Genomic DNA, 56,973 nt, shown 5'->3' with positions numbered 1-56,973 from the left:
AGGCGCTCGGTCATCGTCTTCTCGCGGCGGGCCTTGGAGTAGCCAACCAGCCAGCGGAGAGCGAGGGCGGTGGAGCGGCCCGGCTTGACCTCAACGGGAACCTGGTAGGTTGCGCCACCGACACGGCGGGAGCGGACCTCGAGGGAAGGCTTGACGTTGTCCATGGCCTTCTTGAGGGCGGCAACGGGGTCGCCACCGGACTTGGCGCGTGCACCTTCGAGGGCGCCGTAAACGATGCGCTCTGCGGTGGACTTCTTGCCGTCGATCAGAACCTTGTTGATCAGCTGGGTGACCAACGGGGAACCGTAAACGGGATCGGAAACTAGCGGCCGCTTCGGGGCCGGACCCTTGCGAGGCATATTACTTCTTCTCCATCTTTGCGCCGTAGCGGCTGCGGGCCTGCTTGCGGTTCTTGACACCCTGGGTATCGAGGGCACCACGGACGATCTTGTAACGGACACCCGGGAGGTCCTTCACACGACCACCACGGACCAGCACGATGGAGTGCTCCTGGAGGTTGTGGCCAACACCGGGGATGTAGGCGGTAACTTCAACGCCACCGTTGAGGCGCACACGCGCAACCTTACGGAGAGCCGAGTTTGGCTTCTTCGGGGTGGTCGTGTAAACGCGGGTGCAAACACCGCGGCGCATCGGGCTGCCCTTAAGCGCGGGAGCCTTGGTCTTGGAGACCTTCGGCGTGCGGCCCTTGCGGACCAGCTGGTTAATCGTAGGCACTTTCGTGTTCTCCGTTGGTTGATCTCTGCTCCGCGCCCAGGTGTTGACCTGTGTTTGCGTGAGAGCTTTGGCGTTGTCCATGCGGCCCTGGTCCGAAGACCCGGTGGGCGTGCAAAAGTGCGGCATTCGTTGCGCACGTAGCCCGCAACCCGGAAACAGGCTCCACCCAACATCATGAGAACAAAACCGAAATGATGCTGCGGCGGCCTTCATCCACTGCCACACAGAACAATTACCAAAATTCTAGCATGGCTCGATCTGAGGCCTTAATCGGGTGTAGAGGGGTGAACCACGACGGCGGGTGCCGGCCGCCGTCGTCGGGCCCTAACGGGAAGGACCCCGCACTCAGTGAGTACGGGGTCCTTCCCTTGACTAGAAGACTAAGGGCAGGGCGGCAGGGTCCCTACGTGGCGCGGAACGCGACACGAAAGGGCCCGCCGTGCCCGTTAGCGGAAGTCGTTGCCGAGATCGTAGTCATCCAGCGGGATGGCGTGGAACTCGGGAGCTCCGTCGCCGCCCAGGGCGTCATACGAGAAGTCGGTGAAGGCGCTGGGGCCCGTGAACAGGCTTGCCTTTGCTTCTTCAGTCGGCTCCACGGTGACCTCGGTGTAACGGGGCAGGCCCGTACCGGCCGGGATGAGCTTACCGATGATGACGTTCTCCTTGAGGCCGAGCAGCGGGTCGCTCTTGCCTTCCATGGCCGCCTGCGTCAGAACGCGGGTGGTCTCCTGGAAGGAAGCGGCCGACAGCCAGGACTCGGTTGCCAGAGATGCCTTGGTGATACCCATCAGTTCCGGACGGCCGGAAGCCGGGGTACGGCCTTCGGACACCACACGACGGTTCTCGTCTTCGAAGCGGCTGCGCTCAGCGAGCTCGCCCGGAAGCAGATCGGAGTCGCCGGATTCGATGACGGTCACGCGGCGCAGCATCTGGCGGACGATGACTTCCACGTGCTTGTCGTGGATGCCGATGCCCTGGCTGCGGTAAACGCCCTGGACCTCGTCCACCAGGAACTTCTGGGCGGCACGCGGACCCATGATGCGCAGAACCTGCTTCGGGTCCACAGGACCGTTGATCAGCTTCTGGCCGACGCTGACGTGCTCGCCATCCTCGATGAGGAGGCGGGAACGGCGCAGCACCGGGTAGGCGATCTCCTCGGAACCATCGTCCGGGGTGATGATGAGGCGCATCTGGCGCTCGGACTCTTCGATGGCGATGCGGCCGGCTGCTTCAGCAATCGGTGCAACACCCTTCGGAGTACGGGCTTCGAAGAGCTCCTGGATACGGGGCAGACCCTGGGTGATGTCGTCGCCACCGCTGGCGGAAACAGCACCACCGGTGTGGAACGTACGCATGGTCAGCTGGGTACCGGGTTCACCGATGGACTGTGCGGCGATGATGCCGACGGCCTCTCCGATGTCCACGGTCTTGCCGGTGGCCAGCGAACGGCCGTAGCAGAGCGCACAGGTGCCGACCTTGGACTCACACGTGAGTACGGAACGGACCTTGACCTCGGTGATGCCGGCCGCGAGCAGCTCGGCAATGACGACGTCGCCGCAGTCGGTGCCGGCAGCTGCCAGCACAGCACCCTTGGAGTCGACCACGTCGACGGCGAGGGTACGTGCGTAGGCGCTGTTCTCGACGTTTTCGTCAAGAACCAGCTCACCGTTGGAGTCCGGCACGGCGATTGCGGTCATGAGACCACGCTCGGTGCCACAGTCCTCTTCACGGACGATGACGTCCTGCGAAACGTCCACCAGACGACGGGTCAGGTAACCCGAGTTGGCGGTACGCAGTGCGGTGTCGGCCAGACCCTTACGGGCACCGTGCGTGGCGATGAAGTATTCCAGCACCGACAGGCCCTCGCGGTACGAGGACTTGATCGGACGCGGGATGATCTCACCCTTCGGGTTGGCCACAAGACCACGGATACCCGCGATCTGGCGGACCTGCATCCAGTTACCACGTGCACCGGAGGACACCATGCGGTTGATGGTGTTCATCGGGGACAGGCTGTCACGCATCGCCTGGGCGATTTCGTTGGTGGCCTTGTTCCAGATCTCGATCAGTTCCTGGCGACGCTCGTCGTCGTCGATCAGGCCCTTGTCGTACTGGCCCTGGATCTTGGCAGCCATGGTCTCGTAACCGGCCAAGATGGCCGGCTTGGAGGTGGGCACCTCGATGTCGGAGATTGCCACGGTGACGCCCGAGCGGGTCGCCCAGTAGAAACCGGCGTCCTTCAGGTTGTCCAGCGTTGCAGCCGTGACCACCTTCGGGTAGCGCTCTGCGAGGTCGTTGACGATCCGGGAAAGCTCGCCCTTGTCGGCAACAGCCTCAACCCACGGGTAGTCCTCCGGCAGGGTCTCGTTGAAGAGAACCTGGCCGAGGGAGGTCTGGACCAGTGCGGTCTGACCCGGCTCCCAACCTTCCGGAGCTTCCCAGCCGGCGTAAGGAACAAAGCCCTCAAGGCGGATCTTGACCTGGGAGTTCAGGTGCAGCTCGCGGGCATCGTAGGCCATGATGGCTTCCGAAACCGAGGAGAAGATGCGGCCTTCGCCTGCGGAACCAACGCGCTTGGTGGTCAGGTGGTACAGACCGATGATCATGTCCTGCGAAGGCAGGGTCACCGGACGGCCATCGGACGGCTTCAAGATGTTGTTGGAGGACAGCATCAGGATGCGGGCTTCAGCCTGCGCTTCGGGGCTCAGCGGCAGGTGGACTGCCATCTGGTCGCCGTCGAAGTCGGCGTTGAAGGCGCCACAAACCAGCGGGTGAAGCTGGATCGCTTTGCCTTCAACAAGCTGCGGTTCGAATGCCTGGATGCCGAGGCGGTGCAGGGTAGGTGCACGGTTGAGCAGCACCGGGTGTTCGGTGATGATCTCTTCCAGCACGTCCCAGACCTGCGGACGGTAACGCTCGACCATGCGCTTTGCCGACTTGATGTTCTGCGCGTGGTTGAGGTCAACCAGTCGCTTCATCACGAACGGCTTGAAGAGCTCCAGGGCCATCTGCTTGGGCAGACCACACTGGTGCAGCTTCAGCTGCGGGCCGACGACGATGACCGAACGGCCGGAGTAGTCGACGCGCTTGCCGAGCAGGTTCTGGCGGAAACGGCCCTGCTTGCCCTTGAGCATGTCGCTCAGGGACTTCAGCGGACGGTTGCCCGGACCCGTGACGGGACGGCCGCGACGGCCGTTGTCGAAGAGGCTGTCAACAGCTTCCTGAAGCATGCGCTTCTCGTTGTTGACGATGATCTCCGGAGCGCCGAGGTCAAGCAGTCGCTTGAGTCGGTTGTTGCGGTTGATCACACGGCGGTAGAGGTCGTTGAGGTCGGAGGTCGCGAAGCGGCCACCGTCCAGCTGGACCATCGGGCGCAGTTCCGGCGGGATCACCGGGACGGCGTCCAGCACCATGCCGAGCGGGCTGTTGTTGGTGGTCAGGAATGCGTTGACAACCTTCAGGCGCTTGAGGGCACGCGTCTTGCGCTGGCCCTTGCCGTTCTGGATGGTGTCGCGCAGGGACTCCGACTCTGCCTGCATGTCGAAGTTCTCAAGACGCTTCTTGATGGCTTCGGCACCCATGGAGCCTTCGAAGTACATGCCGTAGCGGTCGCGCAGTTCGCGGTACAGGCCTTCGTCACCTTCGAGGTCGGCGACCTTGAGGTTCTTGAAACGGTCCCAGACCTGCTCGAGGCGCTCGATCTCAGCATCCGCGCGCTTGCGGACGTTGGCCATCTGACGGTCCGCGGAGTCGCGGGCCTTCTTCTTGTCGGCAGCCTTGGCGCCTTCGCCTTCGAGGCGGGCAAGCTCGTCCTCAAGGTCGCGGGCAATCGTGGCGATGTCGCTGTCGCGGTTGTCGACGAGCTGCTTCTTCTCGAGGTCGTGCTCCACCTGGAGGTTCGGCAGTTCCGCGTGACGGCTCTCGGTGTCGACGCTCGTGATCATGTAGGCAGCGAAGTAGATGACCTTTTCGAGGTCCTTGGGTGCCAGGTCAAGGAGGTAGCCCAAACGGGAGGGAACACCCTTGAAGTACCAGATGTGCGTGACGGGAGCGGCCAGCTCAATGTGGCCCATGCGCTCGCGGCGCACCTTGGCGCGGGTGACTTCAACGCCACACCGCTCGCAGATGATGCCCTTGAAGCGCACGCGCTTGTACTTGCCGCAGTAGCATTCCCAGTCCCGGGACGGGCCGAAGATCTTCTCGCAGAAGAGGCCGTCCTTCTCGGGCTTGAGCGTGCGGTAGTTGATGGTTTCCGGCTTCTTGACCTCACCGTAAGACCAGCCGCGGATGTCTTCCGCGGTGGCGAGGCCGATCTGCATGAGGCCGAAGGAGGATTCGCTGGACATATGGTCCCTGTTCTCTCTTGTTCTCTAAATTCTGAAGTCTTGGGTTTACGGAAAGAGGCAGCAGCCTTGGCTGGCGGTCTGAACCGCCAGCCAGAGCGGCTGTTTAGACCTCTTCTACGGAGCTGGGCTCTGCGCGAGACAGATCAATGCCCAGTTCTTCCGCAGCCGTAAAGACTGCGTCATCAGAGTCACGCATTTCGATCGTCGTACCATCCGTGGAAAGAACTTCCACGTTCAGGCACAGCGACTGCATTTCCTTGATCAAGACCTTGAAGGATTCCGGAACGCCAGGCTCGGGGATGTTCTCGCCCTTGACGATGGCTTCGTAGACCTTCACGCGGCCGTGGATGTCGTCCGACTTGATCGTCAGCAGTTCCTGGAGGGTGTAGGCAGCGCCGTATGCTTCGAGCGCCCACACTTCCATTTCACCGAAGCGCTGGCCACCGAACTGTGCCTTACCACCCAGCGGCTGCTGCGTGATCATGGAGTACGGGCCGGTGGAGCGTGCGTGGATCTTGTCGTCCACCAGGTGGTGGAGCTTCAGGATGTACATGTAGCCCACGGAGATCGGGTCCGGGAACGGCTCGCCGGAGCGGCCGTCGAACAGACGGGTCTTGCCGGAGGAGTCGATCAGGCGGTCGCCGTCGCGGGTCACGTTGGTGGAATCCAGCAGACCTGTGATTTCCTCTTCGCGTGCACCGTCGAACACCGGGGTGGCAACGGTCGTCTGGCCGGTTTCACGAGGCAGGTTCGGGAGGTTCTTGACCCACTCCGGCTCGCCTTCGATCTTCCAACCGGTCTTGGCAACCCAACCAAGGTGCGTTTCGAGCACCTGGCCGACGTTCATACGACCCGGAACACCCAGGGGGTTCAGGACGATGTCCACAGGGGTACCGTCAGCAAGGAACGGCATGTCTTCGATCGGGAGGATCTTGGAGATGACGCCCTTGTTACCGTGGCGGCCGGCGAGCTTGTCGCCGTCGGTGATCTTGCGCTTGGCGGCAACGTAGACGCGGACCAGCTGGTTGACGCCCGGGGGCAGCTCGTCGTCGTTGTCGCGGTCGAAGACACGCACGCCGATGACCGTGCCGGACTCGCCGTGGGGAACCTTCAGGGAGGTGTCACGCACTTCGCGGGACTTCTCGCCGAAGATCGCACGGAGGAGGCGCTCTTCCGGAGTCAGTTCGGTTTCACCCTTCGGGGTGACCTTTCCGACCAGGATGTCGCCGGCTTCAACCTCGGCACCGATGTGGATGATGCCGCGCTCGTCCAGTCCTGCGAGGACTTCCTCGGACACGTTGGGGATGTCACGGGTGATTTCCTCGGCACCAAGCTTGGTGTCGCGGGCATCGATCTCGTGCTCCTCGATGTGGATGGAGGAAAGGACGTCCTCAGCGACGATGCGCTGCGACAGGATGATGGCGTCCTCGAAGTTGTGGCCTTCCCAGGACATGAATGCCACGAGGAGGTTCTTACCGAGGGCCAGTTCACCTTGGTCCGTTGCCGGGCCGTCAGCGATGATGCCGCCGACTTCGAGGCGCTGGCCTTCGTTGACCAGGACACGGTGGTTGTAGCAGTTGCCCTGGTTTGAACGGGCGAACTTGTTGATGCGGTAGCTGGTTTCCGTGCCGTCGTCGTTGAGCATGGTGACGAGGTCAGCGGAAACTTCGTTGACGACACCGGCCTTCTTCGCGATGACAACGTCACCGGCGTCGACGGCGGCAGCGCGCTCCATGCCGGTACCCACGAACGGGGCCTCGGAACGGACCAGCGGCACAGCCTGGCGCTGCATGTTGGCACCCATGAGTGCGCGGTTTGCATCGTCATGCTCAAGGAACGGAATCAGAGCGGTAGCTACGGACACCATCTGGCGCGGGGAGACGTCCATGAACTGAACTTCGCCGGCCGGAACCAGAACGGGCTCGCCTCCACCACCACGGGCACGGACAAGCACGGTTTCTTCCGCGAACTTCTTGTCGGCATCCAGCGGCGCGTTGGCCTGTGCAATCAGGACTTCGGCTTCGTCGTCGGCGGTGAGGTACTGGACCTCATCGGAAACGACGCCCTCGGACACCAGGCGGTACGGAGTCTCGATGAAACCGAACGGGTTGATGCGGCCGTAGGAAGCCAGCGAACCGATCAGACCGATGTTCGGGCCTTCAGGAGTTTCGATGGGGCACATACGTCCGTAGTGGGACGGGTGAACGTCTCGGACTTCCATGCCCGCTCGGTCACGGGACAGACCACCCGGGCCAAGAGCCGACAGGCGGCGCTTGTGGGTCAGACCCGAGAGCGGGTTGTTCTGGTCCATGAACTGGGACAGCTGGGACGTTCCGAAGAACTCCTTGATGGCTGCCACAACAGGGCGGATGTTGATCAGGGTCTGCGGCGTGATCGCTTCGACGTCCTGCGTGGTCATGCGTTCGCGAACAACGCGTTCCATACGGGACAGGCCGGTGCGGACCTGGTTTTCGATCAGTTCGCCGACGGCGCGGATGCGACGGTTGCCGAAGTGGTCGATGTCATCGATCTCGACGCGGAGCTCGTGGTCTTCGCCATCGCGCTTGCCCATGAGGGTCTTCTCGCCGGCGTGAAGCGCGACGAGGAACTTGATCATGGCCACGATGTCTTCAACGTGCAGGACCGAAGCTTCCTTGTCGCCAAGGGAGCGGTCGATGCCGAGCTTGCGGTTGATCTTGTAACGGCCAACCTTGGCCAGATCGTAGCGCTTGGCGTTGAAGTACAGGTTGTCCAGCAGGGACTGGGCAGCCTCGACGGTGGGCGGCTCGCCCGGACGCAGCTTGCGGTAGATGTCCAGCAAGGCGTCTTCGCGGGTTTCAGTGGCGTCCTTCTCCAGCGTTGCGCGCATGGAGTCGTACTGGCCGAACTCTTCGAGGATCTGGCCTTCGGTCCAACCAAGGGCCTTCAGCAGAACGGTGACCGACTGCTTGCGCTTGCGGTCAAGGCGTACGCCGACCTGGTCGCGCTTGTCGATTTCGAGTTCGAACCACGCACCGCGGGACGGGATGATCTTCGCAGTGAAGATGTCCTTGTCGCTGGTCTTGTCAGCGGTGCGCTCAAAGTAGGCGCCCGGCGAACGGACCAGCTGGGAGACGACGACACGCTCGGTGCCGTTGACAACGAACGTTCCCTTCTCGGTCATGAGAGGGAAATCGCCCATGAACACGGTCTGCTGCTTGATTTCACCCGTGTTGTTGTTCATGAACTCGGCCTTGACATACAGCGGTGCCGAGTAAGTGGCGTCACGGTCTTTGCATTCGGCCATGGTGTACTTCGGATCAGCGAACTCCGGCTCGGAGAAGCTCAGGGACATAGTGCCCTGGAAGTCCTCGATGGGGGAGATCTCTTCGAAGATGTCGGCAAGTCCGGAGGTGGTGGCGACGCTCAGGTCGCCTTCCTCGACAGCCTTCGCTACCCGCGCCTGCCAGCGTTCGTTTCCGACCAGCCAGTCAAAGCTGTCTGTCTGCAGTGCGAGCAGATTCGGAACGTCCAGCGGTTCGTGAATCTTTGCGAATGAGAGCCGGCGAGTTGCACCATCGGTGCTTGCCGTATTAGCGGTTTCGTTATTAGAGGTGCTCGAGGCGACCAAGAGGGATCCTTCCACAGACCTTCAGGCGTTTTCAGATCTCCCCCGCTTGCACCCTGCAGATTGAATCCGCAGTGTACCTTTCCGGTTCCGCTATATGACCCGGGACCCCGGCTGACCAAGACCATGCTCGTTCTAAACGGCACGTCGATGGCGCAGCTGAGAGGTAAAGCCCACCGCTATATGAAGGCTGAAGGTTAACAGGGAAGACGCAAATATCCACAATACGGCAAATCAACCCACCTGTCTACCCCACATCTCGCCTGAATGCAAGCACCGTTGCTGCAGGCACCTATGCGGGCCGGCCCCTTGATGGCGTGGGCGGAATGTTGATCCGGGCTCCATTGTTGAATGGAGAGGTGATGGGCGCCACGGTAGCCTAGGCTCACCACCCTTGATCGGAAGAGAGAAAATGAGCACCCCCTCAGACACAACGGACAATAACAACGACGTTGTCATCCTTTCCGCCAGCCGTACCCCACAGGGACGGTTGAACGGGCAACTGGCCGGGCTCACCGCCGTCGAGCTCGGTGCTCACGCCATTGCAGGCGCCATTTCGGCGAGCGGACTCACCGCGGACAAAGTGGACGCAGTGATCATGGGGCAGGTCCTGCAGGCGGGCGCCGGCCAGAATCCGGCCCGGCAAAGCGCCATCGCCGCCGGCATCGGCTGGAACATCCCGGCCGTCACCATCAACAAAGTCTGCCTCTCCGGACTGACCGCCGTGATCGATGCCGCGCGGATGATCCGCAGCGGCGACGCCGCCGTCGTGGTCGCCGGTGGCCAGGAATCGATGAGCCGCGCTCCGCACTTGCTCCCCGGTTCCCGGCAAGGGTGGAGCTACGGAGCGATCCAGGCCCTCGACGTCGCGGCCCACGACGGCCTCACCGATGCCTTTGATGGCCAGTCAATGGGCCTGTCCACCGAGATCAAGAACCTCTCGCTCGGCATCGACCGCCGGTCCCAGGATGAAGTGGCCGCCGCTTCGCACCAGCGTGCGGCCGCGGCCGCGGAGCAAGGAGTGTTCGACGGCGAGATCACACCCATCAGCGTCAAGCAGCGCAAGGGAGAACCCCTGGTGCTGACAAGCGACGAAGGCGTCCGCCCCCAGACCACGCTCGAGACCCTGGCCCCCTTGAAGGGCGCCTTTGCCACCGATGGAACCATCACCGCTGGCAACTCCTCTCCCCTGTCCGACGGCGCCTCCGCACTCGTGCTCACGAGCCGCCGCTTCGCCGAGGCGAACGGCCTTGACTACCTTGCGGTCGTCGGCAAGCCCGGCCAGGTAGCGGGACCCGACAACAGCCTGCATTCGCAACCGTCGAACGCGATACGGCACGCCCTGGACCGCGCCGGGTGGACCACCGCCGATCTGGACTTCATCGAGATCAACGAAGCCTTCGGTTCGGTTGCGGTGCAGTCCTTGAAGGACCTGGACTATCCCTTGGAGAAGTGCAATGTCCACGGCGGAGCAATTGCGATTGGACACCCGATCGGTGCCTCAGGCGCGCGGCTTGCCTTGCACGCGGCCCACGAGCTGAAGCGTCGAGGGAAGGGTAAAGCGGCGGTCGCCCTCTGTGGTGGCGGCGGCCAAGGTGAAGCACTGCTGCTCTACCGCGACTAGATACTCGGCGATTTCGGCGGCGGAAGTGGCCATGAACGGAAATGGAGCATGAATGCGGGGCACTGAGCGATTCCTGGCCGACGCGGCCGCCCGCGGACTCGACGTCCAACTCGTAGAGCGGGCGGCGGCAGGCAGCCTTGAGGAAGCGGCCCGCATCATGGGGATCACACCGGCGGACATCGTGAAGTCCCTTGTGGTCAAGCACCGGGACGGCTCGTTCCTGTTTGCGCTGGTTCCGGGTGACCGGCAGATCTCCTGGCCCAAGCTGCGCGCCCTCCTGGGCGTCAACAAGCTGTCGATGCCCTCGGCCGACATCGCTTTCGAGGCAACCGGCTATGAGCGCGGCACCATCACGCCGCTGGGAAGTTCGAAGCCCTGGCCGGTCTATGCGGATGCCAGCATCGCCGGACGCAGGATCTCCATGGGAGCGGGCGAACACGGATTCAGCGCCTTCGTGAAAGCGGATTCCCTCACTGAGGCCTTGGGCGCGATCGTGGCCGACATCAGCGACCCCCTCTAAGCAACGCGGGGTCACTTACGGCCCATTGGGTGCTGCTGGATGGGCCGTAAGTGACCCCGCGTTCCTTTTAAATGCAGGAAGCCCCGCCCGGACGAATCCGGACGGGGCTTCCCGAAAAGGCGAGTTACTTGACAGTAACCGTGGCGCCGGCAGCTTCGAGCTGCTCCTTGGCCTTCTCGGCGGCTTCCTTGGTGGCGCCTTCGAGAACAGCCTTCGGTGCACCGTCAACCAGGTCCTTGGCTTCCTTGAGGCCGAGGGAGGTGATGGCGCGAACTTCCTTGATCACTGCGATCTTCTTGTCACCGGCAGCTTCGAGGACGACATCGAATTCGGTCTTCTCTTCAACTTCTTCGCCAGCGCCGGCACCAGCCGGGCCTGCAACTGCAACAGCAGCAGCAGTAACTTCGAAGGTCTCTTCGAAGAGCTTGACGAACTCGGAGAGCTCGATGATGGTCAGTTCCTTGAAAGCTTCAATGAGCTCTTCGTTGCTGAGCTTCGCCATGTTTGGCGTCCTTCCTATAGGTGGTGCCGCTACGGACGTTGTCCGTTACTGCACCGCAGTTTGAATGGGGAGAACTTAGTTCTCTTCGGTTGCTGCTTCAGCGGCTTCAGCCGGAGCGGCAGCCTCTTCTGCAGCAGCCTCGGCGGGAGCCTCTTCGGCAGCCGGTGCTTCTTCAGCGGCCGGTGCTACAGCGCCGCCCTCTTCTTCAAGCTTGAGGCGCAGAGCGTCAATGATGCGTGCAGCAGCGGCAGCAGGTGCCTTGAGGACGCCTGCAACCTTGGCGAGCTGCAGCTCACGGGACTCGAGGGCTGCCAGTGCGGCAACCTCTGCTGCGTTCAGTGCCTTGCCTTCGAAGTAGCCGGTCTTGATGATCAGCTGCTTGTTGACCTTGGCAAAGTCCGTCAGGCTCTTGGCGGCAGCAACCGCGTCACCCTTGATGAATGCAATTGCAGTGGGGCCGGCGAGCTGACCGTCGAATGCTTCGACACCAGCTTCCTTGGCTGCAATAGCGGTCAGGGTGTTCTTGACGACCGAGAACTTGGTGTCCAGGCCGAGAGAAACGCGCAGCTGCTTGAGCTGTGCAACAGAGAGCCCGCGGTATTCGGTCAGGACAGCGGCGTTCGATTCCTTGAAATCGTTGGTGATCTCAGCTACTGCAGAGATCTTGCTAGGCGTTGCCATAACCCTCCTTCCGGGGAATAAAGCCGGTTTTCCGGGTCCCCGCTCAAAAGAGCTGCAACTAAAAAACGCCCCGCGCAGATGCACGGGGCTTGGCTCAACACGATCCAATGATCATGGAGATTTGCTTCGTTCACCTGCGCCGGCCGCCCTTTGTCAGGGTCCTTCGTCTAGGAAACCACTTGGTTCTTCCGCGCCTAGCTACAGAGTTGAGCTGTGCCCGGAGGAGTGGATTCCCATCAACCGACGGTCTTTGGTAGTTCAAGCTTACGGGACGGGCAAGTGCATCGCCAAATCGCGCAGCCTACTCGGAGGAGGTAACCCTCGGCCCCATGTTCGGCAGTTCCTTCTGCCACAACCCCGTGACCCCGGCCGTGGTGAATCCCAATTGCTTGTTCACCGTCAGCAAGTACCGGTTTTCGGGGGCATTCCAGGTGTAGATCACCCGGGCGTCGGGGAACTGTTCGCTGAGGCGCTGCATATTGGCCACCTTGATGAGGAGCCCGAGCTTGTTTCCGCGGTGCTCCTGCAGGACGATCGTGTCGTCCTGGAAGACGACATCCTGACGTTGCGCCAGGACGCCGATCGTGGTGAGTCCGACGATCCGCCCGCTGGCGACATGCTCGACGGCGGTGACCACCGTTCGGCGTCCCTGCGCAACGGCGGCGTCTTCCGCCTGACGCAACACACCGGCGTCGAACACTAGTTGCTGCTGTTCGGCTTCTGCGGCCTCATTGCCCTCGGACACCACTTCCCCGGCCGCGTTCTCCAGTGCGGCCACAGCTTCGAGCCATTGTTGGGGGCAACGGTCGGTCCAGTGGTGGAGACGGTAGCGGCCGGCGTTCGCGTCTTCCGCCTCGGCTTCAAGCTCAGCGACGAGCTTTGAATCCAGCGGGAGCGCGCAGGAACTGAACTGTTCGATGTGCTGGAGGGTGTAGCCGGTACGACGGGCAAAGTCGACCTCGCGGCTGGCCAAGGGAACGAAGCCCAGTCCGCTTCCAGGTACGAGCTGCCCTTCAGCACCACCGCGAAGCGACTCCGCAGGGTGGTTGGTGTCCACCATGATCATCGTCCGGCCCTCGCTTCTGGCGAAGTGTTCGGCAGCTTCCAGAAGTTGCCGGCCGACGCCCCTGCGCTGGAATTCAGGGAGGATGTCCAGGGTGAACTCGGCCAGGTCCATGTTGTCGGCAAGGGGAAGCGCGATGTCTACGGTACCGACAATGCGGCCATCAACGCGGGCCACGAGAATAACCTGGCGTTCGTAAGGATCGCCGAGTTCGAGCAGTTTCTCCAACGGGGTGTAGGCCAGATCGTCCGTGCCCCAGATCTGCATGCGGACCCTGCGGCTGACTTCGACGGCGGCCAGGAAATCCTTTGCGTCGTCGGCGTCAAGGGAATCCGGGATCCAGAGTTGGCCGATCTCCACCGTGCTCGTCATTTGATCCTCTTTTGCCATTCGCCGTCGTATCCCGCCGGTTTGAAGCCGAGCTGTACGTTGATGGACAGCATATGTTCGTTTTCCTCGGCGTTAAAAGTCATGACGCGCCCGACGGCCGGATATTCCGTCTGCAGCCTGCGCAGATTGGCCAATTTAACGAGCATCCCCAGTCCATGGCCCCGATGCGGCTTTGCCACCAAAGTGTCGTCCTGCTCGGCCACCCCAGCCTTCGCGGGATCAAGGTAGATCACGGTGTACGCAACGAGCTCCCCCGTCCGCCGATGTTGCGCGGCGGCCACAAGGGCAGTCTGGCCTTCGGCTAGCGTGGTGTCCTCGAGTTGCCTGACGCGGGCTGCATCCCAGGCCTCCGCCTCGATCTCCAGGCCTCCCGCCGGGGTATCCGTGCTCATCCGGCCCATCAGCCCGGCCATGTGGTCCACGTATTCTCCGGGGCAACGGTTCGTCCAGGCAAGGACCCCGTATTCGGCGTCTGCTTTGGAATGCGCCGCAAGCTCGAGTCGTGCCCATTCCGCGTTATGGTCCATGTCCAGCGTGCTGAATCTGCTGGCCTGTTCCAAGGTGTATCCATGCTTGAGGCAGAAGGCTGCTCCCGGACCATCGTCGGGTACTCCCCCGGGTACTCCCTCCGCGCCTGCTCGTGCTCGTGCTCGTGCGAAGCCGATCGGGTGTTCGGTGTGCGCCTGCAGGACGTGCCTCCCCTGGGCCGCCGCGATCCCTTCTACGGTGCGGAGCAATGCGGTTCCGATTCCCTGCCGGCGGCACCCCTCCAGCACATCTACGTGGATCCACGCGGTATGGACATTGTCCTTGAGCGGAACGCTGCAGGACGCGTGGCCGACGATGATTCCGTCAACCCGGGCGAAGAAGTTCCTCGATACCTCGTATGGAGTATCGCGCCATCCGGCGAGCCGGGCCTGCGCCGAGGACGCGCGCTCCAGGTTTCCCCAGGTTTCCAGCACCATGGCGTCCATCACGGATGAGAGCTCCCGGAAATCCTTGCCGTCCGGCCCATCCATGGACTCCGGCAGATGGAGCTCGTGGATGCTGAAATCCGGAACCTGGCCTGTCATGCCCTCAGCCTAATCAGCGCTCGCCAGCCGCGATAGGTGCCCGTTTGCGTACAACGAAAGGACCGCCCGGCGAATGCCGGACGGTCCTTTCAGAGTCGATGCTCCCGGTGGCTTACGCCTCGGTGAGAACCTTGGTGACGTTCGGGTCAACGGAGATGCCCGGACCGAACGTGGTGGCGACCGTAGCCTTCTGGATGTAGCGGCCCTTGGAAGCGGACGGCTTCAGGCGAAGAACCTCTTCCAGAGCGGCTGCGTAGTTCTCGGCCAGCTTCAGCTCGTCGAAGGAAACCTTGCCGATGATGAAGTGCAAGTTCGAGTGCTTGTCGACGCGGAAGTCGATCTTGCCGCCCTTGATGTCGTTGACAGCCTTGGTGACGTCAGCGGTCACGGTACCGGTCTTCGGGTTCGGCATGAGGTTACGCGGGCCGAGGACCTTACCGAGACGGCCAACCTTGCCCATGAGGTCAGGGGTTGCCACTGCGGCGTCGAAGTCGGTCCAGCCGGCTGCGATCTTTTCGATCAGGTCATCGGAACCAACGAAGTCGGCGCCTGCAGCGATTGCTGCTTCAGCCTTGTCGCCCGTTGCGAAAACCAGAACGCGGGCAGTCTTACCCGTGCCGTGCGGCAGGTTCACGGTGCCGCGGACCATCTGGTCGGCCTTACGCGGGTCAACGCCCAAACGGAAAGCAACCTCAACGGTGGCGTCGAACTTGGACGGGTTGGTGTCCTTGGCGAGCTTGATGGCCTCGAACGGGGCGTAGAACTTGTCCGCCTCGATCTTGGCTGCGGCTGCCTCATATGCTTTGCTGCGCTTTGCCATGCTGCTTATTCTCCTTGTGCAGTTGTGGTCTGCGGACCGCGCTGGGCCCTGCCACAGTCGGACATCCGGCGTGGATCTCCAACATTTTCAATATTTCAATGGTGCCGGTTTCCCGGCGGTGCTACCCGGCGTCGTCAGTTTCCCAAAACAGACGCCATGAAGCGGTGAGGGGAATTAACCCTCGACGGTGATGCCCATGGAGCGTGCGGTGCCGGCGATGATCTTGGCAGCGCCCTCAAGGCTGGTGGCGTTGAGGTCTTCCATCTTGGTGGTGGCGATCTCGTTAACCTGTGCCTGGGTCAGCTTGGCAACCTTGACGGTGTGCGGCGTGGCCGAACCCTTTGCAACGCCTGCAGCCTTCTTGATGAGCTCTGCAGCCGGCGGGGTCTTGGTGATGAAGGTGAACGAGCGGTCTTCGTAGACCGTGATTTCAACCGGGATAACGTTTCCGCGCTGGGCTTCCGTTGCAGCGTTGTACGCCTTGCAGAATTCCATGATGTTGACACCGTGCTGGCCAAGCGCAGGACCGATCGGCGGGGCCGGGTTGGCGGCACCTGCCTGGATCTGCAGCTTGATGAGGCCGGTGACCTTCTTCTTGGGAGCCAATGTAGGTCCTTCTCTCAATAACTTCCTAGGACACAGGAGCGTGCCTCAGGTTTGTGGCCGCCATGGCAAGGCGACCGACCGCTCCGTGGTTGCTAAGCGGGCAACCACGGGGCGAAATTCTTGGATCAACTAGATCTTGGTGACCTGGTTGAATGCGAGCGTAACCGGGGTTTCGCGTTCGAAGATCGACACCAGCACCACAAGCGTCTGGGAATCCATCTTGATCTCGGAGATCGTGGCGGGAAGGGTCTCGAACGGACCTTCCTTGACGATGACGGACTCTCCGACCTCGAAGTCGATGTCGACGGGCGTCTGGTGCTGCTTGTTGACCGGCTTGCCCTTTTCGGCCTGCTGCTCTTCGAAGACTGGAGCCAGCATGGAGAAGACCTCGTCAAGGCGAAGCGGGACCGGGTTGTGTGCGTTGCCCACGAAGCCAGTGACACCCGGAGTGTGGCGGACGGCGCCCCAGGATGCGTCGGTCAGGTCCATACGGACGAGGACGTAACCCGGGATGCGTACGCGGTTGATGATCTTGCGCTGGGCGTTCTTGATCTCAACGACTTCCTCCATGGGCACCTGGATCTCGAAGATGTAATCTTCCATGTCCAGGGTCTGGATGCGGGTCTCAAGGTTGGCCTTGACGCGGTTTTCGTAACCGGCGTAGGAGTGGATGACGTACCAGTCACCCTCCTGCCGGCGAAGCTTGGCCTTGAACTCCTCAGCGGGGTCGGCGGGCGCTACGGCTGCAGCGGCGGCCAAGGCGTCGGCGCCGGACTCATCCTGGTCGGCAGACTCGTCGTCGTCGGACTCATCCTGGTCGGCGTCGTCGACGTCGGCAGTTTCGGGCGCAGCAGAATCGACCTCGGATCCTTCCACAGCGTCAGCCGTGGCGTGGGCCGTGCTTTCAGCGGGCCCATCCAGCTCAGTCTCAGTTACCTCGAGCTCCTGCTCAGACACTTGGTCTCCTGCTTCCTCATTGCCTAACATGCCTATTTAAATGGCTCAATTCCGCAAACCCTACGAAATCCCTTGATTTTCCGGGGATTCCGCGCGGTTTGCGGAGCGATCCGCTTAGTGGTTCGTGGTGCCAGTAGCGCCGAAAACCCATTTGATTCCCGTACCGAAAGCCAGGTCCAGGATGGTGACGACAAGCATCATGATGGCCACGAACACCAGCACCACAACTGTGTAGTTGACCAGTTCCTTGCGGGTGGGGGCAACGACCTTCTTGAGCTCACCAATTACCTGGCGGACAAAAAGTGCGATTCGAGCGAAGAGACCGGAATCGGACTTCTTGGCAGGGCGGCCCTTCGAGCTGCTCGCAGCTGTTTCGGTCACCTGTTCCTCACTCATCTATGCAAACGTCGTTGACCCGACTCTGATCAGAGCCATGGTTGCTGCGCTTGTTCCGAGGAAACCCCGGAACAGCTTGCGCAGGGCAGACAGGACTCGAACCTGCAACCTGCGGTTTTGGAGACCGCTGCGCTACCAATTGCGCCACTACCCTATGGAACGAGTCCATATTTTAGCCACACTCCATCAATGCCAAGAAATCCCGAAGAACACGAGATTCCGAGCCAATCTGGGGCGCGAACCATTGTGATGTTTTTCAACACCGGTGAACCAGTCTACGCAACAACGTCGCGATAGTCGAACCGGGCCATTTCCGGAGCGTTCAGGCCTTCTCGCTCATGTGATCAGCGCTCGTTTAGTCAGCCTGCACTGTCACTTTCCCGAGGTTAGCCCGATAGCTCCGCAGAACAGCATAAGGTAGATTCCGTCGAATCCCACCATCCAGCTCATGAGCTGCCCGCGAAGAACGGTGCTTTAATGTCTGCCGGAATACCTGCCGCCCGCATTTCACAGCGAATTTCCGCCATCGCCGAATCCGCCACCCTTGCCGTTGACGCCAAGGCCAAGGCGCTCAAGGCAGCCGGTCGCCCCGTGATCGGCTTTGGCGCCGGGGAGCCCGACTTCCCGACCCCCGACTACATCGTCAAGGCCGCCGTCGAGGCCGCCTCCCAGCCGAAGTACCACCGCTACTCCCCTGCCGCCGGCCTGCCGGAGCTGAAGCAGGCCATCGCGGACAAGACGTTCCGCGACTCGGGCTACAAAGTAGACGCTTCCCAGGTGATGGTTACCAATGGCGGCAAGCAGGCCGTCTACAACACCTTCGCGACCCTTGTTGATCCGGGCGACGAAGTAATCATCCCCACGCCGTTCTGGACCACCTACCCGGAGGCAATCCGCTTGGCCGGAGGCGTTCCCGTTGAGGTCTTCGCCGGCCCCGAGCAGGGTTACCTGGTCACCGTGGAGCAGCTCGAAGCCGCGGTCACCGACAAGACGAAGATCCTGCTTTTCGTTTCGCCGTCCAACCCGACCGGAGCCGTCTACAGCGCCGAACAGGTGGCTGAGATCGGAAAATGGGCTGCGGCAAAGGGCCTCTGGGTTGTCACCGACGAAATCTATGAGCACCTAACCTACGACGGCGTGCCCTTCACCTCGATCGCCACTGCCGCCCCCGAACTCGGCGACAAGGTGGTCATCCTCAACGGTGTCGCCAAGACCTATGCCATGACCGGATGGCGTGTTGGATGGATGATCGGCCCGGCTGACGTCATCAAGGCCGCCACCAACCTCCAGTCGCACGCGACGTCGAACGTTTCCAACATCATGCAGATCGCAGCCCTGGCTGCCGTGTCCGGTCCGCTGACCGCCGTCGACGAAATGAAAGTCGCCTTCGACCGCCGCCGCAAGGCGATTGTCGCCGGACTGAACGAGATCGAGGGTGTGGAATGCCCGACGCCGACCGGCGCCTTCTACGTGTACGCCGACGTCCGCGGTCTGCTGGGCAAGGAATTCCCGACGTCGAACGGTCCTGTCCGTCCGTCAACGTCCGCTGAGCTGGCCTCGCTGATCCTCGACGAGGTTGAGGTCGCAATTGTTCCGGGCGAGGCCTTCGGCCCCTCCGGTTTCGTGCGCCTCTCCTACGCCTTGGGCGACGACGACCTTGCCGAAGGCGTTCGACGCCTCCAGGAATTCCTCGGCCAGGCCAAGTAGCCCTTCGCCCGCACGAACGCTCGCTCACCTCGGGATAGAGGTGAGCGAGCGTTTGGGTTTAAGGCGATAGAGGTGAGCGAGCGTTCGGGTTTAAGCCGCCAGAGGTGAGCGAGCGTTCGGGTTTAAGGCGATATAGGTGAGCGGGCGCCAGAGGTGAGCGAGCGTCAGAGGAGGCGGCGCTCGGCGGCCCACTTGGTCAGTTCGTGGCGGCTGGAGAGCTGGAGTTTGCGGAGCACCGCCGAGACATGGGTTTCCACGGTCTTGATGGAAATGAACAGCTCCTTGGCCACCTCCTTGTAGCTGTAGCCGCGGGCGATGAGGCGCATGACTTCCAGTTCCCTCGCGGAAAGCCGGTCCAGTTCGTCGTCGGCGATCTCGGCCGGGGAGGTTCCAAACGCGTCGAGGACAAAACCGGCCAGTCTCGGCGAGAAGACGGCGTCACCGTCGGCCACGCGGATCACGGCATCAGAGATTTCGGGGCCGGAAATGGTCTTGGTGACATAGCCACGGGCACCGGCCCGAATGACGGCCACGACGTCCTCGGCGGCATCCGAGACGCTCAAGGCCAGGAAGCTCGTGCTCCCGCGCAACGCGGAGGACGCGCTGATGACCTCCCGACCGCCACCGCCAAGTCCTCCGGGCAAATGCACGTCGAGCAGCACCACTTCCGGCTGAACCTGGGCAATCACGGCGATGGCTTGTTCCACTGTTCCGGCTTCGCCCACGACGTCGATCCTGGAATCGAGGTCGGCCTTCAGCCCGGACCGGAAAATAGCATGATCGTCCACGATCACCACACGAACCGTTCGCGCTACTTGCTCTGATAGGGCGCTCATGCTTTGGCATCTCCGTTTCGGTTTTCTGCTTTGTCCGCGTTCTCGACGGGCAGTTTCAGGCGTACTTCCGTTCCCCCGGAACTGCTGTTGATGACCGCAGTGCCGCCGTGGCGTTTCATCCGTCCGATGATCGACTCCTTGACTCCCAGGCGGTCTTCCGGGACGGCATCCGGGTCGAAGCCGGGTCCGCGGTCCCTAACGAAAACCTCGCTGCCCGTGTCCGAGCTCTCGAGATAGACGGACACGGCTCCGCCGCCGTGCCGCGCAGCATTGTGCATGGCTTCCCGGGCCGCCAAGACAAGGGCTTCGTGCCTGTCCGTCATGGCGGCGTCGCCCACGCTGACGACGTCGACGGCGTGTCCGTGGGCGTCCTCCACTTCGGCTGCGGCGGCGGCAATCCGTTCCGCCAGGAGTCCTGCGTCCTTCGCGGCGTCCCGGTACAGCCACGTGCGCAGTTCACGCTCCTGGGCACGGGCGAGGCGGACCACGTCCTGCTCGGAACCGGCCCGGCGCTGGATCAAGGCAAGCGTCTGCAGTACCGAATCGTGCAAGTGCGCGGCGATCTCGGCCCGTTCTGTCTCGCGAACCCGCGCTGCCCGCTCCGTTTCAAGGTCCTTCCAGAACTTCAAGCCCCACGGCAGCAGCACGAGGGCGACGCCGCCCAGCACTGCGATGGAAGCCAGCAGCGCGAGCCAGGTCTGCTCCCACGAACCGGAACCGGACACCATGACCAACACCCCGGCAACCACGAGGGCCAGGCCTGCAGCGAGGCGAACCCAGCCGCCGGCCTGGTCGGCCTTGGTCTTGTCCACCAGCCCGGCGCGGCGCGTCTCGTCCAGCTGCATCCACGCGATCGCCGCGCCGCCGAGTATGGCCGCCGCCGGGATCAGCGTGCCGAGGGGAACCTCGACGCCGAACTGCCGGGCGATGAGGATGGCGGCCACCAGGAGGAGGCCGGCTCCCAGGAGGATCTCTTTCCCATATTGGATGCGTCGCATCCTGAACCAGGGGGCGAAGACGGGAGCCGGGGTGGACAGCGGCAGCGGCTGCGCTCCGGCGTCGGGCGCTGTTGTGTCGGGAGGCATGCTCACCGAAGGAGGCATGCTCACCGCGGGAGCAATGGGCGACGCCGGCCGGCGGCTATTGCGGCGGGCGTTTTCGTCGGCGGTAGGCACCATGACCCACAGCCAGGCATAGAAGGCCAGCCCCGCTCCGCCGGCGAACGAGGCAAGGACCATACCCAGCCGGATGTATTTCACAGGCCAGCCAAGGTGGTCCGCGAGGCCGCTGCACACGCCGGCAATCATCCGGTCGCTGCTCCGGACCAGCGGCGGGCGTTGCATGGCGGTTGTCATGAATCCATCCAAACACGTATCAGGGTCTTCGGCGCTCGAAGCAGGGCATCTCAGGGGGCCACTCAGGGAACGTTCAGGGTATCCCCCAATAGAGGGAGACGTCGCCGGACGGCAAGATCGAAGTATGAACGCGAACAGCATGAATCCAGAGGACCCCGGACAAGCTGCGGAGCCCGGACAACCTGCAGAATCCAGCCAGCCGGCCGCGACGGGCGTGCCCGAAGAACCGGCCCAGCCGAACGCCGGCAACACCGGCGGCGCGGCACCGAACTACGCCGTGCCCGCTCCCCCGCAGAACTTCTTCAACTGGATCCGAAGCCAAGGCATAAGCCGTGGCCGGGACCGGTGGATGGGCGGCGTGGCCAGCGGCATCGCGCACCGCTTCGGCATCGATCCCTTGATCGTCCGCGGCATCTTCATCATCCTCACCCTCTTCGCCGGCATCGGCATCCTGCTCTACGGCATCGCCTGGGCGCTCCTGCCCGAACCCGATGGCCGCATCCACGCACAGGAGGCCGGGGCGGGCCGCTGGTCCGCAGGCATGACCGGAGCCCTCATCACAACCATCATCGGATTGCCAAGCCTCGGTCGCGGTTTCTGGGGATGGGGCTGGAATGGGGTTCCTGGACTCCTGTGGACGCTGTTCTGGGTAGGCGGCATCATTTACCTGGTCTACTTCCTGGTCCAGCGCAGCAAAGCCCGCAACGGAAGGCAGACAATGGGCACACACAACTATGCGGCCGCTCCAGGCTCCTCTGGCGGCGCGGACACCCACGCCTCGGCAGGCTACCCGGCCGGCTCTTACAGCGCAGGCCCTTACGGGGCAGGTCCTTATAGCGCCGGGACTTACGGCTCAGGTCCTTACAGCGCCGGCAATTACGGAACCGGCGGCCCCGGGATCCCTTCGGGCCCCGTCAATCCCGCAGGGCCCTACCCACCGGCCGGCGTACCCAACCGCCCCGAGCGGCCGAAGCGGCAGGGACCGGGCGCCGCAATCGTAGCGGTCTCAGCGGGGGCAGCCCTGCTGGCCGGCGGAACACTCAAGCTGCTCGACGCCGGCAACGTCATCCACCTGGGTGACGCCGCCAACGCGGTGGTCTGGGCCACGGGCGCCGGAGTCCTCGGCCTCGGCATCCTTGTTGCGGGGCTTCGCGGCCGCACGTCGGGACTGCTCGGCTTCCTGGCCGTCGCGACGCTGGTGATCGGGGGCATCTTCAATATCGCGCCCAACGCGGACCACTTCCGTCTACAGAATGCCCAATGGGACCCCGTGAGCATCGACGATGCGCGCAAAGGCTTCGACATCACCGGGGCCAACGGGACCGTTGACCTGACCAAGCTGAACCTGAGCGCACCGCTGAGCTCCGACGTCGTCGTTCCGATGGACGTCACCGCAAGCAACATCAAACTCGTCATCCCCGCGACCGTGCCGGTGGAGGTCCAAGCAGACATGACCTTCGCGAACCTCAAGCAGGACGGTAGCGCCGTCACCCAAAGCAACGGTGGTACGCGGGACAGCTTCAACACGGACAAGCCCGGTGCCAAACTGGTCGTCAAACTCAACGGCACCTTCAGCAACGTCACCGTCCAGGAAGGAAACTGACATGAGCACGCACGAACCCACGCGGGCATTTGAAACTGGCCCGGTCTCGGCACCTGAACCCCCGGCTCAAACCGCCCGGGCCAGGGTGGGCACGGTGGTCTGGGGGCTGATTGTCTTGGCACTCGCAGCTTTGATCATCATTTCCAAGCTCGGCCTCGTGGCCCTCAACGGCAACTACGTGCTGATCGGGCTCATGATCGGGGCCGGTGCGGCACTCGTGATCGGAGGCCTGGTATCCGCCCGCTCCCGAAAGGCCAACGGGTCCGGCCCGGACTCCGGGTCCGGAGCCGCCGATTCCTAGCACCGGTAGAAGCCAGCACGTGACAAAGCAGCCACAACAGGGAAGGCTCTAGCCATGAACAAGTTCTTCAGCATCGTACGGGGCATCGGCCTGAAGCGCGGTCCGCAGCGTTGGATCGGTGGGGTTTGCGGTGGCATTGCCGCCAAACTGAATGTCGACGTGGCCTACGTCCGGGTCGGCTATCTGCTCTTCTGCCTGCTGCCCGGACCCGCCGTGGTGATATACGTGGTGGCATGGCTGCTGCTTCCCAACCAAAGCGGCACCATTGCGCTGGAATCCTTCCTCACCCAGCGTTCGCAAGGCAAGAAATAGCACAGCCCGGCCCGGGTTTACGGGCCGGCAAGTTCACTAGCGCTCCGCCACCGAGGCGGGGCGCTGGGCTTGTTAAGCCGGGCTTCTAAAATCCGGTCTTTTAAGCCGAGGTCCCCCGTCCGATTTCCAGGTTGTTTCAAAAGTCTCATCCCCGGTGGCGGTCATGGTTTGTGTCCCACCCCACATTGCCCCCTACAATCGTTGTGAGCTCAGCGTGGCGCTCTGCACGTATACCTCCTAGCCAGGATTTGAGCCCCTCATGAAAATTGGAATCCTTACCAGCGGTGGCGACTGCCCCGGACTGAACGCCGTCATCCGTGGCGCCGTCCTCAAGGGAATTGCCATCCACGGCCAGGAATTCGTCGGTTTCCGGGACGGTTGGCGAGGCGTCGTCGAGGGCGACGTCATCGACATTCCCCGCACCATGGTCCGCGGTATCGCCAAGCAGGGTGGAACCATCCTCGGCACATCCCGCACCAACCCGTTCGAGAACGGTGGCGGCCCGGATGTCATCAAGGCCCACATGGACCGCCTCGGCATCGACGCCATCATCGCCATCGGCGGCGAAGGCACACTGGCCGCCGCGAAGCGCCTCACCGACGCCGGTTTGAAGATCGTCGGTGTCCCCAAGACCGTGGACAACGACCTCGACGCCACCGACTACACCTTCGGTTTCGACACCGCTGTCCAGATCGCCACCGAGGCCATCGACCGGCTGCGCACCACGGGAGAATCCCACCACCGCTGCATGATCGCCGAGGTCATGGGCCGCCACGTGGGGTGGATTGCGTTGCACGCAGGCATGGCTGCCGGCGCGCACGCCATCCTGATCCCCGAGCAGAAAGTCAGCATCGAGCAGATCACCGAGTGGGTGCAGGAGGCCCACGATCGTGGCCGTGCACCGCTGATTGTCGTCGCCGAGGGTTTTGTTCCCGACCACATGGAAGCACCGCACTCCGAACGCGGCCTGGATACCTTCGGCCGGCCCCGACTGGGCGGTATCGCGGACCAGCTCGCCCCTGAAATCGAAGCCCGCACCGGCATCGAGACCCGCGCCACGATCCTCGGCCACATCCAGCGCGGCGGCGTCCCCTCCGCTTTCGACCGCGTCCTGGCCACCCGTTTGGGCATGGCAGCCATCGACTCGGTCGTGGAAGGCCGCTGGGGAACCATGGTGGCCCTCAAGGGCACAGACATCGAGCACGTGGGCTTCGAAGCTGCCCTGGGCAAGCTCAAGACCGTCCCGCAGAACCGCTACGACGAAGCCGCAGTCCTCTTCGGCTGAGCCGGATCTTCAAGGAGCAGGCGGGTACCACAAGGTGCCTTGCCTGCTCCTTCCTTTTCCGGGGACTGCATAGACTCGATGTCATGGAACTTAATGCGGGATCGGCGGAAATCGTGCTGCTGGCCTGGGCCCGGCATTTAGGGTTCGACGACGAGGCCTTCAGTTTCGTCTCCGGCTCACCTGCTGCCCGCACCGGGGAGCGCTTGGTCAGGGAAGACGAAGACGCTGAATCCATCACCTTCGTGAGGCTCTTTGGCCGCTCCGCATTGGTGGCTCCGGCGTGGGCGGTGGCTGCCGCCGTCGAGCTCTCGGACGATCAACTGAGCGAGCATTCCGCACTGTTGCGGATCAGCCGCGAACACGGCGGCCATGGACTCGGGACGTCGGCGCTGCTGTTCGCCGACGACCTTCCCCTGTTCCAGCCGGGCGGCGAAGTCACTGTCTCCCACGGCCATCCGGAAGCGATCGAGTTGGAGGGCAGATGCCCGCCGGATGACGTCAATGAAGTCCACCTCTCAAGGATGGACCACCATTTCACCGTGATGGACGGCAACGAACCGGACCGCAAACCGGTGGCCTGCGGCGCCTATGCGGAGTGGCAGGGGATCCTCGCAGACATGGGCGTCCTGGTGCCGCCGGAATTGCGCCGGCAAGGGCTCGGAACCCTGGCTGCCTCGATCGCCGCCCACGAAGCACTCGCCTCAGGCCTGACGCTGCAGTGGCGAACTGCGCTGGACAACCGGGGCTCCCTGGCCTTGGCCCGACGGCTCGGATTCGTCGACGGCGGTATCCAGACTTCCGTGCTCCTGCGCTAACCGCGAGTTGGCGGACGATGCCCCCAAAACCGCATTTTGAGGGCATCCTCTGCCAGTTCGCGCGGGTTAGCCGTCTTGCGAAACAGTTTGAGGCTTAGCCCCGGCGGCAGCCGGGGAACCCCAACCCTGGACGGCCTTGGGCTTGCCAAACAACAACGCCGCTACTGCGCCCAGCAGAATCGCAAAAGCGGGCAGCAGGACCGACTGGCTCATCGCGGTCGAGAAGCCGTCGCGCAGGAATTCGGGCAATTTGCCGGTGAATCCCCCTTCGCCTGCCGGGGCGGCGCCTGGCGGAGCCGCGGGCAGATCCGCCGCGAGCCGGGACTGGATCAGCGCAGCAATCGCGGCCGATCCCAGCACGGCACCGATCTGGCGCGTCGTGTTGAAGACACCGGAACCGGCGCCCGCCGAGCGCGGCGGGAGGTTGCGGGTAGTGGCGTTGGAGACCGGGCCCCAGATGAAGCCGTTGGCCACACCCTGGAGGGCGCTGGGCAGCAGGAACATCCAGATGGGAGTGTCCGGCTTCAGGAGCGTCCCGGTCCAGAACAGGGCGCCGGACAGGCACAGGAGCCCGAAGGCTGCGAACCAGCGCGGGTTGATGCGGTCGATCAGCTTGCCAACGAAAGGTGCCAGCGCGCCGGAGATCACGGCCATGGGGATCATGAGCAACGCGGACTGTGTTGGTGTCAGCCCACGGACTACCTGGTAGTAGAAGATGGTGGGCAGCGGGAAGGCAGTGATGGTGAAGCCCACCGCCATGATGGTGGTGTTGCCCAAGGAGAAGTTGCGGTCCTTGAACAGGCCCAACGGCAGCAAAGGCTCACCGCCGCGGCGCTCCAGCAGCCACTGCCAGAGGACGAACACGGCCAGGACAACGAGCCCCGTGATGATCAGTCCCCAGACCGTAATGGGCCCGGTGACGGTGCCCCACTTGTAGCTTTGGCCTTCCTGGATGCCGAACACCAGCAGGAACATGCCGGCTGCGGACAGGAGCACACCCACGACGTCGAACTTGTGGCTGTGCGTGGTCAGCTTCGGTACCAGCCGGGTCACGAGGACGAAGGCAACGACGCCGATGGGAACGTTGACGAAGAAGATCCACTGCCAGCCGAGGCCGTCAACCAACACGCCGCCGAGGATCGGGCCGACGAGGATGGCCATGCCGGCCGTGGCGCCCCAGAGGCCCATGGCCGCGCCGCGGCGGTCCGGCGGGAAGATCCGGGTGATGACGGCCATGGTTTGGGGGGTCATCATGGCCGCGCCGATGCCCTGGACCACCCGGGCCGCGATCAGCATGCCGATGTCGCCCGAGAGGCCGCACCACAGCGAAGCCAGGGTGAAGACCACGAGGCCGATCAGGTAGAGGTTCTTGGGCCCGAAGCGGTCACCGAGCCTTCCGGTGATCAGCAACGGCACGGCGTAGGCGAGGAGGTAGGCGCTCGTCACCCAGATGACGGCGTTGATATCGGTATGCAGGCCCTCCATGATCCGTGGGTTCGCCACGGAAACAATGGTGGTGTCGATCAGGATCATGAAGAACCCGACCACGAGGGACCACAGTGCGGGCCACGGTTTAGCTACGTTTTCCATGGGTTTCCTTTGACTGTGTCGAATTTCTTGCACATTGGTGCGTTGGAAGGGCGGCTACCATGGCAACTGCCCGCTGCGGAGATCATTTTGGAAGCTGCGTATCCAGTCGATTTCCGTCCGCAGCATGGATTGTTGGTACTTGACGTCGATCCAGAACTTGGGCTCTACGCCTTTTGCGGCGACAGCTTCTTCGCCCCGGACCAGGAAGTCGAGCTGGTTTTCCAGGTTCACTACGCGACGGTCCAGGAGTTCGAGTACGACGCCGGACGGCAGGTTGTGTGCCTCGGCGATCGCATGGGGGAAGCTCGGGTATTCGTTCACGGGTTCCGCCAGCATGTTCTGGAGGCGCTCGGTCAGTGCCTCGCGGCCGGTTCCGGTGATTCGATAGGTGGTGCGCTCGGGCCGGTTGCCCGCCCTGTCAATCCCTGTTGCCTCGACCAAACCCGCCTCTTCGAGGCGACCCACGGCGTGGTAGAGCGTGCCCGGCCGGACCTTGACCAAGCGGTCCTCGTGACGAGCCATCAGGAGCTGGTACATCTCGTATGGATGCATCGGCGCCTCCACGAGGAGGGCCAATGCGGCGACACCAAGTGGAGTCAGTGCGGCTCGTGCCATTTCCCCATCCTCCGTGCGAACTATTCCACAACAACTATTCCACATGGAATATTTGACCGCAAGGCAGCCACCGCGGCCGCGCCGCCAGGCACGGGCACAGCCCGACTGCCCCGCCTTGGCCTATCCGAGCAGTTCGAGAATTTCGGTGCGGGCAAACATCCGGGCGGCCTCGCTCGCTGTGGGCGCACCGGCGTCGGGATCGGCGCCGGCGTCAATCAGAACCCGGGCCACCTCCGTGTAACCCTTGAAAACCGCGCCGGCCAGCGGAGTCTGGCCACGGTCGTTTGCCCCGTTCGCATCGGCACCGTGGTACAGCAGAAGCTGGACGGTTTCCGCGTGGCCGTGGTAAGCGGCCAGCATCAGGAGAGAGTCGCCTGCGGCAGTGCGCATTCCGGCCGGCGCACCGGCGTTGAGGTAGCTACGCAGGAGCTCCGAGTTGCCTTCCCTGGCGGCATCGAACAAGGTGTGCGCCAAGGCAATGGCCTCGTCATCGGCACCCGTCGCCTGGGCTTCAGCGCCCGTCGTTTCGCTCATCGATGGGGTCCCTTCAGGAATCCGGTCTGACGCCCCACCACTTGTCCGGCATCGGGCGCAACGATTACTTCCTGGGCGGCCGGATAAGGCTCCTCACCGTCCAGCACGGTCAACACTTCGTGCGGGTCCACAGACCGCTTGATAAGAGCCAGTCCTACTGCCCCCATTTCGAAGTGCTGAGCCACAGATGTCAGCGTACCCACCTTGCGCTCTCCGGCAAATACAACGCTGCCCGGCGCTGGAAGGGTGTGCTGCGAGCCATCCAATTGCAGGAAAACGAGACGCCGGGGCGGGTGTCCGAGGTTGTGGACACGGGCGATGGTCTCCTGGCCCTTGTAGCAGCCCTTGGACAAGTGGACCGAGGTCCGCAGGAGATCGAGCTCGTGCGGGATGGTCTTCTCGTCCGTCTCCGCGCCGAGCCGGGGACGCCAAGCAGCAATGCGGAGCGCCTCCGCGGCCAACGAGCCGGCGAGGGCCATGCCCTCAACTGCCGCTTCAAGCTCGTCTGCCGGAACGAGGTACTCGAACCAGGGCCTCTCAAGGCCGGGGTGGGAGTTTTCCTCCACCACGCTGTATGAATAGCCGCCGACGCCGATGTGCGGCCACGGGTCCTCCCAGACAAGCCGGTCCGACCACGCGTCAACGGCCTTGGTTGCGCCGACGACGGCCCAATCGGCCGACACATCGGCCACCTCGACGCGCAGCATGAACCGCATTTTGTTGAGCCACTCGGCCAGCGGGGCAGCCTCGGCGGCTTCGACCAACAGCCAGGTGGTCTCGCCGTCGTCCACTACGCGGGCGTCGAACTCGATGCGGCCTTGGATGGTGAGGAGCAACAGTTCGCTTGAGACGCGCGGCTGCAGGTTGGTCAGTTGCTGCGAGGAAAGGGTGTTGAGCCAGCTGAGGCGGTCCGGTCCAGTAACCGTGACAACGCCCCGATAGGAAAGGTCGACGACGGCGGTACCGGCGGCGAGTGCGCGCTGCTCCCGCAGGGGCTCGCCGTAGTGGGCCGCGACGCCGGAGTCCTCGCCGCCGCCTTCTACAGCTCCGGGGCGCGACAATAGGGGGCTCTTGTAAGTCATATGTAGTAGAAGTCCTTGGGGCTCAGCGGTATTCCGGGTTTTCAAAATCGAAGCGCGTGCCGGCTTTCCATTCATCCGGAAGGTTGCCGTAAGCAGGAATGCCGCCCACGTCCTTGAGCATCCGGGCGTAGTGGAGCAGGTTCCAGGTCATGAAGGTGGTGTTCCGGTTGGTGAAGTCGCTCTCAGGGCCACCGGATCCTTCGTCAAGGTAGCTGGGTCCGGGGCCGACAGGACCGATCCATCCGGCATCGGCCTGGGGCGGAATGGTGAAGCCGACGTGTTGGAGGCTGTAAAGCACGTTCATGGCGCAGTGCTTGATGCCGTCCTCGTTGCCGGTGATCAGGCAGCCGCCGACTTTTGGATAGTAGGCCCACTGGCCCTTGCTGTTGAGCTGGCCCGAATGGGCGTAGAGGCGCTCGATGAGCTTCTTGGTCTGGGAGGAATTATCGCCAAGCCAGATAGGACCGGCCACCACCACGATGTCGGCCTCCAGGACAGCCGGATACAACTCCGGCCATTCATCCGTGGCCCAGCCGTGTTCGCGCATGTCCGGATACACTCCGGCGGCAATGTCGTGGTCCACAGTGCGGATCACACGGGTGCTGACGCCCCGCTTTTCCATGATGCGCCGGCTGATGGAAATCAGTCCGTCGGTATTGCTCACTTGCGGCGATGGCTTGAGCGTCCCGTTGAAAAAGACGGCCGTGAGATCGTCATAGCTGGCAGGTTTTGCTGCTTCGTTCACTTGCTGCTCCCTTTTGGTTCTAACTGCGAAACGGGACGTTCAGTGAGACCTCTTCGGTGAGACCTTGAAGCTACGGAACAAGCCCTCCTAGGAGAGTTTGTTCAGGAAAGCCGAAGCGTGGGCCTCAAGCGACTTACCCGGAGTGGACACATCCCAGCGCCACAACAGATTGCCATCCACGAGGCCGAAGATGCGTGTGGCCGCAGTGTATTCCTTGGAGTGACCGCCGCGCATCACCATATCGGTGCTCATCTGGATCTGCGGGCCCTTGATTTGGCCGTAGTACAGCTCGCTGATGCCACCGGGATGGGCGATCGTCACGGCGATGTCGAACCCGCCGTCCGCGTTGCGGTGGGCCTCGACGTCGTCGGCCGTCTTCAGTACCGGGACAATCTCCGCGGGAATCAAGCCGGGGCCGCCGTCGGCGTCGAGCATTTTCCGCTCCAGCGCCCAGAAACCTGTTTCCACGGTGAGGGGCCGCAATTTGGTGCCGTCCTCGTCGCTGAGCCAGCTTTCCGCCCGGTACTCCAGGTAGGGCAGGCCATGGTGCGTAAAGGAGACATGCTGGATGAAGCGATCCGAGTCTTCTTCACCGCTGCCAAGCCGTCCCCGGCCTTCCCACTCACCAATGAGCCAGGAAAGGGGTACCAATTCGGGTGTCAGGTCGGAAGGGATTTCGATGGGCACAGCAATTACCTCAGTGAACCGGAAGGTACAGGTTGATCAAAAGCGATGGGAGCTCTACTTCTGGCCCTTGAAGAGACGGTAAACGACAAAACCAGCGAACCACGCCATCGAGAGGCTGGCCAAGCCGAGGAGGACAAGGAAGAAGATTTCAAATGCAAGTACGGACATGATGCCATCCTAACTGTTAGTAGATGAGTAGTTTGTCGATGAAGTAGCACAAGGCCCCAACCGCCCAGACGGGCGCGACGCCCATCCCAAGGACAGCCGGGAAATTCAAGCGGCCGAGCCGAAGCGTCACCATCCGACGGAAACTGACCAGGACCGAACCAATGACAACTCCCACCACGATGGCGGGCACGATCGCGATATCGGAAAACACCAGGCCTGCCAGCGGAGCCACCAAACCCGCAGCCACGATACCCAAAGGCGCCACGACCCGGTCCGGCCAGCGCAACAGGCCGGCGAGCAGGGCGACTGCGGCGCTGAGAGCGGCAACCAACACCATTTCCTTGATGCCGTTGAACCTCGCGCCAGCAATCCAGCCCGCGCCAAGGCAACTCAGCAAGACGCCGGCGCAGCTGCCAAGGGTGGATTCGAGCCGTTGGGCCTGACCGGTTCCGCGGATCAACTGCACGACGAACACGGCAATCACGCCGGCGGCGATGAAGGCGGGAGTTGCGTCGAGAAATCCGGGAGCGGGGACGAATCCGGCGGCGAAGGCCGAACCCGCACCGCTCAGCCCGATCACCGTGGCGAGGGTCTTCTTCGCGGGGACCGCCAGAAAATGGGGCCAGCCGACGCCAACAGCGGCCGACGCCAGAATTCCGACGGCGACCGACCCTTCCGTGGGGCCGTAAGAGCTGGCGACGAAAACCGCGAGCGCCACGAGGCCGACCACCCCGATGCTCCAAGACTTCACTGCGCCCCTGACCTCACTGTGTCCCTAACCCGCCCTCGACCCCACGGCGTTCCAGCGGGGCCCCGTTTCGTTCCAAGTTGCGGCTAACCTCCTGCCAATCCTGCCTTATTCGGCACAAATATGTCGCAAACAGGGGTTGAAGGTGACACGAATCCCTGACGTTGCAGGGGCCTTTGGGTATACTCGGTTGTCAACAGCGCTTCTTGTTGCAACGCTTCCGTTACAACGGAACCACGCCCCATAAGCAGCTACCGGCCGGTGGAAACCCGGTTCAGACGCCCGATGATGCGCGGACCGCCCATTGGAGGAACTATGTCGCACATCCTGCTCCTGACGAACAGCACCGGCTCGTCGGTAGACATCCTGCCCGCCTTGGAGCTATTGAACCACCGGGTCCACATCCTTCCTGCAGAGCCAACGGCCTTGCTCGAGACCGACCCCACCGACGTCGTTTTCCTTGACGCCCGCAAGGACCTGGTGGGAGCCCGCTCCCTGACCCAACTGCTCAAAGCCACGGGCTTGAGCGCCCCCCTCATCCTGATCCTTACGGAGGGCGGGATGGCTGCCGTGTCTTCCGCGTGGTCCGTGGATGACATCGTCCTCGACTCGGCGGGACCGGCCGAAGTCGAAGCCCGGATCCGCCTGGCCGTGGCCCGCGCGATTCCCGGCGAAGAGGAAACCAACACCGAAATCCGGGCGGCCGGCGTCGTGATCGACGAAGCAAGCTATACGGCCCGCGTGAACGGGCAGCCGCTCAACCTGACCTTCAAGGAGTTCGAACTCCTGAAGTACCTGGCCCAGCACCCGGGCAGGGTGTTCACGCGTCAACAGCTTCTCACCGAAGTATGGGGCTACGACTACTACGGCGGCACCCGCACCGTGGACGTCCACGTCCGGCGCCTGCGTGCCAAGCTGGGCGTGGACCACGAGAACCTCATCAGCACAGTCCGCAACGTCGGCTACCGGCTGACGTTGGTCCGCTTGCCGGAAGATGAGCTCACGGAGGCCTAGGCTTCTGACCCGCTTCGGATACGCAGGGAAGGCCCGGACTCACTGAGTCCGGGCCTTCCCTTGCTTGAGTGGAGGACATACGGGTCGAACGTATCGAGGCCACCCCACTGGTGGATCCCCCTCGTATCCCGCTTCGCAAAGCCGGACGAGATATAGACCATACACGGCCAAGGGAGTGCCTGCAAAATCCATCCCGCCAAACCGGCCCGGGACGTATAGCCTTGCAGCATGAGCCTTGCGCACCCGGAGAACTGGCCCGTCCTCGTCGTCAAAGGCGCCTCGGATAACGAGTTGTTGAGAGACATCAAAACGCTCGCCGCAGCTGCCGAGGAGTCGGACGGCAATCCCCCGCTGTCCGAACAAACCCTGGTCATGCTGCGCGGAGCCGATGCCGGCGACCACTCGGTGCTCGCACTGGCCCTGTATGCCCCGGACGAGCAATCCGATCCCGTAAGCGGGCAGGATCTGGCGGGAATCGCCGTCGTGGTTGAAGCGGACGACGGGACTGGGGTCCTGGAAATGGCCGTGCACCCCAGCTACCGTAACCAGGGAGTCGCAGGCAGGCTGTTGGACTCGCTTCGGGACAGCCGTGGGCTCGAGGGGCTCAACGCTTGGTCCCATGGGAATCACGAGGCCGCCGCGGAGCTTGCGGCCCGCTACGGCTACGGCCCGGTGCGTGAGCTGTGGAAGATGCGGCTGATGTCTTCCACAGCGGAACTGCCCGACGCCGGCCTGCCGGAGGGAGTCTCGCTGCGCGCCTTCGTACCGGGCCAGGATGAGTCCGCCTGGCTGGCTGCCAACAGGGCAGCGTTTGCCCATCATCCCGAGCAAGGGTCCCTGACCAGGGCCGACCTGGAAGCCCGGATGGCAGAGGATTGGTTCGATCCCACAGGTTTCCTGCTCGCGGTGAACCCGGCCGGGGAACTGCTCGGTTTCCATTGGACCAAGGTGCACCCCCGGCAAGGACCCCATCCGGCCATCGGAGAGGTCTACGTCGTCGGCGTCACCCCCGCAGCCCAGGGGCTGGGGCTTGGCAAGGCGCTCACTGTCGCCGGAATCAGGTATCTCCAGAGCCACGAGCTGCACTCCGTGATGTTGTACGTGGACGCCGACAACACCGCCGCCGTCGCCCTTTACCAGAAGCTGGGCTTCGTACGCTGGGACGTCGATGTCATGTATGCGCCGTTAACCCGGAAGTAACCCGGAACCAAGGCGCATCTGAAAGGCTAGGACATCTAGGATTCCGGCACGTGGAATCCTTGTAGGGTTGAATCAAACCCCGCGCTTGAACGAAGGAGAGCCCGATGAACCCGGACCCGGTCGGAACCACCAAAACCGAGGTCAAGGGCGCAACCTTGCCTCCCCGCTTCGGCTCTTCCGAAGTCCCGGCTGCGCGGGCAACACAGGACCGCATCGACATTCCTGAATTTGCGCCCTCCCTTGAGCCGGAAGGCGACATCACTCCGGACCGGTTCCTGGACCGCGAGCTGAGCTGGCTCGCCTTCAACTCCCGCGTTCTTGAGCTCGCGGAGGATCCAGACCTCTTCCTGCTGGAGCGGGTCAATTTCCTCTCCATCTTCGCCTCGAACCTGGATGAATTCTTCATGGTGCGGGTCGCCGGTTTGAAGCGCCGCATCGCCACCGGCCTCGCGGTGCCCTCCCCCGCCGGACTGAGCCCCATCGAAGTCCTGGAGCAGATCGGCGATGCAGCCCGCAAGCTGCAGGAACGCCACGCGCGTGTGTTCGCCGAGCAGATCCGCCCTGCTCTGGCCTATGAGCACATCCACCTCATGCGCTGGGACGAACTCGACGACGAGGCCCAGCACCGCTTGAGCATCATGTTCGGCGAGAAGGTCTTCCCGATCCTCACTCCCCTCGCCGTCGATCCCGCCCACCCCTTCCCCTACATCTCCGGGCTTTCCCTCAACCTGGCCGTCATCGTCCGCAACCCCGTGAGCGACAAGGAACTGTTCGCCCGCGTCAAGGTTCCGGACCAGCTGCCGCGGCTCGTCTCGATCGACGGCCCGCGTGCCGGTGCGGTCCCGGGCCGCGTGGCGCGATTCATCGCGCTCGAAGAGGTCATCGCGGTGCATCTGGACAAGCTGTTCCCCGGAATGGAAGTCATGGAGCACCACACCTTCCGCGTCACCCGCAACGAGGACGTGGAAGTCGAAGAGGACGACGCCGAGAACCTCCTGCAGGCGCTTGAAAAAGAACTGCTGCGCCGCCGCTTCGGCCCGCCCGTCCGGCTTGAGGTCACCACGGACATCAACCCGAACATCCGTGCGCTCCTGGTGCGGGAACTCGGCGTCGAGGAATCCGAGGTCTACTCCGTTCCGGCGCCCCTGGACCTCCGGGGCTTGTCCGTCATCGGCGGAATTGACCGCGCGGACCTCCATTACCCGAAGCACGTTCCCCACACCTCGCGGTACTTGAACGAATCCGAGACGTCCAAAGCCGCCAACGTCTTCGCGGCGATGCGCCGCCGCGACATCCTGCTGCACCACCCGTACGACTCGTTCTCGACGTCGGTCCAGGCTTTCCTGGAGCAGGCGGCCGCCGACCCCAAGGTCCAGGCCATCAAGCAGACCCTGTACCGCACCTCCGGCGATTCCCCCATCGTGGACGCGCTGATCGACGCCGCCGAGGCCGGCAAGCAGGTCCTGGCCCTCGTGGAGATCAAGGCACGCTTTGACGAGCAGGCCAACATCTCGTGGGCCCGCAAACTGGAGCAGGCCGGCGTGCACGTGGTGTACGGCATCGTGGGACTCAAGACGCACTGCAAATTGTCCCTGGTGGTCCGCCAGGAAGTGGATGGCCTCCGCAGGTACTGTCATATCGGCACGGGCAACTACCACCCGCGGACGGCCCGCTACTACGAAGACCTTGGCTTGTTGACCTCCAATGAGCAGGTGGGCGAGGACCTGTCCAAGCTCTTCAACCAGCTCTCCGGATATGCCCCCAAGTCGACCTTCAAGCGGCTCCTCGTGGCGCCGCGTTCGGTGCGGTCCGGCCTGATCGACAGGATCGAGACCGAGATCCGCAACGCCCGCGCGGGAATCGCCGCCAAGGTCCAGATCAAGGTCAACTCCATGGTTGACGAGGCCACCATCGACGCCCTCTACCGGGCGTCGCAGGCCGGGGTAAAGGTTGACGTCATCGTCCGTGGCATCTGCTCGCTGCGTCCGGGAGTTCCTGGACTGAGCGAGAACATCACGGTCCGCTCCGTCCTCGGCCGCTTCCTGGAGCACTCGCGTGTGTTTGCCTTCGCCAATGCCAACGATCCCGTGGTCTACATCGGCTCCGCGGACATGATGCATCGCAACCTCGACCGCCGGGTCGAGGCCTTGGTGCAGCTCTCCAGCCGCGAAGACACCGCCGAGGTCATGGACCTGCTGAGGCGCTACATGGACCCCGGCACTGCCAGCTGGCACCTCGACAACGAAGGCCACTGGACCAGGTTCCACCAGGCCGAGGACGGCTCGCCGCTTCTGGACATCCAGTCCTGGCTGCTCGCCTCCCGGTCCCGCCAACGTGCAGTTGCCCGGCGGTAGGCAGCAAAAAGTTGAAGAGCGATACACCTGTTGCAGACCAGACGGACCATCCCGGAGAGCCGATCGCCGTCACGGCGGCCGGCGCTATTCCTTGGCGCGTCACCAAGGGCGCCCTTGAGGTCCTGCTGATCCATCGGCCCAAGTATGACGATTGGTCCTGGCCCAAGGGCAAGCTCGACGCCGGGGAAACCATCCCGGAATGCGCCGTCCGCGAGATCAGCGAAGAAATCGGCCTCACGGCCGCCCTCGGGATCCCCCTTCCTCCGACGCACTACCATGTGGCCGCGGGACTCAAGGTGGTGCACTACTGGGCTGCGCAGGTCAACGGCTCCATCATCAAGCCGGACGGCAAGGAAGTGGACGCCTACATGTGGGCCGCGCCGGACAAAGCGGCACGTTTCCTGAGCAACCCCACGGATGTGAGCCCCCTCCAGGCACTGGCGAAGGCGCACCTGAACGGTGAACTGGAGACGTGGCCGCTGATTCTGGTGCGCCATGCCAAGGCAAAGCCACGGTCCTCCTGGACCAAGGCCGAAGGCAGCCGGCCGCTGGCCGTGACGGGCCTGCGGCAGGCGCTGGCCGTGGAACGGCTTCTGGGCGTGTGGAAGCCCCTCCGGATCGTGAGCAGTCCCTGGGCAAGGTGCGTATCCACCATCGCGCCCTACGCCAAGTCAGCCGGAGCCAAGGTGAAACTCGTGGAGGCCCTGACTGAGCACAACCACCAGCGAAGCCCGAAGCGGACGTCCGCCGTCGTCGAGGGCTTGTTCGACAAGCAGCGCGCGGTCGCGCTGTGCACCCACAGGCCGGCACTTCCCACCATCTTGAAGAAACTCGGAGAACGTATGGGCCCGGAGCTTCACGAGATGCTGCCTGCCCAAGATCCGTACCTGGCCCCTGGCGAGATGATCGTGTGCCACGTAGCCCGTGGAAACGGCCAGCGCGTAGTGGCCGTGGAACAGATCAAGCCCTTCGACGACTGACTCCAGTAAGCTGGGTGCGTGAGCATCCCAACCCCATATGAAGACCTCCTGCGCGACGTCATGGCCAACGGCACGCACAAGTCGGACCGCACGGGCACCGGAACGCGGAGCGTTTTCGGCCGCCAGCTGCGCTTCGATCTGAGCCAGGGTTTCCCGCTCATCACCACCAAGCGGGTGCACTTCAAGTCGCTCGCCCTGGAGCTTTTGTGGTTCCTCCGCGGTGAGTCGAACGTGAAATGGCTCCAAGAGCAGGGTGTAACCATCTGGGACGAATGGGCAGACGCCGACGGCGAACTCGGCCCGGTTTACGGCGTGCAGTGGCGCAGCTGGCCGACCCCCGATGGCGGGCACATTGACCAGATCGCCGAGCTCATGAAGGGCTTGGCGGACAACCCGGATTCCCGCCGGCACATCGTCTCGGCATGGAACGTGTCCGAGATCAAGGACATGGCTTTGCCGCCGTGCCACGCGTTCTTCCAGTTCTACGTTGCCGACGGCAAGTTGTCCTGCCAGTTGTACCAGCGTTCGGCCGACATGTTCCTGGGCGTTCCTTTCAACATCGCTTCCTATGCTTTGCTGACCTGCATGGTGGCCCAGCAGCTGGGCCTTGAGCCTGGAGATTTCGTCTGGACCGGCGGGGACGTCCACGTTTACGACAACCACGTGGAGCAGGTCACCGAGCAGCTCTCCCGGGAGCCTTACGAGTACCCGCAGCTGCGATTCGCCCGCAAGCCGGACTCGATCTTCGACTACACCTTCGAGGACTTCGAAGTAGTCGGCTACCGCCACCACCCCTCGATCAAGGCGCCCGTGGCGGTATGAGCACTCAAGAAACCCCTGCCGCGGAGTCGCCTTCCTCCGGGGAGGGCGCGGAAACGCCCACCGGAATCGGCTTGGTGTGGGCACAGACCGGCAGCGGAGTGATCGGCAAGGGCGGGACCATGCCCTGGCACGTCCCCGAAGATTTGAAGCACTTCAGCCAACTGACAACAGGACATCCGGTCATCATGGGCCGGAAAACCTGGGAGTCTTTTCCCGCAAAGTACCGCCCCCTTCCCGGTCGCACCAATATCGTGGTGACCCGGCAACACGGCTGGGCGGACTCGCCCGAAGCACGTGGCGCCGTCGTCGTCTCCTCGCTTGATGCCGCGCTCCTTGAGTCGCAGTTCGCACCGGGCGGCCAGAACGTCTGGATCATTGGCGGGGGCGAAATTTACCGGCAGTCCATCGATATCGCGAATGTCGCCGTCGTCACGGTCATCGATTCCGACACCGACGGCGACACTTTCGCGCCGGAGTTCGGCGAAGCCTGGAAACTTGAGGCGACGAAGCCCGCTGAAGGCTGGCTGACCTCCAAGAACGGCACCAACTACCGGATCGCCACGTGGCGCCGGACGGAAGACTGAGAATGCTGAAGAAACCTGAGACCCTGTTCGTGCTCGGCTACATGTTGTTGCCGCTCTTCGCGCTCCTGTCCGCGATCGTTGGGCTCACCATGATCCTGGGCGGCAACAAGATCCTCGGGATCATCGTCCTCGTAGTGGTGACCCAGGTCTTCGCTTTCGGCGCCTTCTACGCCCTGCGCGCCCGCAAGGCAGCCCTGCTGGAAGAGCCCGACGCCGGCAAGTAAGCGGCAACTTGCCCAACTGACTCGCAGTTGTTGTCGTTTTGGAGCCTCAAAACGACAACAACTGCCAGTCAGTTGGGTCCGGGAACCGCCGTCGTGGATTTCCTCGTGACGTAACCGACAGCGGCCGGGAGCCGCGAAAGTCTAGACTGGTTCAATGACTACAGCAGCTAATCCGTCCGTTGGACTGGTCGGTTGGCGTGGCATGGTCGGCTCCGTCCTGATGCAGCGCATGCAGGAAGAGGGCGACTTCGCCAACATCAACCCGGTATTTTTCTCCACCTCGAACGCGGGAGGTGCCGCGCCGTCATTTGCCGACGGCGCAGGCAAGCTCGAGAACGCGTTCGATATTGAGACTCTTGCCAAGCTGCCGATTATTGTCACGGCCCAGGGCGGCGACTACACGAAGCAGGTCCACGGCGAGCTTCGCAGCCGTGGCTGGGACGGGCTCTGGATCGACGCCGCGTCCACGCTGCGCATGAACGACGACTCCATCATCGTGCTGGACCCCATCAACCGCGACGTCATCGACGCAGGCCTGTCCGGCGGCGTGAAGGACTACATCGGCGGCAACTGCACCGTCTCCTGCATGCTCATGGGACTCGGCGGCCTCTTCAAGAACAACCTGGTCGAGTGGGGTACCTCCATGACCTACCAGGCGGCGTCGGGTGGCGGTGCCCGCCACATGCGCGAACTGCTCAACCAGTTCGGCACCCTCAACAACGAAGTCAGCAGCGAACTGGACGATCCCGCTTCAGCGATCCTGGAAATCGACCGCAAGGTCCTGGCAACCCAGCGCTCCGGCGTCGACGCCACCCAGTTCGGCGTGCCGCTGGCCGGCTCGCTGATCCCGTGGATCGACGCCGACCTCGGCAACGGCCAATCCAAGGAAGAGTGGAAGGCCGGGGTGGAAACCAACAAGATCCTCGGCACGGGCAACGGGAAGCCGGGCAAGGACCATGTGGTCATGGACGGCCTCTGCGTCCGTATCGGCGCCATGCGCTCGCACTCCCAGGCACTGACCCTCAAGCTGCGCGAGGACTTGTCCGTCGCCGAAATCGAGAAGCTCCTGGACGCTGACAACGAGTGGGCCAAGGTTGTGCCCAACACCAAGGAAGCGTCCATGGCGGATCTCACCCCGGTGGCTGCCTCCGGCACCTTGGAGATCCCCGTGGGCCGTATCCGCAAGCTTGAGATGGGCCCTGAGTACATCAGCGCCTTCACCGTGGGCGACCAGCTCCTCTGGGGCGCAGCCGAGCCGCTGCGCCGCATGCTGAAGATCGCTACCGGAACCCTCTAGCAGTCCTGCTTTGTTCAACTGACTTGCAGTTGTTGTCGTTTTGAGCGCTCATAACGACAACAACTGCGAGCTAGTTGGGTGCGCTCAGCGCTCCATGAACCGCACGTACTTCGCCGCCTGGAGCTCGAAGGAGCGCTTGGCCGCCGGAGTCAGGCTTTCCGGTGCGAACGGTTCGGGCACGACCACGGCGGTCCGGCCGGTGCCGCTGCGGGACCAGGTGCCTACTACTTCGCCGCCGGACACAATCATCCGTTTGAAGACGCCGTTGCCGCCTGGAACGACCTTCTGGAAATGCTCAGGTGGCAGGACAAGGTTGCGGTCCGTATACCCGAGCAGGAATTCATCGAATCCCGGCAAGGCGAGGACGGTCCGCGAGCCGGGAACGCCGTCGTCGAGCAGTGCCGCCGTCTCGGGTGACAGCCAATAGGACGTTCCCCGGAAGACGAGCTCAACGAGTTGGCTGCGAATAGCCTCGTGGGCTGCCCGGACCTCAGCTTTGGGGATCTGGGTCCACCACGCGAAGTCGTCGAGCGTGGCCGGTCCGTGGCTGCGCATATACCTGAGCAGGAATTCGGCAACCCCTTCTTCACGGCCCAAGACCTTGGATTCCGGAATCCACTCATCGAAGGCAACGAACAGTTGCTGCCCAAGGGCTTTGCCTGCCGTGCCCGCCGGAGGTCCTTGGACCAGCCAAGCGTTCTGGCACAGAATCCAGAGCAAATGGATCCCGCGTTGGGCCGCGGTCACTTGGCCCGCGGATTCGAAGATCTTGAAAAGTTCCTCGCGTGTGGCGCCTGGGCTGCCGGCGACGCGTTCAAGGGCAAGGTCCCGGCACGTGGCGACGTCTGCCGCTTCGATTCCGAGTTCCCGGTGCCGTGTTGCAACCGAACGCATGGATCGCTCCGTGGTGATGGCCAGGATCCAGCGCAAGTCCTGCGGTGGAACCAGGTGGAGCGTGCCCCGCATGGGCCAGGACCGGACCACTGTGCCGTTCTCCAGCGCTTCCAACACTTGCGAGAGGCCGGAACCGGGAAACCGCTGCCCCACCGCCCAGAACGCCGAGGCGAGATCTTGAGCCTGCATCGCGCCCATCCTGGAGACGCATTCCTCCGGGCTGCTGAATCCCCCGAGCAATCCTTGGCTGGCGAGGCGCAGCCTGCCCATGACTTTGGGAGTGACGCGGATCTTCGCCGAAGCTGCCATGGCCCCATCATAGGACGCACGGCGGACAGCTTCGGTCCTCATTAGCACCCAGAAGGAACTCCCATGCCGCTCACAGGGGCCTTCCAGCGGGCCCTCCTACGCTAGGGGAATGCTGTTCGGTGAGTTAGGTCCGCTGCTGCGGCCGCTCAGCCGGCGGTTAGCGGCCGCTGGTTGGTGCGCCGCCGCCGTCGGGCTTGTCTGCGGTTTGGCAATAGCTGTTGGTGCGGGGGTGCGATTGTCCCCGTCGATGCAGACTGTCCAAGAGGTGGGACTTGCCGCCACTGGCGCCGCAGCCCTCCTCCTGGGCCTTGCCGCCGCGAGCCAGCCACCGTCCGATCGGCACGTTGACGATCCCGAATCCGGGTTCCAGACAAGCGCGAGCGATCAAGTCCGCAGCTTCCTGCTCGCCGCCATCGTCATGCTGCTTGGCGTGGCAGGCTTCGCGGCAGCCGGCTGGATTTCGCCTGGCGGTCCGTCGCCGCAAAGCATAGCGTTCAGCCAGATCTTCCTTCTGGGGGCCGCCAGCTGCGGGCTGACGTTCCTTTTGCTCAACAAGGTGCTCCCGACCGGAAAGCGCTGAAGCGCATTCCGCGCGGGTTCCTAGGCGGGTTCCTCGCGGGCCCCTACAGGGCCAACCCGATCAATAGCGGCTCGGGATGCAGTTCAATGCCAAAGCGCTCGACGACGCCGCGGCGCACCTCGCGCGCGATCGCCACCATGTCCTCCGCGCTGGCTCCTCCCCTGTTGGTGATGGCCAGGGTGTGTTTGGTGGACAGCGAGGCGCGACCGCCTGAGACGCTGGAGGGGTCGAGTCCGAAGCCCTTTCCGAAGCCGGCCTGGTCGATCAGCCAGGCGGCCGACAGCTTGACGAGGCCATCGTTTCCAGCCGGGTACTGCGGCGCTCCCTCGGGCAGCGATGCAGCCGCTGCGGCCGGGACAATCGGGTTGGTGAAGAAGGAACCCGTGGAATACGTGTCCCTGTCCGAAGCATCCAAGACCATGCCCTTGGAAGCGCGCAGCCGCAGGACTTCACGCCGGACGTCGTTGGAGTACGCGCGCTTCCCGGCCTCAACCCCGAGGGACCGCGCTAGCTCCGCGTACCGGATGGGTGCGCTCATGCGTCCGAGGGGCAGCTGGAATTCAACCGTCAGCACCACGTAACGGGGCGAGCCTTCCGTGGTGGTCTGTTTGAGGAGGGAGTCCCGGTAGCCGAACTTGAGCTCGGAGTTGGTGAAGGTCTGCACGGCGTTGCGTTCCCGGTCCCAGGTACGGACTGCGGCGATGGTCTGGGACACGTCGGCACCGTAGGCGCCCACATTCTGCACAGGAGTGGCGCCCGTGGCTCCGGGGATCCCTGAAAGGGCTTCCAGTCCGGACCACGCGTGCAGCACGGAGTGCTCCACGAGGGCGTCCCAGTTGTGCCCGGACTGGACCACCACGGAAACGCCTCCGCAACTATCTTCCGAGTTGACGGTGAAGCCTTGCGAAGCGATTTTGAGCACGATGCCCGGGTATCCGGCGTCGGAGATCAGCAGGTTGGATCCCCCGCCGATGATGAGCAGTTTCTCGCCCGTGGCGTCAGCCGAGCGGACGGCGTCGATGATTTCCCCTTCAGTGCGGGCCTCCACAAAGGTGCCGGCAGGGCCGCCGACGGCGGCCGTGGTCAGTTCGGAAAGCATCGTCTGGGTCACCGAACAAGCCTAGCGGGGATTGCCTGCCCTGGCCGACTCAGGGATTCGCGGATTCAGGTGCGCGCTTCCGCGAGACGGGCGCCAGGAAGAAGCTCGCGACGAGCAGGACCAGGACGGCGAGCAAGGAGTGCAGGATGCCGAAGTGCTCAGCCAGCAACCCCAAGAGCGGCGGACCACAAAGGAAAGCCCCATAGCCGATCGTGGAGACGACCGATACTCGGGCCGCTGCGTGTGCTGGATCGTCCGCGGCAGCGGACATTCCCACCGGGAACCCCAAAGAGGCACCCAGGCCCCAGATGGCCAGGGCCGCGAAGGCGAGCCACGGCACCGGAGCGAAGACAAAGAGTGCCAACCCCACCACAGCCGTGGCCGAGCACCAACGCATCACGGGCACCCGCCCGAAGCGATCCAGGACCACGGTCCCGGCAAAGCGGCCCACAGTCATGAAGGTCACGAAGATTCCATAACCGATGGCTCCGGCAGCGTCGGATTGACCGTGGCCATCGGCCAACGCCAAGGCCACCCAGTCACCCGCCGCGCCCTCAGCCAGGGCGAGCCCCAGGACGAGCAATCCAAGCAGGAGGGTCCGGCGTTCGCGCCATGCCCGGGCCACCATGCGCTTGCTGTCCAAGGGTTCGGCCGGTCCCTGCTGGCCGGGCTGGATGACGGGCAAGGGGCCGGTTGAAGGATCTTCGAAGGTATCCGGCTTTTCGGGCTTGAAGGCCTTTGCGGTACCTCCTGCAGCGGAATGGCGGGTGATATCCGCACGGAACCAGGCGGCCGCTGTCACCACCGAGATGGCGACCACCAGGCCGGCCGCTGCCAGATGCCAGAAGACCGGCAGTCCGGCGGCAGCGGCCCAAGCGCCAAGCCCTGCGCCCGCAACGGTGCCGAGGCTGAAGGATCCGTGGAGGCGGGGCATGATGTGCCGTTCAAGGGCGCGTTCCAGTGACGCTCCCTCTACATTGGACGCCGTGTTCCAGCTGGCCGTGCCGAGGCCGATCACCATGAGTCCAAGCGCCACGACCACCGGGTTTGCCAGCACGGACGTGCCAAAACCGGCGACCGCCAGGCCGAGGCCCACCATGGCGCCGCCGATCCGCGTGGTCAGTCGTGATCCGAGCCGGATCACGATCACCCCGGATGCGGACACGGAGAGGAACGATGCCACCGTCATGCACATCAGCAGGAGGCCTACCGTGCCGGGCGTCAGGTTCAGGCCATCGCGGATCGCCGGCAAGCGGGACACCCACGACGAGAAGGCCAGGCCACTGGCGCCGTACGCGGTCACCACAGCAGTACGCCACCGCGACAATTCCGCCGCGGTGGCGCGAGGTGCAGATTGTTGCAGCCGGCTCAAGCGAGCTTCACAACGGCCTGGGACTTCATGAGGACCTTCTGGCCGGCGAAGGTGACGGTCAGGTCGATGCGCGCGGTGCCGGCTTCGGCGTCGAGCGCTCCCACCACTCCGGCGACCTCGATCACGGCACCAGGCTCGCTGCTACCGGTGGTATCGGCGACCAGCACCGGTTTGGTGAAGCGCGTCTGGTAGTCGACGACGGCGGCGGGGTCGCCGGCCCAGTCGCTCACCAGTTGCACGGCGGAGCCCATGGTGAACATACCGTGGGCGATGACTCCGGGAAGTTCGACGCCGGTGGCGAAGGATTCGTTCCAGTGGATCGGGTTGAAGTCGCCGGACGCGCCGGCGTACTTGACCAGGTCCTGGCGCGTGACCTCGATGCTGCGGGTGCCGATTTCCTGCCCGACGGTGAGTTCTTCAAGTTTCAAGCTCATGGTTACTGTCCCTCTCCGCGGACCAGGATGGACGAGGTGGTGGTGGAGACCCGTTCGCCGTCCACCGTTGTGATTTCCGAACGCGTCGTGATCATGGCCCCGCCGCCCATGGCGCGGACGCCGTCGACGTGCAGTTCGGCCCGCAACTGATCCCCGGCAATGATCGGGCGGTGGTGGGTGAAGCGCTGGTCGGCGTGCACCACGCGGCTGAAGTCGATCCCCGAATCGGGGTCCTCGATCAGCTGGGCATCGGCCCGCTGGGCGACGATGATTGCGAAGGTCGGCGGGGCGACGAGGTCGCTGTGGCCAAGGGCCTTGGCGGCTTCGACGTCGAAGTGGGCGGGATGGGTGGCCTTCACGGCCCGGGCGAACTCCCGGATCTTTTCGCGGCCGACGTCGTACACCTCTGCGGCAGGGTAGCTGCGGCCCTGCAAGTCCGGGTTAATAGTCATGGTCCAACCCTATCGGCCCGGGAGCCGGTAAGAAGAGCCGGACAGCTACCGCGCGGCAGGCGGTCCGAACCATGTGTTGAGCGCATCGGCAAGGCCCGCTTGGGTCCGTTCTCCCACCCAGGCCACGTATCCGTCGGGTCGGATCAACACGGCGGCCGGAGGCGTGACCTCGCCGAGTGCCGGAAGCTCCCAGGCACCAAGGTATGTCGCTTCGATCAATTGAACGCGGTCCGCCCACGGTGTGATGTCGATGCTGCCGGGTTCGCCGAGGTTGAGGAGCACCGGCCGGGCATCGTGCAGCAAGCTGAAGACGCGCAACGGGCCGTCCGGAGTGACGAGGTCGAGATCGGGCATGCGGCGTCCGAGCAGCGGGTGCCCCTCGCCGGCGTCGTAATGTACATCGAGGCCGGATTGCATCGCGGCGAAGGTCTTGCGCGGTTCCTCCATGCCGAGGAGCTCGGCCATGACCTCGCCCACGGCCTTCGTGCGTTCGTCCGGGCGGCGAAGCGCGACACTCGCCATCGTGTTTCGCAGCACGCGGGCAGCCACCGGGTGGCGCTCGGCGTGGTAGCTGTCGAGGAGGCTTTCCGGCGATGTCCCCTTGACCACCTGGGCTAGCTTCCATCCCAGGTTCACGGCATCCTGCACACCGGTGTTGAGGCCCTGTCCGCCGTCGGGGGCATGCACATGTGCGGCGTCGCCGGCGAGCAGGATCCGTCCGTCCCGGTAGCTTGCGGCCTGCCGGGTCATATCGGTGAACCTGGAGATCCAGATGGGACTGTGGATCCCGTAATCCGTCCCGCATACGGCGATGAGCGCCGCGCTCAGGTCTTGGAGGGTGGCTTCGGTCGCGTGTCCGACGTGCTCTTCGGTCACCATGACCCCCACTGGCCCGCCATCCGCGTAAACCACCTTGCCGTCGATGATCTTGTATTCCAGCTTGCCGAAGGAATGGATGCCAAAGGCATTGGGGTGGACGCCCAAAGGCGGCTGCTCGGACATTTCGACCTGGGCGATCAAGGCGCTGGTGGTCGGATCCCACCCGGGGAACCCGATGCCGGCTGCTTTACGGATCAGGCTGCGGCCGCCGTCGCACCCGACGAGGTACTCCGCGCGCATCGCCTCACCGTCGGACAGCTCGACGTCGACGCCGGTCTCGTCCTGCGCGAAACCGGTCACCTCGCGTCCGTAATAGATGGGCACGGCCAGCTCGGCGACCCAGCCGGCCAGGATGCGCTCGATGTGGTTCTGCCACAGACCAAGCCCGTAGTTGTGCCGGGTGGGAAAGTCGCTAATGTCGAAACGGACGCCGCCGAACCCGACGACCTGGGCCACCTGCCCCTCAGACAGGAACCTGTCAGCGATTCCGCGCTGATCCAGGACCTCGATGGTGCGTGAGTGCAAACCGCCCGCGCGTGAACCGGCGAGATCCTGGTTTGCGCGCCGTTCGACAATCGCGACGTCGACGCCCGCCAACGCCAGCTCGCCCGCCAACATCAGCCCTGTGGGACCTCCACCGGCGATCACCACTGCATGCTTGGTCATCGCCATGCTCCTGCAGGCTACTTCTTCAAGCCCTTGCGGACCTGCTGTCCGCGGACCACCATGCCCACGACATGCAGGACCAGACCGAGCCCGATCACGAACAATGACGTCACCGCTAGGCCCTGGTTATGGGAGGTGTTGCCGATGATCGTCAGGATGATCCCGACGGCGATAAGCCCCATCGCGCTGAAAACCAGCGTCTTGTAGGTGATAGAGGCCGTGGCCCAGAATTCGTTCAGCACCACCCAAGTTTAGGACACTTGTCAGAACGGCGAGTCCTGCAGGGCCGGAAACCCGACAAAAGTGAGCGAGCGTCGGTTCAGGACCGGCCTCCAACGGACCCTCGCTCACCTATCACGGCCAATCCACCAACGCTCGCTCACCTATCAACGGTTCCGGGCCAACGCTCGCTCACCTATCAACGGTTCCGGGCCAACGCTCGCTCAGATCATCTGCAGGAGGGTTTCGGAGATTGCCGTCATAAGTGAGCGAGCGTCCCGAAAAAGCCGGACATATGTGAGCGAGCGTCCTGAAAAAGCCGGACATATGTGAGCGAGCGTCGGTGGGTGCCATTAGGTCGGTGGGTGCCCTTAGAGGGAGGGCTGGACCCCGAAGGCCACCGCGAGCTTCATGATCTTTTCGGCGCGGCCGAGGCGCGGGAGATCGGAGCCGTCGCGGATGACCCTGCCGTTGGCTTCGAAGTCGTTCATGAAGTCGGTGGCCCAGGCGACGTCGGACGGCGTGGGGCTGATGACCTCGTTGATGACTGTGGTCTGGTCAATGGCCAGGCAGAGCTTGCCGGTCATTCCCATGGTCACCGTGATGCCGGTCTGCTCGCGCAGGATCGGGTGGTTGGTGCCGACGGTTGGGCCGTCGATGGGGCCCGGCAGGTTGCCCACGCGGCTGGCGACGACAAGCTTGGCACGCGGGTAGGCCATCGCTTCAGGGGTAGCGGCCATGCCGGTGTCCCGGCGGAAGTCGCCCGAGCCGAAGGCCAGGCGGAAGGCGCCCTGGGCGCGGGCAATGTGGTTGGCTTCCTCGATGCCGAGGGCCGACTCCACGAGTGCGACCACCGGGGTCTTGCCGTCCATGCGGTGGAACGATTCGGTGACCTGGTCAGCGGACTCAGTCTTGGCCAGCATGACGCCCAACAGGCCCTGCGTGCCACGAAGACCGGCGAGGTCATCGGCCCAGAACGGGCTTGTTGCGTCGTTGATGCGGACCCAGGCCTGGCCACCAGCGGTCAGCCAGTTGATGACGTTGTCGCGGGCGATGTCCTTCTGGGACGGGTCCACGGCGTCTTCGATGTCAAGGATGATGGCGTCCGCGCGCGATGAGGCCGACTGGTCGAAAAGTTCCGTCTTCATGGCGTTCACGAGGAGCCAGGAGCGGGCAATGTCTGCGGGAATTCTGCGGGTGGACCGAATCGACTCGGCGGCGGTGCTAGACGTCATGTATCTACCGTATCCGCCCAGCCGCCAGGAACGCTAAGAATCTGGCGCCGGTGTGAGCATCAATACGAACAAAACGATTGTGACAGGGACCCCACAGCAACTAACTCGCAGTAGTTGCCGTTATGAGCCGTCAAAACGACAACAACTGCGAGTCAGTTGGGTTTCGCGCGCTTTGGGGAGCCCGGAGCGCAACCCAACTCAACCCAGCGACGCCGGGCGAAACCCTGCGACACGGAGCGAATTGTGTCCTTGCATTGCCCGGAGTTGCGCTGGGATTTCGCCGGATTTCCCCCGGTTTCCCGGCATTTCCGGGGGTTACTGCCGGGCTTCCCCTGACCAGTGGACGTGCGCTTACATCGTTCCCACGGCAGTTCGGTCTACCCCGGAACAGAGCCGGACCAACGAATTCCACACCCCCAGAAAGTAGCTCCCATGAAACTGCACCAGCCCCTGCTAGGCGTCGCGGCCGCCGTCGTACTTGCGCTGACGGTGACCGGCTGCGGCGGCAATGCCCAATCAGGAGACCAGCCAGCCGGTCAACCGGAGGTCAAGGAACTCCGCTACCAAGGCTCGGCCAACAACGTCGGCCTCCCGGAACTGGCGGCGGATCTCGGTTACCTGGGTGACATCAAACTCAACTGGGTAGGCAACACCACCAGCGGCCCCCAGGACATCCAGTCGGCGGCCACCAACCAGACCGACTTCGGCGGTGCGTTCGCCGGGGCAGTCGTGAAGCTGATTGAGGCAGGGGCTCCGGTGACCGCCGTCGTGAATTACTACGGCGAAGACGCCAAGACTTTCAACGGCTTCTACGTCAAGGCGGACAGCCCCATCAAAACCGCGAGAGACCTCATCGGCAAGAAGATCGCAGTCAACACCCTGGGTGCCCATTCCGAAGCCGTCATCAACACGTACCTCGGCAAGAACGGCCTCAGCCAGGACGAAATCAAGCAAGTACAGCTGGTAGTGCTCGCGCCCAACGACACCGAAGAAGCCGTGCGCCGGGGCCAGGTGGATGTCGGAAGCCTGGGCGGGGTCCTGCAGGACCATGCCGTTGCGACCGGTGGACTGCGCTCGCTCTTCAACGACTATGAACTCTTCGGCACCTTTGCCGGTGGACAATACGTGCTCCGCAATGACTTCATCGAAAAGAACCCCAACACGGCCCGGATCTTCGCTACCGGCGTGGCCAAGGCCATCAAGTGGGAGACCGAGACGCCGCGCGACCAGGTGATCGCCCGCTTCAAGAAGATCATCGACGCCCGCGGACGCAATGAGAGCACCGCGAACCTGCAGTACTGGAAGAGCCCCGGCGTCCCCGACAACGGCGTGATCAAGGACGAGGACTTCACCCGCTGGTCCGCGTGGCTGAAGAACTCGGGGATCGTCAAGAGCGATCTCACACCGTCGAAGTACTACACGAACAAATTCAACGATCTCGCATCAAGCACCCCAACCCCAAGCACCGCGAAGGGATAGTGATGACCGCCAAAATCAGCCTCCGCAATGTCACCAAGCAATTCACCGTCCGCCCCGGCAAGGCCTCCAAGGGCGCCAAGCGCTTCCAGGCATCCCAGCCAGGCCCGAAAGAGCCCACCACACTGACCGCCCTTGACTCCTTGAACCTCGACGTGCGCGACGGCGAGTTCCTCACCTTGGTGGGGCCCAGCGGTTCCGGCAAGACCACCTTGCTGGACCTCCTGGCTGGCCTGTCCACGCCCACCTCCGGCGAGGTATTGGTGGACGGCCAGCCAGTGACGGGACCTGGAAAGGACCGTGCCGTGGTTTTCCAGCAGTACGCGCTCTTCCCCTGGCGCACGGCATCGGCCAACGTGTCGATCGGGCTCGAAGGCAGGGGCACCGACGGGCGCAAGCTCAACCGCCGCGAACGCGCCGCCAAGGCAAGCGAATACCTCAAACTGGTGGGCTTGGCTGGCTTCGAGGACCGTTTCCCGCATGAGCTTTCGGGCGGCATGAAACAGCGAGTGGCCATTGCCCGGAGCCTCGCCTACGAGCCCGATGTGCTCCTCATGGACGAACCCTTCGCCGCATTGGACGCCCAGACGCGTGAACAACTCCAGGACGAACTCCTGCGGATCTGGCGGGCGACGGGCAAGACGATCGTGTTCATCACGCACGGGATCGACGAGGCCGTGTACCTGGGGCAGCGCGTCGCCGTCTTGAGCGCGCGCCCGGGTCGCCTCAAGGAAATCGTGGACGTGGACCTCCCGGACCGCGACGGCGAGGACGACATCCGTTCGCACCCCGCCTTCGTCGAACAACGGCACAAGGTCTGGACCTCGCTGCACGACGAAGTCCGCCTGGCCCAGGACGCCGGGCACCGCAAGATCCTGCCGGACGGCACGGCCCCGGATGAAGTCCGGGGGGCAACTCTCGAAAGGAGCGCAGCCTGATGACCACAACACTCGCGCAACAGACCGCGGCGAGCGCCGCGCCCAAGCCAGCTCCCGCCGTCGGGCACTCCAGGCCCGTCGAGACGGGGCGTCGGAGCACGACGGCGATACTCGCCTTCGTGCGGACAGCAGCCGCCCGCGCCGGTTCCGGCCTGTGGAAGGCCGCGGGGATTATCGCTTTCCTGGCTCTTTGGGAACTCGGGCCGACCTATCTGGCCAGCCCCTCAACCCGGGTATTCCTGCCGCCTTTGCACGTGGTCCTGGCAGCGTGGGGGAAGCTGTTCGAATCCGGCACCATCCAGGCAAATTTGGCCGCGAGCCTCACCCGTTCGGTGTCGGGATTCGGCGCGGCCCTCGTAGCTGGCGTAACCCTCGGATTGCTGATCGCGTGGTACCAACGGCTCAATTCGGTGCTGAACCCGCTCCTGGAACTGTTCCGCAACACAGCCGCGCTTGCCCTGCTGCCTGTCTTCACGCTGCTGCTCGGGATCGGAGAGGAGTCCAAGATCAGCATCGTGGCCTACGCGGCGTTCTTTCCGGTCCTGCTGAACACGATCGCCGGTGTGAAGACGGTGGACCCGCTGCTCATCCGGGCCGCGAAGTCGCTCGGCCTCTCGAGCCTTTCGCTGTTCCGCAAAGTGATCCTGCCTTCCGCGGTGCCCACCATCTTCACGGGAATCCGCATGGCCGGCACAGCGTCCATCCTGGTGTTGATCGCCGCGGAGATGGTGGGTGCGAAGGCGGGGCTCGGTTATTTGATCGTGAATGCCCAGAGCAGTTTCCTTATCCCGGACATGTACGCCGGCATCCTCACGGTGTCCCTTTTGGGCCTTGCCGTGAATTTCCTCCTCGTCGCCTTGGAGCGGCATTTCTCCCGCTGGCGGACCGCCGTCGGGTCCGGGTCCTGACCGTCAATCCATCCATCCAGTAAGTCACAACAGAAAAGGAACAAAAATGTCCATCATTACCGAAACCAAACTCGAATTCGCCAAGCTAGGATCCAGGATCGGCGCCGAAATCCGCGGCTTCGACCTCAGCGGCGATCTCTCCGCGGAAACCGTGGGGCAGATCCGGGCCGCGCTCAACGAACACAAGGCCCTCGTTTTCAGGGAGGCCAACATTCTCAGCGACGAGGCTCAGGTGAAATTCGCCAGCCATTTCGGCCCGCTCACCACTGCGCATCCGACTGTGGCCTCGGTGGAGGGCGAAGAGAACGTCCTGCCCGTGGACAGCGAAAACGGTTCCGCCAACAATTGGCACACCGACGTCACGTTCGTGGTCAACCCGCCGCAGGCTTCCACCCTGCGCAGCATCGATCTGCCGTCCTATGGAGGCGAAACCCTGATTGCTTCTTCGGCGGGAGCGTACGCAGACTTGCCGGACGAGCTCCGGAACTTCGCGGACACGCTCTGGGCGATCCACACCAACGACTACGACTACTCGGTGCCGAAGAACCTGGAACATGAGAACGCCGACGAGCGGCGCAAGGAATTCACCCGCATCAAGTTCGAAACCGCCCACCCCGTGGTGCGTGTCCATCCCCTGACCGGCGAGCGCGGATTGTTCATTGGGGGCTTCGCGCAGCGCCTTCGGATCGTGGGGCTGTCCAACACCGAGTCGAAGGACATCATCCGTTTGCTGCAGGCCTATGTCACCCGTCCGGAAAACGTGGTGCGCGTGAACTGGGAGCCGAACCAGTTGGTGCTCTTCGACAACCGCATCACCCAACACTACGCCCCGGACAACTACGACGGCCAGCCGCGCAAGCTCAACCGAGTAACTATCGCCGGCGACATCCCGGTGGGCGTGGACGGCAAGCCGAGCCAATCGATCCAGGGTGATTCAAGCACCTATTCAGTTGTCGCGCCGCTGTAGTAGCACGCATGTGTTGTTGTAGCTGCCTTAGCCCAACTGACTCGCAGTTAATGTCGTTCTGAGCCCTCAAAACGACAACAACTGCGAGTCAGTTGGGCTTAACGCGCCTTAGGGGAGCTTGCTGCCCCGCGCAGCCACCCACAGGCCATACCACTCGGCCCGCGTCATGGCTGCGGCATTGGCGGCCGCATCCGCGCAGGCAGCGATCCGCGCGGGGTTGGAACTGCCGAGCACCGGGGAAATACGCGCGGGATGCTTCATGAGCCACCCCAACAACACGGCCTCGGGAGTGACACCTTTTGCTTCCGCGAGCTGTGCGACCAGAGCGGCAGTCGCAGTGTCCGCGGCAGTGGGTGCATCCGGCGTCGAGCCCGTGTACCGGCCCTGCGCGAGGGAGCCGTAGGCCTGCAACTCAATCCCCTGGCTGACGCAGTGTTCCAAGGTGCCGTGCGGGAAGCTGTAGCCGAGGGCATCGTCATGGTTGACCAGCACAGTGCTCTCAAGCCAAGCCCGACGGTGCAGGCTCATTTCCAGCTGGTTGGCCACGATCGGCACCTCCAGCTGGTCCTGCAGGAAGGCGATCTGCGCGCCGGACATGTTGGACACGCCCAATTGCCGCACCTTGCCTTCCGCCATGAGCTGCCCGACGGCGGTCGCCACCTCGGCGGGTTCCATCAGGGGGTCGGGGCGGTGGAGCAGCAGCACGTCGACGTAGTCGGTCTTCAGCCGTTCCAGGCTTCCATTGACCCGGTCCAGGATGGCGTCCTTGCTGAGGTCGTAGTGTCCGTCGACTCCGGGCTGGCCGAGCCGGATTCCGCACTTGGTCTGGAGCTGGATCTTTTCCCGCAGCTCTGGCGTCCCGGCGAGGACTTCGCCGAACACAGCCTCGGACTTGCCGTTGCGGTAGATGTCGGCGTGGTCGAACAAGGTAACGCCGATACCCATGGCGGCCTCGATCGCAGCCGCGGCCTGTTCGATCTCCACAGCCCCGTATTCGCTGCCCTCCCACGGGCCTCCGAGGCCCATGCATCCATAGATGAGCCGACCCGCGGCTGTTTCACTCTTTGCTGTCATTTTCCAACTCTTTCACATGAAACTGGCCCGCAGTTGTTGTCGTTTACGGCCTTCAAAACGACCTTAACTGCGTGGGCCCACGCCGCCAGGGTTCCCTGGCCGTGGGCCCCCACCGGCGAGGGTCCCTGCCTGAGCTTGCGAAGGCTGGGAGCCGGTGGGGACTTGCGAGGCGAGGGAGGCGGTGGGGACCAGTTGGGTCAGGGGTAGGGCAGGGGGCAGGGCCTAGACGATCCAGGCCGTCGTGTTTGCCGGGAGCTTGCCGCCGTCGAGCGGTGCGCTGCTCACGACGACGGTGCCTTCCGGAAGTGCCACCGGCTCGGTGCCGAAGTTCGTCACCGATTGCCAGCCGTTGGGCCGCGCGAAGTGCAGCACCGACTCGTTGCTGGAGGGGATCCACTCAAGATCCTCGGCCGCCCGCAGTTCCGAGCGCAGTTCCAGGGCCTTGCGGTACAGCTCCAGAGTGGAACCGGGAACGTTGTCCTGTGCCTCCACTGCGTAGCCCGCGAACCATTCAGGCTGCGGCAAGTGGGCATGTCCATCGCCGAAGCCGAACGACGAACCTTCGCTGGTCCACGGCAGCGGGACACGGCAACCGTCACGGCCGACGTCGACTCCCGGGTTGCGGAAGAACGCCGGGTCCTGGCGCTGGCCGTCCACGATGTCGCCGACTTCCTGCAGGCCAAGTTCTTCGCCTTGGTACAGGTATGCAGAACCGGGCAGGGCGAACATCAGCAGCGACGCGGCGCGGGCACGGCGCAAGCCGAGCTCGGCGTCGACGTCGGCGGCCGAACCGCCGTCGAGCAGCCATTGCTTGCCGTCCTGGCCCAAGCCGTCCCGGCCGCCGCCCGCGGGCAAGCCGTAGCGGGTGGCGTGCCGAACGACGTCGTGGTTGGAGAAGACCCACGTGGACGAAGCACCGGAGGCCGCAGCCTCGCCGAGGTTCTTGGTGATGATCGTGCGGAACTGCCCGGCGTCGAAATCGGCCTGGAGGAGGTCGAAGTTGAAGGCCTGGCCCAGTCCTTCGGGGCTGGCGTAGCGGGCGCGGCGGTCCGCGTGGACCCAGGCTTCGGCGACGGCCGTCCGGGGCGGGTTGTACTCGTTGAAGACCTTGCGCCACTCGGCGTAGATCTCGTGCACCTCGTCGCGGTCCCAGAACGGGTGCGCGCCCAAAGCGTTTTCGCCTTCCTTGGGCAACTCGGTCTTGGAGGGCAGAACCTCCGGCAGGTCCTTCGTGAGGGCATGGGCGACGTCGATACGGAAGCCGTCCACGCCACGATCGGACCAGAAGCGCAGGGTCTTCAGGAAGTCTTCGCGGACCTCTGGGTTGTCCCAGTTGAAGTCCGGCTGCTCCTTGGTGAAGATGTGCATGTACCACTGTCCGGGGGTGCCGTCCGGTTCGGTGATGCGCTCCCAGGCCGGGCCGCCGAAGATCGAGTCCCAGTCGGCCGGGGGCAGTTCGCCGTTCTCGCCCAGGCCGTCGCGGAAGATGTAGCGTTCACGGGCAGCCGAGCCCTTCGGGGAAGCCAGCGCCTCCTTGAACCATTCGTGCCGGTCCGAGGAGTGGTTCGGGACAATGTCCGCGATCAACTTGATGCCTGCAGCGTGCAGGGCGGCCGCCATCTCATCGAAGTCTGCAAGGGTGCCCAGCTTGGGGTCCACGTTGCGGTAGTCATCGACGTCGTAGCCACCGTCAGCAAGGGCCGAGGGGTAGAACGGGCTCAACCAGACGGCGTCAATGCCGAGGGACTTCAAGTACGGAACCTTGGCGGTAATGCCCTTGATGTCGCCCAGTCCGTCGCCGTTCGCATCGGAGAAGCTGCGCGGGTAGATCTGGTAGACAGCCGCTTGGCGCCACCAGTTGGGATCGGCCATGCGCTCGGAGTCGGTGTGAGTTGCCATGGTGGCGGTGGAGGACAAAGGGAATCCTGTTCTGTGTCGACGCTTCGATGGATGGGACTTTTATTTAGAATCTAAATTTAGTATCTCAAGTATTATGTGACGCATACCTACAGGAGGTCAACAGGGATGCCCGAAATCGCGACTGCCACTCCACAGATGCTGCGCCGGGTCAATGCGGCCAGCGTGCTCGCAGTCATCCGTTCCTCCGACGCAGTGACCGTCTCGGAGCTGATGGAAGCCTCTGGACTGACCCGTGCCACCACCATTTCGGTGTGCGAAGACCTCATGGCCCGGGGCTGGATCCGCGAACTGGAAAACCAGCGCGACTTCGGCACGTACCAGATGGGCCGTCCCGCCCGGCGCTTCGAGCTCGACGAAAGCGCCGGCTGCGTCTTGGGGATCGACGTCGGCGTCCTCAAGACCACCGTGGTGGTGGCCGATCTGCGCGGTTCAACCATTGGACGGGCCAGCGAGCCATTCCGCGGCAGGGAGATCGAAGCGGAGGAACGGATCCGTGTTATCAGCCAAACCGCGCTTCTCGCCCTCGATGCTGCCGGAGTGGTACCGGACAAAGTCCTTGCGGTGACGGTCGGGCTTGCCGCCCCGGTGGGCCGCGACGGAAACATCCTCGTCAGCCAGCCGTTTTGGAGCCTGTTCGACGTCGGGCTGAAGAAGGCCCTGCACGATCTGCACGGATGGGCGGTAATGCTGGAGAACGATGCCAACTTGGCGGCGTTGGGCGAATGTTGGCGCGGTGCCGGCGGCGGCGTCCAGGACCTAGCCGTACTCCTGGCCGGGGAGCGTTTCGGTGCGGGCCTGGTGGAATCCGGCAGGCTGCTGCACGGCGCTGCGGGGGGCGCGGGCGAAATGGCCTACCTGGACATGGTGGAAGGTGTGGGCTCTCCCGACGGCCTCGCCGCGCTCGCCAGGTTGTGGGCAACGGAAGCCCTGGCGGGAGAGTCGAAAACGACGCTGCGCACGGCGGCGGCGCCGGGCCGCGAGGTCACCGCGCAACACGTCTTCGCCGCTGCTGCCCAGGGTGACAAGGTGGCGCTGGGTATCCTGGACCGGCTTTCGGACCGGCTGGCCCGGGTGGTCTCCACGTTGGCCATCCTGCTCAACCCGGAGCTTGTGGTGATCGGCGGCGCGGTGGCAGATTCGGCGTCGGCCCTGCTTGAGCCGACCGCGCGAAAGCTGGCTGCCTACACCGCCACTCCCCCGCGGCTGGCAGCGTCACCGCTGGGCGATGCGATTGTGGGCATCGGCGCGGTGCGCCACGCACTGGACCACGTGGAGAAGAACTCCTTGGATCTGGTGTTGCGGCGCGCCTAGGGCGTGTCTCCTAATGCTGTCAGCCAGATGCTGATGGCGCGAAGGACGGCACCGCCCCGGTA

Annotated in this window: 53 protein-coding genes and 1 tRNA gene (1 of these 54 only partly in view); 22 read left to right on the top strand and 32 right to left on the bottom strand. The window is 63.7% G+C overall.

The features are described 5' to 3' along the window. From rpsG to rpoB, 4 genes are all read right to left on the bottom strand, one after another. Window positions 1-359: the 5' portion of a 30S ribosomal protein S7 gene (gene rpsG, locus QRN52_RS19400; protein WP_059387355.1), read on the bottom strand. 112 nt of this gene lie to the left of the window's left edge; 359 of the gene's 471 nt are visible here — the first part of the coding sequence; its start codon is at window positions 357-359; its stop codon lies off the left edge, out of view. Window position 360: 1 nt separating this feature from the next. Beyond that, window positions 361-735: a 30S ribosomal protein S12 gene (gene rpsL / locus QRN52_RS19395; protein WP_009358312.1), complete on the bottom strand. Its 375-nt coding sequence runs from the start codon at window positions 733-735 to the stop codon at window positions 361-363. Window positions 736-1,181: 446 nt separating this feature from the next. Then, entirely contained in the window at window positions 1,182-5,081 is a 3,900-nt protein-coding gene (locus tag QRN52_RS19390) for a DNA-directed RNA polymerase subunit beta' (protein WP_284755100.1), read from the bottom strand. Between the two features lie 103 nt (window positions 5,082-5,184). Next, window positions 5,185-8,691 carry a DNA-directed RNA polymerase subunit beta gene (rpoB, locus tag QRN52_RS19385; protein WP_284755098.1) on the bottom strand — a complete coding sequence of 1,169 codons (3,507 nt, stop codon included), beginning with the start codon at window positions 8,689-8,691 and terminating at the stop codon, window positions 5,185-5,187. Between the two features lie 409 nt (window positions 8,692-9,100). Between rpoB and QRN52_RS19380 the strand changes: the two genes are divergently transcribed. After that, window positions 9,101-10,312 carry an acetyl-CoA C-acetyltransferase gene (locus QRN52_RS19380; RefSeq protein ID WP_284755097.1) on the top strand — a complete coding sequence of 404 codons (1,212 nt, stop codon included), beginning with the start codon at window positions 9,101-9,103 and terminating at the stop codon, window positions 10,310-10,312. Window positions 10,313-10,364: 52 nt separating this feature from the next. Further along, a complete protein-coding gene (locus QRN52_RS19375) occupies window positions 10,365-10,832 on the top strand; it encodes an aminoacyl-tRNA deacylase (RefSeq protein WP_284755096.1) in 468 nt (155 codons plus the stop codon). Window positions 10,833-10,956: 124 nt separating this feature from the next. On the opposite strand, the gene rplL is transcribed toward QRN52_RS19375, so the two are convergent. From rplL to QRN52_RS19330, 9 genes are all read right to left on the bottom strand, one after another. Then, window positions 10,957-11,334, bottom strand: a complete 378-nt coding sequence (gene rplL / locus QRN52_RS19370) for a 50S ribosomal protein L7/L12 (protein WP_284755095.1) — start codon at window positions 11,332-11,334, stop codon at window positions 10,957-10,959. A gap of 75 nt (window positions 11,335-11,409) precedes the next feature. Continuing rightward, window positions 11,410-12,015: a 50S ribosomal protein L10 gene (rplJ, locus tag QRN52_RS19365; RefSeq protein ID WP_284755094.1), complete on the bottom strand. Its 606-nt coding sequence runs from the start codon at window positions 12,013-12,015 to the stop codon at window positions 11,410-11,412. Window positions 12,016-12,316: 301 nt separating this feature from the next. Continuing rightward, window positions 12,317-13,468 carry a GNAT family N-acetyltransferase gene (locus tag QRN52_RS19360; protein ID WP_390278680.1) on the bottom strand — a complete coding sequence of 384 codons (1,152 nt, stop codon included), beginning with the start codon at window positions 13,466-13,468 and terminating at the stop codon, window positions 12,317-12,319. Then, window positions 13,447-14,541: a GNAT family N-acetyltransferase gene (locus tag QRN52_RS19355; protein ID WP_284755092.1), complete on the bottom strand. Its 1,095-nt coding sequence runs from the start codon at window positions 14,539-14,541 to the stop codon at window positions 13,447-13,449. The genes QRN52_RS19360 and QRN52_RS19355 overlap by 22 nt, the downstream gene beginning before the upstream one ends. Before the next feature lie 112 nt (window positions 14,542-14,653). Further along, a complete protein-coding gene (gene rplA / locus QRN52_RS19350; protein ID WP_028265118.1) occupies window positions 14,654-15,361 on the bottom strand; it encodes a 50S ribosomal protein L1 in 708 nt (235 codons plus the stop codon). A 174-nt stretch (window positions 15,362-15,535) separates the two neighbouring features. Next, window positions 15,536-15,967, bottom strand: a complete 432-nt coding sequence (gene rplK / locus QRN52_RS19345; protein ID WP_018773647.1) for a 50S ribosomal protein L11 — start codon at window positions 15,965-15,967, stop codon at window positions 15,536-15,538. 129 nt (window positions 15,968-16,096) lie between these two features. Next, complete coding sequence (nusG, locus tag QRN52_RS19340) at window positions 16,097-16,924, bottom strand: transcription termination/antitermination protein NusG (RefSeq protein WP_284755081.1); 828 nt, start codon at window positions 16,922-16,924, stop codon at window positions 16,097-16,099. A 114-nt stretch (window positions 16,925-17,038) separates the two neighbouring features. After that, the gene (gene secE / locus QRN52_RS19335) at window positions 17,039-17,320 is read right to left on the bottom strand and encodes a preprotein translocase subunit SecE (RefSeq protein WP_284755079.1); all 282 of its coding nucleotides are present in this window, start codon (window positions 17,318-17,320) and stop codon (window positions 17,039-17,041) included. A gap of 81 nt (window positions 17,321-17,401) precedes the next feature. After that, window positions 17,402-17,474: transfer RNA gene (locus QRN52_RS19330), tRNA-Trp, on the bottom strand. A 323-nt stretch (window positions 17,475-17,797) separates the two neighbouring features. On the opposite strand from QRN52_RS19330, the gene QRN52_RS19325 reads away from it, so the two are divergent. Continuing rightward, window positions 17,798-19,027 (top strand): pyridoxal phosphate-dependent aminotransferase, encoded by a 1,230-nt coding sequence (locus tag QRN52_RS19325; RefSeq protein ID WP_284755077.1) that lies wholly within the window; start codon window positions 17,798-17,800, stop codon window positions 19,025-19,027. Window positions 19,028-19,191: 164 nt separating this feature from the next. Here QRN52_RS19325 and QRN52_RS19320 read toward each other — a convergent pair whose 3' ends face one another. Beyond that, window positions 19,192-19,863, bottom strand: coding sequence for a LuxR C-terminal-related transcriptional regulator (locus tag QRN52_RS19320; RefSeq protein WP_284755076.1), 672 nt, complete (start codon window positions 19,861-19,863; stop codon window positions 19,192-19,194). Then, the gene (locus QRN52_RS19315; RefSeq protein ID WP_284755075.1) at window positions 19,860-21,218 is read right to left on the bottom strand and encodes an ATP-binding protein; all 1,359 of its coding nucleotides are present in this window, start codon (window positions 21,216-21,218) and stop codon (window positions 19,860-19,862) included. Before QRN52_RS19315 ends, QRN52_RS19320 begins: the two co-directional genes overlap by 4 nt. Before the next feature lie 124 nt (window positions 21,219-21,342). Here QRN52_RS19315 and QRN52_RS19310 point away from each other — a divergent pair, with 124 nt between their 5' ends. The 5 genes from QRN52_RS19310 to QRN52_RS19290 all read left to right on the top strand — a co-directional run bounded on the left by QRN52_RS19310 (window position 21,343) and on the right by QRN52_RS19290 (window position 25,534). Continuing rightward, complete coding sequence (locus QRN52_RS19310) at window positions 21,343-22,821, top strand: PspC domain-containing protein (protein WP_284755073.1); 1,479 nt, start codon at window positions 21,343-21,345, stop codon at window positions 22,819-22,821. A 1-nt stretch (window position 22,822) separates the two neighbouring features. Then, the gene (locus QRN52_RS19305) at window positions 22,823-23,122 is read left to right on the top strand and encodes a hypothetical protein (protein ID WP_284755071.1); all 300 of its coding nucleotides are present in this window, start codon (window positions 22,823-22,825) and stop codon (window positions 23,120-23,122) included. A gap of 54 nt (window positions 23,123-23,176) precedes the next feature. Next, complete coding sequence (locus tag QRN52_RS19300; RefSeq protein ID WP_284755070.1) at window positions 23,177-23,434, top strand: PspC domain-containing protein; 258 nt, start codon at window positions 23,177-23,179, stop codon at window positions 23,432-23,434. Between the two features lie 259 nt (window positions 23,435-23,693). Next, window positions 23,694-24,719 (top strand): ATP-dependent 6-phosphofructokinase, encoded by a 1,026-nt coding sequence (locus tag QRN52_RS19295; protein ID WP_234749032.1) that lies wholly within the window; start codon window positions 23,694-23,696, stop codon window positions 24,717-24,719. An 83-nt stretch (window positions 24,720-24,802) separates the two neighbouring features. After that, window positions 24,803-25,534, top strand: coding sequence for a GNAT family N-acetyltransferase (locus QRN52_RS19290; RefSeq protein WP_284755068.1), 732 nt, complete (start codon window positions 24,803-24,805; stop codon window positions 25,532-25,534). 66 nt (window positions 25,535-25,600) lie between these two features. Here QRN52_RS19290 and QRN52_RS19285 read toward each other — a convergent pair whose 3' ends face one another. The 7 genes from QRN52_RS19285 to QRN52_RS19255 all read right to left on the bottom strand — a co-directional run bounded on the left by QRN52_RS19285 (window position 25,601) and on the right by QRN52_RS19255 (window position 31,706). Next, window positions 25,601-27,124 (bottom strand): DHA2 family efflux MFS transporter permease subunit, encoded by a 1,524-nt coding sequence (locus tag QRN52_RS19285; RefSeq protein WP_284755066.1) that lies wholly within the window; start codon window positions 27,122-27,124, stop codon window positions 25,601-25,603. A gap of 54 nt (window positions 27,125-27,178) precedes the next feature. Continuing rightward, window positions 27,179-27,739, bottom strand: a complete 561-nt coding sequence (locus QRN52_RS19280) for a PadR family transcriptional regulator (RefSeq protein WP_284755065.1) — start codon at window positions 27,737-27,739, stop codon at window positions 27,179-27,181. Between the two features lie 120 nt (window positions 27,740-27,859). Beyond that, on the bottom strand, window positions 27,860-28,273 hold the full coding sequence (locus QRN52_RS19275) for an ankyrin repeat domain-containing protein (protein ID WP_284755063.1): 414 nt from the start codon (window positions 28,271-28,273) through the stop codon (window positions 27,860-27,862). Next, window positions 28,270-29,355 (bottom strand): CAF17-like 4Fe-4S cluster assembly/insertion protein YgfZ, encoded by a 1,086-nt coding sequence (gene ygfZ, locus QRN52_RS19270; RefSeq protein ID WP_284755061.1) that lies wholly within the window; start codon window positions 29,353-29,355, stop codon window positions 28,270-28,272. Before ygfZ ends, QRN52_RS19275 begins: the two co-directional genes overlap by 4 nt. A gap of 22 nt (window positions 29,356-29,377) precedes the next feature. Beyond that, window positions 29,378-30,100, bottom strand: a complete 723-nt coding sequence (locus QRN52_RS19265) for a flavodoxin family protein (protein ID WP_284755060.1) — start codon at window positions 30,098-30,100, stop codon at window positions 29,378-29,380. Between the two features lie 87 nt (window positions 30,101-30,187). Then, a complete protein-coding gene (locus tag QRN52_RS19260; protein ID WP_284755059.1) occupies window positions 30,188-30,787 on the bottom strand; it encodes a nitrobindin family protein in 600 nt (199 codons plus the stop codon). A 184-nt stretch (window positions 30,788-30,971) separates the two neighbouring features. Further along, window positions 30,972-31,706, bottom strand: a complete 735-nt coding sequence (locus QRN52_RS19255; RefSeq protein WP_284755057.1) for a permease — start codon at window positions 31,704-31,706, stop codon at window positions 30,972-30,974. Between the two features lie 312 nt (window positions 31,707-32,018). Here QRN52_RS19255 and QRN52_RS19250 point away from each other — a divergent pair, with 312 nt between their 5' ends. The 8 genes from QRN52_RS19250 to asd all read left to right on the top strand — a co-directional run bounded on the left by QRN52_RS19250 (window position 32,019) and on the right by asd (window position 40,178). Further along, window positions 32,019-32,717, top strand: coding sequence for a winged helix-turn-helix transcriptional regulator (locus QRN52_RS19250; protein ID WP_059387339.1), 699 nt, complete (start codon window positions 32,019-32,021; stop codon window positions 32,715-32,717). A 228-nt stretch (window positions 32,718-32,945) separates the two neighbouring features. Continuing rightward, window positions 32,946-33,917: a mycothiol synthase gene (gene mshD / locus QRN52_RS19245; protein WP_284755055.1), complete on the top strand. Its 972-nt coding sequence runs from the start codon at window positions 32,946-32,948 to the stop codon at window positions 33,915-33,917. Between the two features lie 104 nt (window positions 33,918-34,021). Then, window positions 34,022-36,271, top strand: a complete 2,250-nt coding sequence (locus tag QRN52_RS19240) for an RNA degradosome polyphosphate kinase (protein WP_284755054.1) — start codon at window positions 34,022-34,024, stop codon at window positions 36,269-36,271. A gap of 11 nt (window positions 36,272-36,282) precedes the next feature. Further along, the gene (locus QRN52_RS19235) at window positions 36,283-37,251 is read left to right on the top strand and encodes an NUDIX hydrolase (protein WP_284755053.1); all 969 of its coding nucleotides are present in this window, start codon (window positions 36,283-36,285) and stop codon (window positions 37,249-37,251) included. A gap of 18 nt (window positions 37,252-37,269) precedes the next feature. Further along, window positions 37,270-38,073 (top strand): thymidylate synthase, encoded by an 804-nt coding sequence (locus QRN52_RS19230; RefSeq protein WP_284755052.1) that lies wholly within the window; start codon window positions 37,270-37,272, stop codon window positions 38,071-38,073. Continuing rightward, window positions 38,070-38,657 (top strand): dihydrofolate reductase, encoded by a 588-nt coding sequence (locus QRN52_RS19225; protein WP_284755051.1) that lies wholly within the window; start codon window positions 38,070-38,072, stop codon window positions 38,655-38,657. The genes QRN52_RS19230 and QRN52_RS19225 overlap by 4 nt, the downstream gene beginning before the upstream one ends. Window positions 38,658-38,659: 2 nt before the next feature. After that, complete coding sequence (locus QRN52_RS19220; protein ID WP_284755050.1) at window positions 38,660-38,881, top strand: NF038396 family protein; 222 nt, start codon at window positions 38,660-38,662, stop codon at window positions 38,879-38,881. Window positions 38,882-39,035: 154 nt separating this feature from the next. After that, entirely contained in the window at window positions 39,036-40,178 is a 1,143-nt protein-coding gene (gene asd, locus QRN52_RS19215) for an aspartate-semialdehyde dehydrogenase (RefSeq protein ID WP_284755049.1), read from the top strand. 84 nt (window positions 40,179-40,262) lie between these two features. On the opposite strand, the gene QRN52_RS19210 is transcribed toward asd, so the two are convergent. Next, window positions 40,263-41,381, bottom strand: coding sequence for a winged helix DNA-binding domain-containing protein (locus QRN52_RS19210; RefSeq protein WP_284755047.1), 1,119 nt, complete (start codon window positions 41,379-41,381; stop codon window positions 40,263-40,265). A gap of 109 nt (window positions 41,382-41,490) precedes the next feature. On the opposite strand from QRN52_RS19210, the gene QRN52_RS19205 reads away from it, so the two are divergent. Next, window positions 41,491-41,961 (top strand): hypothetical protein, encoded by a 471-nt coding sequence (locus QRN52_RS19205; protein ID WP_284755045.1) that lies wholly within the window; start codon window positions 41,491-41,493, stop codon window positions 41,959-41,961. A gap of 43 nt (window positions 41,962-42,004) precedes the next feature. Here the strand turns inward: QRN52_RS19205 and QRN52_RS19200 are convergent, their stop codons facing one another. From QRN52_RS19200 to QRN52_RS19170, 7 genes are all read right to left on the bottom strand, one after another. Next, entirely contained in the window at window positions 42,005-43,072 is a 1,068-nt protein-coding gene (locus QRN52_RS19200; protein WP_284755043.1) for a UDP-N-acetylmuramate dehydrogenase, read from the bottom strand. Between the two features lie 37 nt (window positions 43,073-43,109). After that, window positions 43,110-44,366 carry an MFS transporter gene (locus QRN52_RS19195; RefSeq protein WP_284755041.1) on the bottom strand — a complete coding sequence of 419 codons (1,257 nt, stop codon included), beginning with the start codon at window positions 44,364-44,366 and terminating at the stop codon, window positions 43,110-43,112. A 62-nt stretch (window positions 44,367-44,428) separates the two neighbouring features. Beyond that, on the bottom strand, window positions 44,429-44,866 hold the full coding sequence (locus QRN52_RS19190) for a MaoC family dehydratase (protein ID WP_284755039.1): 438 nt from the start codon (window positions 44,864-44,866) through the stop codon (window positions 44,429-44,431). A gap of 2 nt (window positions 44,867-44,868) precedes the next feature. After that, window positions 44,869-45,318 carry an FAS1-like dehydratase domain-containing protein gene (locus tag QRN52_RS19185; RefSeq protein ID WP_059387332.1) on the bottom strand — a complete coding sequence of 150 codons (450 nt, stop codon included), beginning with the start codon at window positions 45,316-45,318 and terminating at the stop codon, window positions 44,869-44,871. A 45-nt stretch (window positions 45,319-45,363) separates the two neighbouring features. Next, window positions 45,364-46,863 carry an FAD-dependent monooxygenase gene (locus tag QRN52_RS19180; RefSeq protein WP_284755037.1) on the bottom strand — a complete coding sequence of 500 codons (1,500 nt, stop codon included), beginning with the start codon at window positions 46,861-46,863 and terminating at the stop codon, window positions 45,364-45,366. Window positions 46,864-46,880: 17 nt separating this feature from the next. After that, window positions 46,881-47,105, bottom strand: coding sequence for a DUF3188 domain-containing protein (locus QRN52_RS19175; RefSeq protein WP_284755035.1), 225 nt, complete (start codon window positions 47,103-47,105; stop codon window positions 46,881-46,883). A 348-nt stretch (window positions 47,106-47,453) separates the two neighbouring features. Continuing rightward, a complete protein-coding gene (locus QRN52_RS19170; protein WP_284755033.1) occupies window positions 47,454-48,317 on the bottom strand; it encodes an HpcH/HpaI aldolase/citrate lyase family protein in 864 nt (287 codons plus the stop codon). A 432-nt stretch (window positions 48,318-48,749) separates the two neighbouring features. Here QRN52_RS19170 and QRN52_RS19165 point away from each other — a divergent pair, with 432 nt between their 5' ends. The 4 genes from QRN52_RS19165 to QRN52_RS19150 are packed head-to-tail and all read left to right on the top strand — an operon-like array spanning window position 48,750 to window position 52,606. Next, window positions 48,750-49,796 carry an ABC transporter substrate-binding protein gene (locus QRN52_RS19165; protein WP_284755032.1) on the top strand — a complete coding sequence of 349 codons (1,047 nt, stop codon included), beginning with the start codon at window positions 48,750-48,752 and terminating at the stop codon, window positions 49,794-49,796. A 2-nt stretch (window positions 49,797-49,798) separates the two neighbouring features. After that, the gene (locus QRN52_RS19160; protein WP_284755031.1) at window positions 49,799-50,731 is read left to right on the top strand and encodes an ABC transporter ATP-binding protein; all 933 of its coding nucleotides are present in this window, start codon (window positions 49,799-49,801) and stop codon (window positions 50,729-50,731) included. Continuing rightward, complete coding sequence (locus QRN52_RS19155) at window positions 50,731-51,639, top strand: ABC transporter permease (RefSeq protein WP_284755030.1); 909 nt, start codon at window positions 50,731-50,733, stop codon at window positions 51,637-51,639. The genes QRN52_RS19160 and QRN52_RS19155 overlap by 1 nt, the downstream gene beginning before the upstream one ends. Before the next feature lie 46 nt (window positions 51,640-51,685). After that, the gene (locus tag QRN52_RS19150; protein WP_284755029.1) at window positions 51,686-52,606 is read left to right on the top strand and encodes a TauD/TfdA dioxygenase family protein; all 921 of its coding nucleotides are present in this window, start codon (window positions 51,686-51,688) and stop codon (window positions 52,604-52,606) included. 108 nt (window positions 52,607-52,714) lie between these two features. Here QRN52_RS19150 and QRN52_RS19145 read toward each other — a convergent pair whose 3' ends face one another. Together QRN52_RS19145 and QRN52_RS19140 are read right to left on the bottom strand one after the other, a co-directional pair. Beyond that, complete coding sequence (locus QRN52_RS19145; RefSeq protein ID WP_284755027.1) at window positions 52,715-53,680, bottom strand: aldo/keto reductase; 966 nt, start codon at window positions 53,678-53,680, stop codon at window positions 52,715-52,717. 222 nt (window positions 53,681-53,902) lie between these two features. Further along, window positions 53,903-55,597, bottom strand: a complete 1,695-nt coding sequence (locus QRN52_RS19140; protein WP_284755025.1) for a glycoside hydrolase family 13 protein — start codon at window positions 55,595-55,597, stop codon at window positions 53,903-53,905. A gap of 108 nt (window positions 55,598-55,705) precedes the next feature. On the opposite strand from QRN52_RS19140, the gene QRN52_RS19135 reads away from it, so the two are divergent. Beyond that, window positions 55,706-56,911, top strand: a complete 1,206-nt coding sequence (locus QRN52_RS19135; protein WP_284755024.1) for an ROK family transcriptional regulator — start codon at window positions 55,706-55,708, stop codon at window positions 56,909-56,911. Window positions 56,912-56,973: the final 62 nt, after the last annotated feature.

The sequence above is a fragment of the Arthrobacter sp. efr-133-R2A-120 genome, from assembly GCF_030209835.1.
In the GTDB taxonomy this organism is placed as follows: domain Bacteria; phylum Actinomycetota; class Actinomycetes; order Actinomycetales; family Micrococcaceae; genus Arthrobacter.
Note: the sequence above shows the minus strand (reverse complement) of the source record. Positions and strands in the feature narration are given on the sequence as shown.

Excerpts from the sequence above, each read along its gene's own strand:
- QRN52_RS19390 (WP_284755100.1), bottom strand. The coding sequence starts at position 5,081 with ATGTCCAGCGAATCCTCCTTCGGCCTCATGCAGATCGGCCTCGCCACC.
- QRN52_RS19380 (WP_284755097.1), top strand. The coding sequence starts at position 9,101 with ATGAGCACCCCCTCAGACACAACGGACAATAACAACGACGTTGTCATC.
- QRN52_RS19375 (WP_284755096.1), top strand. The coding sequence starts at position 10,365 with ATGCGGGGCACTGAGCGATTCCTGGCCGACGCGGCCGCCCGCGGACTC.
- rplL (WP_284755095.1), bottom strand. The coding sequence starts at position 11,334 with ATGGCGAAGCTCAGCAACGAAGAGCTCATTGAAGCTTTCAAGGAACTG.
- rplJ (WP_284755094.1), bottom strand. The coding sequence starts at position 12,015 with ATGGCAACGCCTAGCAAGATCTCTGCAGTAGCTGAGATCACCAACGAT.
- QRN52_RS19360 (WP_390278680.1), bottom strand. The coding sequence starts at position 13,468 with ATGGCAAAAGAGGATCAAATGACGAGCACGGTGGAGATCGGCCAACTC.
- QRN52_RS19355 (WP_284755092.1), bottom strand. The coding sequence starts at position 14,541 with ATGACAGGCCAGGTTCCGGATTTCAGCATCCACGAGCTCCATCTGCCG.
- rplA (WP_028265118.1), bottom strand. The coding sequence starts at position 15,361 with ATGGCAAAGCGCAGCAAAGCATATGAGGCAGCCGCAGCCAAGATCGAG.
- secE (WP_284755079.1), bottom strand. The coding sequence starts at position 17,320 with ATGAGTGAGGAACAGGTGACCGAAACAGCTGCGAGCAGCTCGAAGGGC.
- QRN52_RS19325 (WP_284755077.1), top strand. The coding sequence starts at position 17,798 with ATGTCTGCCGGAATACCTGCCGCCCGCATTTCACAGCGAATTTCCGCC.
- QRN52_RS19320 (WP_284755076.1), bottom strand. The coding sequence starts at position 19,863 with ATGAGCGCCCTATCAGAGCAAGTAGCGCGAACGGTTCGTGTGGTGATC.
- QRN52_RS19315 (WP_284755075.1), bottom strand. The coding sequence starts at position 21,218 with ATGACAACCGCCATGCAACGCCCGCCGCTGGTCCGGAGCAGCGACCGG.
- QRN52_RS19310 (WP_284755073.1), top strand. The coding sequence starts at position 21,343 with ATGAACGCGAACAGCATGAATCCAGAGGACCCCGGACAAGCTGCGGAG.
- QRN52_RS19305 (WP_284755071.1), top strand. The coding sequence starts at position 22,823 with ATGAGCACGCACGAACCCACGCGGGCATTTGAAACTGGCCCGGTCTCG.
- QRN52_RS19300 (WP_284755070.1), top strand. The coding sequence starts at position 23,177 with ATGAACAAGTTCTTCAGCATCGTACGGGGCATCGGCCTGAAGCGCGGT.
- QRN52_RS19295 (WP_234749032.1), top strand. The coding sequence starts at position 23,694 with ATGAAAATTGGAATCCTTACCAGCGGTGGCGACTGCCCCGGACTGAAC.
- QRN52_RS19290 (WP_284755068.1), top strand. The coding sequence starts at position 24,803 with ATGGAACTTAATGCGGGATCGGCGGAAATCGTGCTGCTGGCCTGGGCC.
- QRN52_RS19285 (WP_284755066.1), bottom strand. The coding sequence starts at position 27,124 with ATGGAAAACGTAGCTAAACCGTGGCCCGCACTGTGGTCCCTCGTGGTC.
- QRN52_RS19280 (WP_284755065.1), bottom strand. The coding sequence starts at position 27,739 with ATGGCACGAGCCGCACTGACTCCACTTGGTGTCGCCGCATTGGCCCTC.
- QRN52_RS19275 (WP_284755063.1), bottom strand. The coding sequence starts at position 28,273 with ATGAGCGAAACGACGGGCGCTGAAGCCCAGGCGACGGGTGCCGATGAC.
- ygfZ (WP_284755061.1), bottom strand. The coding sequence starts at position 29,355 with ATGACTTACAAGAGCCCCCTATTGTCGCGCCCCGGAGCTGTAGAAGGC.
- QRN52_RS19250 (WP_059387339.1), top strand. The coding sequence starts at position 32,019 with ATGTCGCACATCCTGCTCCTGACGAACAGCACCGGCTCGTCGGTAGAC.
- mshD (WP_284755055.1), top strand. The coding sequence starts at position 32,946 with ATGAGCCTTGCGCACCCGGAGAACTGGCCCGTCCTCGTCGTCAAAGGC.
- QRN52_RS19240 (WP_284755054.1), top strand. The coding sequence starts at position 34,022 with ATGAACCCGGACCCGGTCGGAACCACCAAAACCGAGGTCAAGGGCGCA.
- QRN52_RS19225 (WP_284755051.1), top strand. The coding sequence starts at position 38,070 with ATGAGCACTCAAGAAACCCCTGCCGCGGAGTCGCCTTCCTCCGGGGAG.
- QRN52_RS19220 (WP_284755050.1), top strand. The coding sequence starts at position 38,660 with ATGCTGAAGAAACCTGAGACCCTGTTCGTGCTCGGCTACATGTTGTTG.
- asd (WP_284755049.1), top strand. The coding sequence starts at position 39,036 with ATGACTACAGCAGCTAATCCGTCCGTTGGACTGGTCGGTTGGCGTGGC.
- QRN52_RS19210 (WP_284755047.1), bottom strand. The coding sequence starts at position 41,381 with ATGGCAGCTTCGGCGAAGATCCGCGTCACTCCCAAAGTCATGGGCAGG.
- QRN52_RS19205 (WP_284755045.1), top strand. The coding sequence starts at position 41,491 with ATGCTGTTCGGTGAGTTAGGTCCGCTGCTGCGGCCGCTCAGCCGGCGG.
- QRN52_RS19190 (WP_284755039.1), bottom strand. The coding sequence starts at position 44,866 with ATGAGCTTGAAACTTGAAGAACTCACCGTCGGGCAGGAAATCGGCACC.
- QRN52_RS19185 (WP_059387332.1), bottom strand. The coding sequence starts at position 45,318 with ATGACTATTAACCCGGACTTGCAGGGCCGCAGCTACCCTGCCGCAGAG.
- QRN52_RS19180 (WP_284755037.1), bottom strand. The coding sequence starts at position 46,863 with ATGACCAAGCATGCAGTGGTGATCGCCGGTGGAGGTCCCACAGGGCTG.
- QRN52_RS19170 (WP_284755033.1), bottom strand. The coding sequence starts at position 48,317 with ATGACGTCTAGCACCGCCGCCGAGTCGATTCGGTCCACCCGCAGAATT.
- QRN52_RS19165 (WP_284755032.1), top strand. The coding sequence starts at position 48,750 with ATGAAACTGCACCAGCCCCTGCTAGGCGTCGCGGCCGCCGTCGTACTT.
- QRN52_RS19160 (WP_284755031.1), top strand. The coding sequence starts at position 49,799 with ATGACCGCCAAAATCAGCCTCCGCAATGTCACCAAGCAATTCACCGTC.
- QRN52_RS19155 (WP_284755030.1), top strand. The coding sequence starts at position 50,731 with ATGACCACAACACTCGCGCAACAGACCGCGGCGAGCGCCGCGCCCAAG.
- QRN52_RS19150 (WP_284755029.1), top strand. The coding sequence starts at position 51,686 with ATGTCCATCATTACCGAAACCAAACTCGAATTCGCCAAGCTAGGATCC.
- QRN52_RS19145 (WP_284755027.1), bottom strand. The coding sequence starts at position 53,680 with ATGACAGCAAAGAGTGAAACAGCCGCGGGTCGGCTCATCTATGGATGC.
- QRN52_RS19135 (WP_284755024.1), top strand. The coding sequence starts at position 55,706 with ATGCCCGAAATCGCGACTGCCACTCCACAGATGCTGCGCCGGGTCAAT.